This window comes from Desulfosporosinus metallidurans (genome assembly GCF_001936615.1).
In the GTDB taxonomy this organism is placed as follows: Bacteria; Bacillota; Desulfitobacteriia; order Desulfitobacteriales; family Desulfitobacteriaceae; genus Desulfosporosinus; species Desulfosporosinus metallidurans.
Genome location: NZ_MLBF01000010.1, coordinates 57672 through 115342, shown reverse-complemented (window position 1 = coordinate 115342; position 57671 = coordinate 57672). Strand labels below are relative to the sequence as shown.

The 57671-nt window shown below is 45.7% G+C and carries 61 protein-coding genes (2 of these 61 cut by a window edge); 55 read left to right on the top strand and 6 right to left on the bottom strand.

What is annotated here, in order from left to right; translation table 11 throughout:
* The 31 genes from hypE to ltaE form a co-directional block, all read left to right on the top strand.
* Positions 1-897 carry the 3' portion of a hydrogenase expression/formation protein HypE gene (gene hypE / locus DSOL_RS09215; RefSeq protein ID WP_075364573.1) on the top strand. It extends 96 nt beyond the left edge of the window, so the window shows 897 of its 993 coding nt (coding positions 97-993); its start codon lies beyond the left edge, outside the window; it ends in the stop codon at positions 895-897.
* Positions 898-916: 19 nt separating this feature from the next.
* Positions 917-1327, top strand: a complete 411-nt coding sequence (locus DSOL_RS09210; protein ID WP_075364572.1) for a DUF3842 family protein — start codon at positions 917-919, stop codon at positions 1325-1327.
* Between the two features lie 137 nt (positions 1328-1464).
* Positions 1465-2388, top strand: a complete 924-nt coding sequence (gene cysK, locus DSOL_RS09205; protein ID WP_075364571.1) for a cysteine synthase A — start codon at positions 1465-1467, stop codon at positions 2386-2388.
* A 137-nt stretch (positions 2389-2525) separates the two neighbouring features.
* Entirely contained in the window at positions 2526-3278 is a 753-nt protein-coding gene (locus DSOL_RS09200; RefSeq protein WP_075364570.1) for a YebC/PmpR family DNA-binding transcriptional regulator, read from the top strand.
* A 91-nt stretch (positions 3279-3369) separates the two neighbouring features.
* Complete coding sequence (locus tag DSOL_RS09195; RefSeq protein WP_075364569.1) at positions 3370-3738, top strand: hypothetical protein; 369 nt, start codon at positions 3370-3372, stop codon at positions 3736-3738.
* 66 nt (positions 3739-3804) lie between these two features.
* Positions 3805-4302: a crossover junction endodeoxyribonuclease RuvC gene (gene ruvC, locus DSOL_RS09190; RefSeq protein ID WP_075364568.1), complete on the top strand. Its 498-nt coding sequence runs from the start codon at positions 3805-3807 to the stop codon at positions 4300-4302.
* Entirely contained in the window at positions 4299-4901 is a 603-nt protein-coding gene (gene ruvA, locus DSOL_RS09185) for a Holliday junction branch migration protein RuvA (protein WP_075364567.1), read from the top strand. Before ruvC ends, ruvA begins: the two co-directional genes overlap by 4 nt.
* 41 nt (positions 4902-4942) lie before the next feature.
* Positions 4943-5968 carry a Holliday junction branch migration DNA helicase RuvB gene (ruvB, locus tag DSOL_RS09180; RefSeq protein ID WP_075364566.1) on the top strand — a complete coding sequence of 342 codons (1026 nt, stop codon included), beginning with the start codon at positions 4943-4945 and terminating at the stop codon, positions 5966-5968.
* 156 nt (positions 5969-6124) lie between these two features.
* A complete protein-coding gene (locus tag DSOL_RS09175; protein ID WP_075364565.1) occupies positions 6125-7453 on the top strand; it encodes a SpoIID/LytB domain-containing protein in 1329 nt (442 codons plus the stop codon).
* 58 nt (positions 7454-7511) lie between these two features.
* Complete coding sequence (gene queA / locus DSOL_RS09170; protein WP_075364564.1) at positions 7512-8534, top strand: tRNA preQ1(34) S-adenosylmethionine ribosyltransferase-isomerase QueA; 1023 nt, start codon at positions 7512-7514, stop codon at positions 8532-8534.
* Between the two features lie 80 nt (positions 8535-8614).
* Positions 8615-9739 carry a tRNA guanosine(34) transglycosylase Tgt gene (gene tgt / locus DSOL_RS09165; RefSeq protein ID WP_075364592.1) on the top strand — a complete coding sequence of 375 codons (1125 nt, stop codon included), beginning with the start codon at positions 8615-8617 and terminating at the stop codon, positions 9737-9739.
* Positions 9740-9814: 75 nt separating this feature from the next.
* Positions 9815-10189: a preprotein translocase subunit YajC gene (gene yajC / locus DSOL_RS09160; protein WP_075364563.1), complete on the top strand. Its 375-nt coding sequence runs from the start codon at positions 9815-9817 to the stop codon at positions 10187-10189.
* A 198-nt stretch (positions 10190-10387) separates the two neighbouring features.
* Positions 10388-11050 carry an HD domain-containing protein gene (locus DSOL_RS09155; RefSeq protein ID WP_075364562.1) on the top strand — a complete coding sequence of 221 codons (663 nt, stop codon included), beginning with the start codon at positions 10388-10390 and terminating at the stop codon, positions 11048-11050.
* A 96-nt stretch (positions 11051-11146) separates the two neighbouring features.
* A complete protein-coding gene (secD, locus tag DSOL_RS09150) occupies positions 11147-12379 on the top strand; it encodes a protein translocase subunit SecD (RefSeq protein WP_075364561.1) in 1233 nt (410 codons plus the stop codon).
* Complete coding sequence (gene secF / locus DSOL_RS09145) at positions 12379-13335, top strand: protein translocase subunit SecF (protein ID WP_075364560.1); 957 nt, start codon at positions 12379-12381, stop codon at positions 13333-13335. The genes secD and secF overlap by 1 nt, the downstream gene beginning before the upstream one ends.
* Before the next feature lie 296 nt (positions 13336-13631).
* Entirely contained in the window at positions 13632-14438 is an 807-nt protein-coding gene (locus tag DSOL_RS09140) for a polysaccharide deacetylase family protein (RefSeq protein ID WP_235838753.1), read from the top strand.
* Positions 14439-14587: 149 nt separating this feature from the next.
* Positions 14588-14719, top strand: a complete 132-nt coding sequence (locus tag DSOL_RS29510; protein WP_282433537.1) for a hypothetical protein — start codon at positions 14588-14590, stop codon at positions 14717-14719.
* Between the two features lie 47 nt (positions 14720-14766).
* The gene (locus DSOL_RS27915) at positions 14767-14919 is read left to right on the top strand and encodes a hypothetical protein (protein WP_170871475.1); all 153 of its coding nucleotides are present in this window, start codon (positions 14767-14769) and stop codon (positions 14917-14919) included.
* A 171-nt stretch (positions 14920-15090) separates the two neighbouring features.
* Positions 15091-15255 carry a hypothetical protein gene (locus DSOL_RS27910; RefSeq protein ID WP_170871474.1) on the top strand — a complete coding sequence of 55 codons (165 nt, stop codon included), beginning with the start codon at positions 15091-15093 and terminating at the stop codon, positions 15253-15255.
* Between the two features lie 763 nt (positions 15256-16018).
* On the top strand, positions 16019-16465 hold the full coding sequence (locus DSOL_RS09135; RefSeq protein ID WP_075364558.1) for a hypothetical protein: 447 nt from the start codon (positions 16019-16021) through the stop codon (positions 16463-16465).
* 192 nt (positions 16466-16657) lie between these two features.
* Entirely contained in the window at positions 16658-17638 is a 981-nt protein-coding gene (locus tag DSOL_RS09130) for a cation diffusion facilitator family transporter (protein WP_075364557.1), read from the top strand.
* A 106-nt stretch (positions 17639-17744) separates the two neighbouring features.
* Entirely contained in the window at positions 17745-20102 is a 2358-nt protein-coding gene (gene recJ, locus DSOL_RS09125; RefSeq protein WP_075364556.1) for a single-stranded-DNA-specific exonuclease RecJ, read from the top strand.
* Positions 20103-20145: 43 nt separating this feature from the next.
* Positions 20146-20658 (top strand): adenine phosphoribosyltransferase, encoded by a 513-nt coding sequence (locus tag DSOL_RS09120; protein ID WP_075364555.1) that lies wholly within the window; start codon positions 20146-20148, stop codon positions 20656-20658.
* 67 nt (positions 20659-20725) lie between these two features.
* Positions 20726-22942, top strand: coding sequence for a RelA/SpoT family protein (locus DSOL_RS09115; RefSeq protein ID WP_075364554.1), 2217 nt, complete (start codon positions 20726-20728; stop codon positions 22940-22942).
* Between the two features lies 1 nt (position 22943).
* Positions 22944-23393: a D-aminoacyl-tRNA deacylase gene (gene dtd, locus DSOL_RS09110; protein ID WP_075364553.1), complete on the top strand. Its 450-nt coding sequence runs from the start codon at positions 22944-22946 to the stop codon at positions 23391-23393.
* Between the two features lie 14 nt (positions 23394-23407).
* Complete coding sequence (locus tag DSOL_RS09105; RefSeq protein WP_075364552.1) at positions 23408-24028, top strand: MBL fold metallo-hydrolase; 621 nt, start codon at positions 23408-23410, stop codon at positions 24026-24028.
* Between the two features lie 422 nt (positions 24029-24450).
* Positions 24451-25722, top strand: coding sequence for a histidine--tRNA ligase (gene hisS / locus DSOL_RS09100; protein ID WP_075364551.1), 1272 nt, complete (start codon positions 24451-24453; stop codon positions 25720-25722).
* Between the two features lies 1 nt (position 25723).
* Entirely contained in the window at positions 25724-27505 is a 1782-nt protein-coding gene (gene aspS, locus DSOL_RS09095) for an aspartate--tRNA ligase (protein ID WP_075364550.1), read from the top strand.
* 94 nt (positions 27506-27599) lie between these two features.
* Complete coding sequence (locus DSOL_RS09090; protein ID WP_075364549.1) at positions 27600-27881, top strand: metal-sensitive transcriptional regulator; 282 nt, start codon at positions 27600-27602, stop codon at positions 27879-27881.
* Positions 27882-27913: 32 nt separating this feature from the next.
* The gene (gene trxA, locus DSOL_RS09085; protein ID WP_075364548.1) at positions 27914-28243 is read left to right on the top strand and encodes a thioredoxin; all 330 of its coding nucleotides are present in this window, start codon (positions 27914-27916) and stop codon (positions 28241-28243) included.
* 178 nt (positions 28244-28421) lie between these two features.
* Positions 28422-29453, top strand: coding sequence for a low-specificity L-threonine aldolase (ltaE, locus tag DSOL_RS09080; RefSeq protein WP_075364547.1), 1032 nt, complete (start codon positions 28422-28424; stop codon positions 29451-29453).
* A 1-nt stretch (position 29454) separates the two neighbouring features.
* Here the strand turns inward: ltaE and DSOL_RS09075 are convergent, their stop codons facing one another.
* Positions 29455-30762, bottom strand: coding sequence for a replication-associated recombination protein A (locus tag DSOL_RS09075; protein WP_075364546.1), 1308 nt, complete (start codon positions 30760-30762; stop codon positions 29455-29457).
* A 155-nt stretch (positions 30763-30917) separates the two neighbouring features.
* Between DSOL_RS09075 and DSOL_RS09070 the strand changes: the two genes are divergently transcribed.
* From DSOL_RS09070 to mltG, 15 genes are all read left to right on the top strand, one after another.
* The gene (locus tag DSOL_RS09070) at positions 30918-31370 is read left to right on the top strand and encodes an RrF2 family transcriptional regulator (RefSeq protein ID WP_075364545.1); all 453 of its coding nucleotides are present in this window, start codon (positions 30918-30920) and stop codon (positions 31368-31370) included.
* A 42-nt stretch (positions 31371-31412) separates the two neighbouring features.
* Positions 31413-32603 carry a cysteine desulfurase NifS gene (nifS, locus tag DSOL_RS09065; RefSeq protein WP_075364544.1) on the top strand — a complete coding sequence of 397 codons (1191 nt, stop codon included), beginning with the start codon at positions 31413-31415 and terminating at the stop codon, positions 32601-32603.
* Positions 32604-32616: 13 nt separating this feature from the next.
* Entirely contained in the window at positions 32617-32994 is a 378-nt protein-coding gene (gene nifU / locus DSOL_RS09060; protein ID WP_075364543.1) for a Fe-S cluster assembly scaffold protein NifU, read from the top strand.
* A 7-nt stretch (positions 32995-33001) separates the two neighbouring features.
* Positions 33002-34111 carry a tRNA 2-thiouridine(34) synthase MnmA gene (mnmA, locus tag DSOL_RS09055; protein ID WP_075364542.1) on the top strand — a complete coding sequence of 370 codons (1110 nt, stop codon included), beginning with the start codon at positions 33002-33004 and terminating at the stop codon, positions 34109-34111.
* A gap of 74 nt (positions 34112-34185) precedes the next feature.
* On the top strand, positions 34186-34680 hold the full coding sequence (locus DSOL_RS09050; protein WP_075364541.1) for a PRC-barrel domain-containing protein: 495 nt from the start codon (positions 34186-34188) through the stop codon (positions 34678-34680).
* Positions 34677-34871 (top strand): hypothetical protein, encoded by a 195-nt coding sequence (locus DSOL_RS09045; protein ID WP_075364540.1) that lies wholly within the window; start codon positions 34677-34679, stop codon positions 34869-34871. Before DSOL_RS09050 ends, DSOL_RS09045 begins: the two co-directional genes overlap by 4 nt.
* A 405-nt stretch (positions 34872-35276) precedes the next feature.
* On the top strand, positions 35277-36308 hold the full coding sequence (locus tag DSOL_RS09040) for an AI-2E family transporter (protein ID WP_075364539.1): 1032 nt from the start codon (positions 35277-35279) through the stop codon (positions 36306-36308).
* Between the two features lie 184 nt (positions 36309-36492).
* Complete coding sequence (gene alaS, locus DSOL_RS09035) at positions 36493-39123, top strand: alanine--tRNA ligase (protein ID WP_075364538.1); 2631 nt, start codon at positions 36493-36495, stop codon at positions 39121-39123.
* Positions 39124-39196: 73 nt separating this feature from the next.
* On the top strand, positions 39197-39448 hold the full coding sequence (locus DSOL_RS09030) for an IreB family regulatory phosphoprotein (protein WP_075364537.1): 252 nt from the start codon (positions 39197-39199) through the stop codon (positions 39446-39448).
* A gap of 94 nt (positions 39449-39542) precedes the next feature.
* Entirely contained in the window at positions 39543-40484 is a 942-nt protein-coding gene (locus DSOL_RS09025; RefSeq protein WP_075364536.1) for an aldo/keto reductase, read from the top strand.
* A gap of 226 nt (positions 40485-40710) precedes the next feature.
* A complete protein-coding gene (gene ruvX / locus DSOL_RS09020) occupies positions 40711-41133 on the top strand; it encodes a Holliday junction resolvase RuvX (protein ID WP_075364535.1) in 423 nt (140 codons plus the stop codon).
* Between the two features lie 63 nt (positions 41134-41196).
* Positions 41197-41514, top strand: a complete 318-nt coding sequence (locus DSOL_RS09015) for a DUF1292 domain-containing protein (RefSeq protein WP_075364534.1) — start codon at positions 41197-41199, stop codon at positions 41512-41514.
* Positions 41515-41772: 258 nt separating this feature from the next.
* Positions 41773-42225 (top strand): large conductance mechanosensitive channel protein MscL, encoded by a 453-nt coding sequence (mscL, locus tag DSOL_RS09010; protein WP_075364533.1) that lies wholly within the window; start codon positions 41773-41775, stop codon positions 42223-42225.
* 218 nt (positions 42226-42443) lie between these two features.
* Entirely contained in the window at positions 42444-43775 is a 1332-nt protein-coding gene (locus DSOL_RS09005; protein WP_075364591.1) for a VanW family protein, read from the top strand.
* Positions 43776-43801: 26 nt separating this feature from the next.
* A complete protein-coding gene (mltG, locus tag DSOL_RS09000; RefSeq protein ID WP_075364532.1) occupies positions 43802-44821 on the top strand; it encodes an endolytic transglycosylase MltG in 1020 nt (339 codons plus the stop codon).
* 109 nt (positions 44822-44930) lie between these two features.
* On the opposite strand, the gene trpB is transcribed toward mltG, so the two are convergent.
* The 3 genes from trpB to DSOL_RS08985 all read right to left on the bottom strand — a co-directional run bounded on the left by trpB (position 44931) and on the right by DSOL_RS08985 (position 48740).
* Positions 44931-46115 carry a tryptophan synthase subunit beta gene (gene trpB, locus DSOL_RS08995; protein ID WP_075364531.1) on the bottom strand — a complete coding sequence of 395 codons (1185 nt, stop codon included), beginning with the start codon at positions 46113-46115 and terminating at the stop codon, positions 44931-44933.
* A 546-nt stretch (positions 46116-46661) separates the two neighbouring features.
* The gene (locus DSOL_RS08990; RefSeq protein ID WP_075364530.1) at positions 46662-47870 is read right to left on the bottom strand and encodes a vWA domain-containing protein; all 1209 of its coding nucleotides are present in this window, start codon (positions 47868-47870) and stop codon (positions 46662-46664) included.
* A gap of 6 nt (positions 47871-47876) precedes the next feature.
* Complete coding sequence (locus DSOL_RS08985) at positions 47877-48740, bottom strand: AAA family ATPase (RefSeq protein WP_075364529.1); 864 nt, start codon at positions 48738-48740, stop codon at positions 47877-47879.
* 253 nt (positions 48741-48993) lie between these two features.
* Between DSOL_RS08985 and DSOL_RS08980 the strand changes: the two genes are divergently transcribed.
* The 3 genes from DSOL_RS08980 to DSOL_RS08970 are packed head-to-tail and all read left to right on the top strand — an operon-like array spanning position 48994 to position 50819.
* The gene (locus DSOL_RS08980) at positions 48994-50256 is read left to right on the top strand and encodes a peptidase U32 family protein (RefSeq protein ID WP_075364528.1); all 1263 of its coding nucleotides are present in this window, start codon (positions 48994-48996) and stop codon (positions 50254-50256) included.
* A 23-nt stretch (positions 50257-50279) separates the two neighbouring features.
* Positions 50280-50537 carry a DUF4911 domain-containing protein gene (locus DSOL_RS08975; RefSeq protein ID WP_235838749.1) on the top strand — a complete coding sequence of 86 codons (258 nt, stop codon included), beginning with the start codon at positions 50280-50282 and terminating at the stop codon, positions 50535-50537.
* 30 nt (positions 50538-50567) lie between these two features.
* Positions 50568-50819 (top strand): DUF4911 domain-containing protein, encoded by a 252-nt coding sequence (locus tag DSOL_RS08970; RefSeq protein WP_075364527.1) that lies wholly within the window; start codon positions 50568-50570, stop codon positions 50817-50819.
* Positions 50820-50908: 89 nt separating this feature from the next.
* On the opposite strand, the gene DSOL_RS26710 is transcribed toward DSOL_RS08970, so the two are convergent.
* Positions 50909-51091 carry a hypothetical protein gene (locus tag DSOL_RS26710; protein WP_083642385.1) on the bottom strand — a complete coding sequence of 61 codons (183 nt, stop codon included), beginning with the start codon at positions 51089-51091 and terminating at the stop codon, positions 50909-50911.
* A 299-nt stretch (positions 51092-51390) separates the two neighbouring features.
* On the opposite strand from DSOL_RS26710, the gene DSOL_RS08960 reads away from it, so the two are divergent.
* The 3 genes from DSOL_RS08960 (at position 51391) to DSOL_RS29500 (ending at position 52556) form a co-directional block, all read left to right on the top strand.
* Positions 51391-51867: a type II secretion system protein gene (locus DSOL_RS08960; RefSeq protein ID WP_075364526.1), complete on the top strand. Its 477-nt coding sequence runs from the start codon at positions 51391-51393 to the stop codon at positions 51865-51867.
* A 120-nt stretch (positions 51868-51987) separates the two neighbouring features.
* Positions 51988-52395 (top strand): Uma2 family endonuclease, encoded by a 408-nt coding sequence (locus DSOL_RS29505; protein WP_207649618.1) that lies wholly within the window; start codon positions 51988-51990, stop codon positions 52393-52395.
* Positions 52299-52556: a Uma2 family endonuclease gene (locus DSOL_RS29500; RefSeq protein WP_207649620.1), complete on the top strand. Its 258-nt coding sequence runs from the start codon at positions 52299-52301 to the stop codon at positions 52554-52556. Before DSOL_RS29505 ends, DSOL_RS29500 begins: the two co-directional genes overlap by 97 nt.
* A gap of 319 nt (positions 52557-52875) precedes the next feature.
* Here the strand turns inward: DSOL_RS29500 and DSOL_RS08950 are convergent, their stop codons facing one another.
* Positions 52876-53649 carry an RpnC/YadD family protein gene (locus DSOL_RS08950; protein WP_170871473.1) on the bottom strand — a complete coding sequence of 258 codons (774 nt, stop codon included), beginning with the start codon at positions 53647-53649 and terminating at the stop codon, positions 52876-52878.
* 767 nt (positions 53650-54416) lie between these two features.
* On the opposite strand from DSOL_RS08950, the gene DSOL_RS08945 reads away from it, so the two are divergent.
* From DSOL_RS08945 to DSOL_RS08935, 3 genes are all read left to right on the top strand, one after another.
* Entirely contained in the window at positions 54417-54923 is a 507-nt protein-coding gene (locus DSOL_RS08945) for a competence type IV pilus major pilin ComGC (protein WP_083642383.1), read from the top strand.
* Between the two features lie 96 nt (positions 54924-55019).
* Positions 55020-56735: a GspE/PulE family protein gene (locus tag DSOL_RS08940; RefSeq protein WP_075364523.1), complete on the top strand. Its 1716-nt coding sequence runs from the start codon at positions 55020-55022 to the stop codon at positions 56733-56735.
* 19 nt (positions 56736-56754) lie between these two features.
* Positions 56755-57671 carry the 5' portion of a type II secretion system F family protein gene (locus tag DSOL_RS08935; RefSeq protein ID WP_075364522.1) on the top strand. Its footprint extends 289 nt past the window's final position, so 917 of the gene's 1206 nt are visible here — the first part of the coding sequence; the start codon lies at positions 56755-56757; the stop codon falls past the right edge of the window.

Genomic DNA, 57671 nt, shown 5'->3' with positions numbered 1-57671 from the left:
GATCAAATGAATGATGCGACAACTTTGCCGGGAGGAGATCAGATTGCTGTAACGACCGACTCTTTTGTAGTTTCCCCGTTGTTTTTTCGTGGGGGAAATATCGGTAAGCTGGCAGTATGTGGTACGGTCAATGACCTAGCGGTCAGTGGAGCTATTCCTCAGTTTTTAACGCTGGCCCTTATTTTAGAAGAGGGCTTTCCCTTGGATGAATTGGAACAGATTATTAAGAGTGTTGCGGAGACAGCAGCCCAAGCCGGCGTTAGAATCGTTTGCGGGGATACGAAAGTTGTCGAACGCGGGAGTGCGGATAAGATTTTCATAAATACCACGGGGATTGGAAATATTACCAATCGTTTGGTTGGACCAGAGCACATTCGGCCCGGTGATGAGATTCTCATTACCGGAACGATTGGAGATCATGGGATTGCGATTTTGTCTGAGCGAGAAGGACTTGAATTTCAAACCCCAGTTGTTAGTGACTGTGCGCCTTTAAATGGACTTATTGATGCCTTTTATCAGCCAGGAGTTAAATGCATGAGAGACCCTACCCGTGGTGGTGTGGCTACGACGTTAAATGAATTAGCGCAACAAGCGGGTGTAAGCATGCTTTTGGAAGAGGTAAATCTTCCCCTCTTACCCAGTGTAGAAGGGGCATGTGGGATGTTAGGTCTTGACCCCCTTTATTTAGCCAATGAAGGAAAAGCCTTGGTCATTGTGGCGCCGGAAGTTGCAGAGGAAGTTCTCCGGAATTTGCAAGCTCAGCCACTAGGACGCTTTGCAGCTCGTATTGGGCGAGTTCAAGATGGGAAGCCGGGGCTCGTATTATTAGAAACCCTTCTGGGGGGAAAACGGATTGTTGGCATGCTTGAAGGTGAACACCTTCCCCGTATATGTTGAGTATTAAGAGGAGGGTATTATGCGGATAGCAGTCATTGATGGGCAAGGTGGTGGCATTGGGAAACATATCGTAGAGCAGTTGCGCAAACGACTTCCCGAGTTGGACATCCTGGCGTTAGGAACGAATGCTCTTGCTACTGGTGCTATGTTGCGCGCCGGAGCCACTGAGGGAGCCTCTGGGGAGTCCGCGATTTGTTATAATGTCGATCGAGTAGATATCATTGTCGGCTCGGTTGCTGTTATGATGGTCTATGGTCTGTTGGGAGAAATCACTTCGGCAATAGCTGCCGCTATTTCTGCCAGTCGAGCGGATAAATTGCTTCTCCCGATTCAACGAGGGAATATTCTACTCGTGGGAGTCCCCCGCGCTCCCTTGCCCCACCAGATTGAAGCTTTGGTTGCGGAAGTAGAGAAGAGACTTAGGGGATAAGAATCATAGCCACTTCCAAGACACCCACGCTGAAGTCTCAATGTTCAGCTTTAGCTGAACGGGTTCACTTGACAATGGACCCTGTTCTTTGGTATTATTAAATCATAGTAAATTGATATGAATTAGGGGGATTAAACATGAAAGTCGTTGAATCTATTACTGATTTAATTGGTCAGACTCCATTGGTCCGTTTACGGCGCGTAGTTAAGCCAGGAATGGCTAACGTTTATGTCAAAGTTGAATCGTTTAATCCTGGCGGGAGTATAAAGGATCGGATAGCCTTGGGGATGATACGAGATGCTGAGGAACGAGGGGTGCTTCGTTCTGGGGGGACCATTGTCGAGCCGACAAGCGGGAACACGGGCATCGGACTGGCTATGATCGCGGCTGCCCGTGGTTATCGCTTAATTGTGGTCATGCCGGATACTATGAGTATTGAACGGCGGATGTTAATGGCCGCTTATGGTGCTGAATTTGTGCTCACCCCTGGAGCAGAAGGGATGAACGGGGCGATCAAAGAGGCTAAACGCTTGATTGCCGAAAACCCGGATTACTTTATGCCACAACAATTTGAAAATCCAGCGAATCCAGAAGCACATCGTCGGAGCACGGCTCTAGAACTGCTCGAACAGTTGAACGAAATCGACGCTTTTGTTGCGGGGATCGGTACTGGTGGAACCATCACTGGGGTAGGCGAAATCATAAAAGCTCGTCGACCAGAACTGAAAATCATAGGTGTAGAACCAGCCTCTTCACCAGTTATCTCCGGAGGAAAACCAGGATCTCATAAAATTCAAGGAATTGGAGCGGGATTCGTTCCTGAAGTTTTAAACAAATCGATCCTTGATGAGCTTATTCAAGTGAGCAATGAGAATGCTTACGAGCTGACACGGCGTTTGGCCCGCGAAGAAGGGCTTTTGGTAGGCATCTCTTCTGGTGCTGCGATCAGCGCGGCCCTTCAGGTTGCGGAACAACTGGGAGAAGGAAAAAACGTGGTCGTAATAGCCCCGGATAGCGGAGAGCGGTATTTGAGCACGGATCTTTTTGCTAATCGGAGCTAATTCGATGTTCGTGATTCGAATATCGAAAAGGACCCTTACAATGCCACTAGAAGTAAGTTTCCTATATATTTCTTTACAAGAGAAATTAGCTTATGCTAAACTACAAACTAGTGGACTAGCATAAGGAGGAGTTTGTCATGTCGGGACATTCAAAGTGGGCAAACATTAAGCATAAAAAAGGTAAGGCAGATGCCCAAAAAGGAAAAATGTTTACTAAACTGGGCCGAGAACTGGTTGTTGCCTCCCGCGCTTGTGGGGGAGATGTTAACGACTTTCGGTTAAAGATTGCGATTGAAAACGCCAAAGCAGAAAATGTACCCAATGAAAATATTCAACGGGCTATACTTAAAGGAGCTGGCGGTACAGAAGGAGCAGTTTATGAAGAACTGCGTTATGAGGGGTATGGTCCTGGCGGAGTTGCCGTTATGATTGATATTTTGACCGATAACCGCAATCGTTCGGCGGGTGAAGTTCGCCATATTTTCTCTAAAAATGGAGGAAACATGGGTGAGACTGGGTGCGTTAGTTGGATGTTTGAAGAAAAGGGTCAATTAAGAATCCTGCGTGAAGGACTTAAGCATAGCGAAGATGATTTAATGATGATGGCTTTAGACTCAGGGGCTGAGGATTTCGAAACGGATGAAGACGGGTTTGTTGTCTACACCGCTCCTGAGGCTCTGGAGGGTGTGCGTCAGGCTCTTTTAGATCAAAAGATCTCTGTTGTGGAAGCTGTGGTCAGTCCGATTCCTCAAAACACCATAGAGATAACGGATGCAGACCAGGCGCGGAAGATTGTGCATTTGATGGATACCCTAGAGGAACATGATGATTCACAAGGGGTGTATTCCAATTTCGAATTGGCGGGCGCCTTATCTGATGAGGATTTTTAGGTAAGGCTAAAGCTATTATAGTATCACGATTAAAATATGCCCTCCTGGCAAGACTACAGCTAAGAAAACAGTGTCAGGAGGGCTTTTTGTTATGTCTCGATGGAAAGTCATGAGTATGGTTCTTGTTCTAGGCTTGGGAATTGGCAGTATCGTACCAGCCGTGACGTCTTGGTGGTATGCCAAAGAAACGGTCACTAGCACGTTGAATGTCACGAAGGCAGAAGCGGCTTTAGCTAATGAATCTTCAGCGAAGAGTTGCTATCATTTTAAAATGGAACAAGGAGTGCTATCCGTTGTCGAAGGAAACCTTGGATCGAATGGCAAAGTCATTGCGACGGGATTAAAAGTCCAGTCTTGGCCGAAAGGGATTTTAGACATGGTATCTAAAGTTGAGTTCAATTCTTTAGATGAAGTCCAATCGTTTATCGATACGGTCAACGAACCTTTGTTGCAAGAGTAGAAGTGGATAAAGGAAGGGAATCGTCCGTCTTCTGTCGAAATCTATTAGCTTGAAAGGAAGACGTGTATGATTATTCTAGGTATTGACCCCGGAACGGCGATTATGGGGTATGGTTTGATTGAACAAAAAGGGAACCACTTAAAGGCCCTCACATATGCTTGCTGGAGAACTCCAGCTCACATGCCCTTAGCCGAGCGTTTGTTAATTTTACATGAACAAATCGATCCGTTTCTTAGGGAATATCATCCCGATCATATGGCGATTGAAGAGCTGTTCTTTAACCGTAATACCACGACCGCGCTGGCGGTTGGGCACGCTCGTGGGGTGGCCATGTTAGCCAGCGCCCAAAATAGGATTCCGGTCTATGAATATACCCCCTTGCAGGTTAAACAAGCGGTCGTAGGATATGGAAGGGCGGACAAAAACCAGGTCCAACAAATGGTCAAAGGGTTATTGGGGTTGGATCAAATCCCGAAGCCAGATGATACAGCAGATGCCTTAGCCATTGCCATCTGTCATGCTCATAGTCATGCTTTGGGCCGGAGAATGGAGGAATTTCGATGATTGGGATGCTGCGGGGTACGGTTTGGGAAATTCAATCAGAGCGTTTAGTACTCGATGTACACGGAACGGGGTATCTTCTAACCGTGCCTCATGGGCTGTTAGCTAAGGCATATCCTGGGCTAGAACTTGTTGTTTACACCCATGTCGTCATGCGGGAGGATGATTTATCCCTTTACGGTTTTTCTTCCATAGAAGAAAAACAACTCTTTCTGGAAATGTTGAGTGTTTCGGGCATTGGGCCTAAAGCAGCTATATCCCTACTTTCAACCTTTGGCGCAGTCCAGATTGAAAGTGCCATTGCTAGTGAAAATCTTAATTTATTAACGAAAGTTCCGGGTATTGGTAAGAAAACGGCGCAACGACTCATTCTGGAACTGAAAGAAAAGTTCAAAGGGCATAGTTCTTTTTCAACGGAAGGGGAATCTTTCTCAGATCCATCTTCGCATGCCCACTCTGAAGCGCATCAAACCTTACTTGCCTTGGGTTTTGGTCTAGATGAAGCGAGACAAGCACTGGGTCAAGTCCTGAAAGATGGTGGGGATTTAACGACAGAAGTGCAAGTAAAAAGGGCTCTACGTTTACTATCAGGGAGCAAGTGAATGGTTAATATCGAAGATCTAGAAGAGAGGAGGGCTGAAAAATGGAAGAACGTTTGGTTGCTCCCCAAGAACAACTCTCAGATCAGGAAGGGGAAGGACTGCGACCCCATCGCATGAACGAGTATATTGGACAAAAGAAAGTCAAAGATAATTTGGGCATTTTTATTCAAGCTGCTGCTACCCGTGGAGAGGCTTTGGATCACGTCTTATTATATGGACCACCCGGTTTGGGGAAGACGACGCTCGCTAATATTATTGCGGCAGAAATGGGTGTTAGTATACGTACCACTTCAGGTCCGGCGATTGAACGACCAGGGGATTTGGCTGCTATTCTTACCGGTTTAGAGCCCAGGGATGTTTTATTTATTGACGAAATACACCGTTTGAACTCGACGACTGAGGAAATTCTCTATTCGGCAATGGAGGATGGGTGTCTGGATATTGTCATCGGAAAAGGGCCAAGTGCTCGTTCAATCCGCTTGTCCCTGCCTCCATTTACCTTAGTGGGAGCCACTACCCGTGCCGGGCAGTTAACGTCTCCCTTACGTGATCGCTTTGGCGTTATCAGTCGCTTGGAGTTCTATGAGGTTGAGGATCTAAAAGAAATTATTCTGCGTGCAGCAAGTATTTTGCGGTTGAGTATAACGGATGACGGAGCAGAAGAAATTGCCCGTCGTTCTCGAGGGACTCCAAGAGTGGGGAATCGCTTGTTAAAACGAGTAAGAGATTTTGCCCTAGTTTGGGAAGACGGGGTCGTCACACAAACAATAGCCCGAGAAGCGCTTAATCGCTTGGAAGTCGATCCTATGGGGTTGGATCAGATTGACCAGAAAGCACTAAAGACCATTATTGAAACTTTTGCTGGAGGTCCAGTCGGCCTGGACACACTCGCAGCCACCATTGGGGAAGAGTCTGTGACCCTTGAAGATGTTGTCGAACCATTTTTACTCCAAATGGGATTTTTGCAGCGTACCCCCCGTGGACGCATGGCGACTGCAAGGGCCTATCATCATCTAGGATATCCCCTTCCCCAGAGTCAGGAACTTTTTTCAGAAGACAAACTATAACGCAACTAAGAGCATATAAGGGGAGAAAAAAGGGTAATCTGAACATAGCAAACTTGGAATCTTTCCAGCCATCAGGCGCAAGAAGATTCCTTAGTTGCACTTATGCGCCTGAAAGTTATTCTTTCTGATTGGTGTAAGAAAGTGAGTGGGCGGAGCATGCTGCGGATTGTGTATCGGTTCTCCTTTTTATGTGTGGCTTTATTCATATTCGTGCTGAGCCAGGCAATGCCGTGTCAGGCGAAAGAGATTCCGGTTGAACTTGTCTGGAAATTAGGTCAGGCGGGATGGGTTGAAATAGAAGTTGAACAAGGTGACTATCAACTCATTGTGGATAAAACAACTCTTGAATTTCCTACGGGCTCTACCCTTCAAGTGGGCTGGGGAGGATGGGCTCCGGTTTTGCGGATTAACCATGGCGAATTTCAAGTTTCGGGTGAATCATCAGTCTTGGAATTGAAGAGAATCAATCCAGGGAGCCTGCGTGTCAAAACTCCTGAGGGTCAAGATGTTGTTTATCGTGGAGGGCTAAAACTCAATTGGCAGGACAGTCATTGGAGGTTAATCAATACAGTAGACAGTGAAGATTACCTCAAGGGGGTCGTGCCGATCGAGATGAGTAATGAATGGGCAAAAGGTGGGATAGAAGGACTCAAGGCCCAAGCCGTTGCTGCTCGGACTTTTCTTGTTAAACACACTGAAAACGGTAAGACGATTACGGATTCTCCGGATATAGATCAAGCCTATGCGGGTAAAAATGTGGAAGGGGAAGCTTCCGGGGCGGTTGAGGCTACACGAGGGGAAATTCTTGTGGATGCCCAGAGTAGGCTACCGATCGAAGCACTCTATTCTTCACATAGTGGAGGGTACACCGAAGACGCTAAAAATGTCTGGGGAAATCCAGATATCCATAATGTTTCTCATCCAGACCCCTATTCCCAGGGAGTTGGAGGTGCGGTCAATCATTGGCGATTTATTGTCTCTGCTCCGCTCCTGGGCTCAACTTTTGGCCTTGGACCCGTCCGAAACATTGAGCTTGACAAGTTCCCCTCTGGTAGGGTAAAAAGTGTAAGGATGGACGATGGGTTCGGGCAGTCCAAGACTGTAACAGGGCGGACGTTTGTCAAAGCGTTTTACCCTTTTGGGCAGCCAATTCGGACGGCCGCCTTTTTGGGAAGTTTTTTCGAGGCTCAGCAGATCCCTCCGAGCCAAGAATTGTTAGAGAAATCGAGCTTCGCCGTGTTTCTTGAAACGAAAGGATCTCAAAAGGAGCAGGGGCCATTGCTTTCGAAAATCCTCAGTTCATCGGTTGGAACGAGTGCCGCGTCCCAACCGTTTGGCGTCTTTCTCTTTGAGGGCAGGGGTTGGGGGCATGGAGTGGGAATGTCCCAGTGGGGAGCTTATCATATGGCCCAATTGGGGTATAATTATAAAGAAATATTATTATTTTATTATAACAACACACGTATTCAGCCTGCGCAGGGATAGCTTATAGACAGGCTGATGTTTAGTTGAACGAGTTCACTTTGAAAAGGAGAAGGATATATTGAACGTTTCGGAGTTTGATTTTGATTTACCGGAAACGTTAATTGCGCAACATCCTGTGGAACCACGGGATGCTTCCCGTCTTATGGTTATCAAGCGAGACAGTGGAGGAATAGAACATCATACGTTTCGGGACCTAGTGTCCCTTCTGAAAACGGGAGATGTGCTTGTGCTTAATAACACTCGTGTTATTCCCGCCCGTTTGATTGGGGAAAAAGAGGGGACTGAGGCCAAAATCGAGGTCTTGCTTTTAAAAAGGCTTGAACTTGATGTATGGGAAGCTTTGGTTAAGCCCGGAAAACGTCTTAAGGTGGGACAGAAGGTTTCTTTCGGGCATGGAATCCTGACAGGCGTTCTTCAAGATATACTAGAGAACGGAAATCGGAGGATCCATTTTAGCTACTCGGGAGTTTTTGAGAGTATTTTAGACCAGCTCGGTCAGATGCCCCTTCCACCGTATATTACTGCTCAGTTGGAAGACCAAGAACGTTACCAGACAGTGTATGCCAAGGAGCGAGGTTCGGTGGCTGCGCCCACGGCAGGGCTGCATTTTACACCTGAACTCTTGGAAGAACTCCAAAAGAAGGGCGTCGAAATCGTCGAGATCCTTCTTCATGTGGGCTTAGGAACCTTCAGACCAGTAAAAGTTGATGACATTCGGGAACATACTATGCATTCGGAGTACTACCGGGTGGAGTCGAACGCTGCAGAGCGAATTAATCGTGCCAAACAAGAAGGGCGACGAGTCATTGCCGTGGGGACCACAGCAGCAAGGACCTTAGAGTCCGTGGGAAATCAAGGAAGGGTTGTTCCGGGTGAGGGGTGGACGGACATTTTTATCTACCCAGGCTATTCATTTCAGGTTGTGGATGCCCTCTTGACAAATTTCCATTTCCCTAAGTCAACCCTGGTTATGCTGGTCAGTGCCCTGGCGGGACGTGAACTGGTTTTAAAAGCGTATAAGGTTGCAGTTTCCGAGCGGTATCGGTTCTACAGCTTTGGGGATGCCATGCTCATTCTATGAAAATGTGCGAGGCGCGTGCGACATTCGGACTTCGTGCATCGTTCATCGATTTAGTGATCGAAAAAAAGGAAGTGAAGGGTTTGACAGCAGTTTATTTGGAAATACTAAAAGAAGATTCCCGAACGAGAGCACGCTTAGGGAAATTACATACTCCACATGGTGTGATGGATACGCCGGTGTTCATGCCGGTAGGGACGCAAGCAACCGTGAAAACCATGACTCCGGAGGAGATTAAGGAGATCGGAGCTGGGATCATCCTGAGCAACACGTATCATCTCTTCCTACGTCCAGGGCAGGAGCTCATTCGGGAAGCGGGTGGCCTGCATCGTTTTATGAACTGGGACGGAGCAATTCTGACAGACAGTGGTGGTTTTCAAGTGTTCAGTTTAGGAGACTTGCGCACGATTAAGGAAGAGGGGGTAGAATTTCGATCCCATATTGACGGCTCGCGCCAATTTTTGAGCCCGGAAATTGCAACACAGGTTCAGATGGCGTTGGGATCCGATATTGTAATGGCCTTTGACGAGTGTGCACCCTATCCCTGTACACATGAGTACGCCAAAGATTCTTTAGAGCGGACCACACGTTGGCTTAAACGGTGTAAGGAAACCTTGACAACTACGGACACTCAAGCTTTGTTTGGAATTGTTCAGGGAGGTATGTATGAAGATCTTCGTCGCCAAAGTGCAGCTGAGATCACAGAACTCGATTTACCAGGCTATGCTGTCGGCGGTTTAAGCGTCGGAGAACCGAAGGAAATGATGTACCAGGTCTTAGATTATACGGTACCCTTGCTCCCCAGAGAAAAACCACGTTATCTTATGGGAGTTGGTTCGCCAGATGCCCTCATTGAAGGGGTTATGCGGGGGATTGATATGTTTGATTGTGTGCTGCCAACCCGGATAGCACGTAATGGGACGGCGATGACCCGCTACGGCAAGGTGATTGTCCGCAACGCAGGATCTGCTCGTGATTTTGGTCCAATCGATCCAACCTGCGATTGCTACACATGTCGCAATTATTCGCGGGCGTATGTGCGGCATTTGCTCAAATCCGACGAGATTTTGGGTCTGCGATTGATGACGATTCATAACTTGCGCTATCTACAGAACTTAATGCGAGAAATTCGGGAGGCGATCAAGGAAGATCGCTTGCCAGAGTATCGTCAAAAATGCTTTACAGATTACGGGTACGAACTGGACTAGTTTTCTCTCATCAAGAGAAGGATTTTGCCCAGAGATGGGGAATAGTTAAATGATAAAATAAAGGAGGATTTTAATATGTCTCAATCGACAATAACCTTAGTCCTATACTTTGTGGTCTTTTTTGGTATTATGTACTTTCTTATGATCCGTCCTCAACAAAAACAGGCCAAACAACGTCAGGCGTTGCTTAGTAGTCTGCGGGTTAAGGATCGGGTAATTACTGCCGGAGGAATCTATGGTAAAATCACAAAAGTGAAGGACAATTCCGTTATCCTGCTTATTGCAGATAAAGTGGAAATTGAAGTCGCCAAATCCGGAGTTACGAGCGTAGAGAACCGAGATATCAACGCTGAAAAGGACAAAAAAACCGACAAGACTGACAAGAACGACAAGACCGATAAAGGAATAAAGCTTGCTAAGGATGAAACGGAAGTTAAACCTGAAGCATAAAGAGTTTCAGAATAGCCTAATGCTTTATCTATGGCTCACAACATTAAGCAGTACATAAAGTGATAGGAAAGATCATGCTTAAAAGCAAGTGGCAGTCCACTTGCTTTTAAGCTTATTTTAGGAGAACGTTAACTGGGGGTGAACACCGGTTCACTTGCATGAATTGCTATCGATTGCGAATTGCAGGAGGGGAGTATTTTGACAAAGGTAACTCTGCACGATATTAAAGCAGATTCTTATGTACAAGGATTAATTGATGCTGGAAACCGTCATCTGGCAGCCATCGGATTTACGGAGCATGGACTCAGGCATGTTGGACTAGTTTCCAATATCGCATCAAATATTCTAGAAAAGATGGAACATCACGAGAGGGAGTGCGAACTGGCTGCCATAGCAGCTTACTTACATGACATTGGGAACGCTGTTAATCGTGTTTCTCATGCCCAGACGGGGGCTATTCTGGCAGCAGGGATATTAGAACGGCACGGTATGCCGCCAGAAGAAATTGCCAGTGTTATTGGGGCGATTGGAAACCATGATGAGATGGATGGGAATCCGGTCAACACTATTTCTGCCGCTTTAATCCTTGCCGATAAATCGGACGTTCATCGTTCACGCGTTCGAAATCCTGACCTAGCAAAGTTTGATATTCATGACCGGGTTAATTATGCGGTGGAACGTTCTTTCCTCCGTGTCTATCCTAAAGAACGCATTGCCTTAGAACTCACGATTGATACTGAGATTTGTCCTGTCATGGAGTATTTTGAAATTTTTCTGGCCCGAATGCTTTTATGCCGTAAAGCAGCTGAATTCTTGCTCACCAAATTTGAACTTAAGATTAACGATGTCAAGTTGCTCTAATTCCATTGATTTCCGTACATTGACATTACAATCCTGAAAGTTTTATAATGGAATTTGTATGGGCAAGTCCCATCACATTAAAAGGGAGGAAAGCAGATGAGACGGGGAAACATCATTAAACTGGTAACGCTTGTGCTCCTTGTGGCGGCGGCTATAGCGCTATCGATTAAACCCCTTGTGGATCCCGTAAAGGGCATCCCGTTGGGACTTGACTTACGCGGTGGAGTGCACTTAGTATTACAGGCTGAGCCGAATAAGAACGGCACACCTATTACTAAGGATGATATGGACAAAGCAAAAGCGATTATCTCAAAGCGGGTCAATGATCTTGGGGTATCTGAACCCATAGTCCAGGCGGACTACGATAAGAAACGAATGGTTATCGATTTAGCCGGTGTTACTGACCCGGACAAAGCCGTGGATATCTTGAAAACTACAGCAAAGTTGACGTTTAGGGATCCTAAGGGAAATGTTGTATTACAAGGGGATGAACTAAACGATGCCAAAGGAGGGCAAGGTCAAAACGGAGGGTATGTTGTAAATTTAACCTTTTCATCCGACGGGGCCAAAAAGTTTGCTGATTTGACAACTAAATATATCGGTCAAAGAATCGGGGTTTATTTGGATGATAAACTTTTGACGAATCCAACGGTTAATACGCCGATTCTCAATGGACAAGCTGAGATCACGGGCTATGCGACCTTGGAAGAAGCAGCAAATCATGCCGTTCTTATGCGTTCTGGTTCCTTACCAGTGAGCATGACTATTGCTGAGAAGCGTCAGGTGGGAGCGTCTTTGGGGATTGACTCCTTACACAAAAGTATTCAGGCTGGACTTTACGGTCTAATCTTTATCTTTATCTTTATGCTAATTTTCTATCGTTTGCCAGGGGTTGTGGCAGATTTTTCGCTGATTGTTTATAGCCTAATTGTCCTTTGGGTGTTTTGGATGTTCCGAGTGGTGCTTACACTCCCAGGTATCGCAGGTTTTATCCTTTCAATTGGTATGGCTGTGGACTTTAATATCATTATTTACGAGCGGGTTAAAGAAGAAATTCGTGCTGGGAAATCGCTGCGGGCGGGGGTAGAATCTGGCTTTAGCCGAGCTTTTATTACGGTTATCGATGCTCACGTAACGACGTTTATTGCCGCAATGACTCTTTACTTCTTTGGAACTGGTTCCATCAAGGGGTTTGCACTTACATTAGGCGTTGGGATTATTGCGAGCTTGTTTACTGCAATTTCCTTTACCAGACTCGTCTTACGCATGATTGTGGGAATCAGTCCTAAACTGCATACATCATGGTTTGGCGTTAGGAGGGATGCATAATGGAGACCAAACATCCAGCAACTTATGAAGAAGTTCAAAAATTGCACCCCCTATATTTCAATATTGTCAAGAAACGGTATTGGTGGTTTGCAATCTCGCTACTGATTATTATTCCGGGAGTTATTTCCCTCTTCATGCAAGGGCTGAATTTAGGGATTGATTTCAAAGGCGGAACGATGCTTGACATGACCTTCAAGAAGGCAGTGACGCAGACGGCTATCACAGATACTATGAAGTCAGTGGGTTTGGAAGGGCAGGTACAATTGTCCAATGGAAATACAACTGCGTTGATTCGAACCCAGGCTCTGGAAGAAGCGAAACGCAATGAATTACTGACTTCGTTGCAAACCAAGGTTGGAGAGTATGATAAAACGACGCTTAAAGAAGATAAAGTAGGCCCAGCGATGGGGCAAGAGCTAACCCGAAATGCCTTTTATGCTTTAGTCATCGCCATGGGTTTGATGATTGTCTATATCACAATTCGCTTCCAGTTTGTCTTTGCAATTTCAGGGATCATCGCCCTATTGCACGATGTATTGGTGGTTGTCGGGCTTTTCTCGTTGTTTAGATGGGAAATCGATTCGACATTTGTGGCAGCAGTCTTGACAATTTTCGGTTATTCCATCAATGATACGGTTGTCATCTTTGACCGGATTCGAGAAAACGAATCCAAGATGAAGCGTGGAGAAAGCTATGAAGACATGGTGGATAAATCTGTTTGGCAAACCATGCGTCGCTCCATTAATACTGTCGTAACGGTACTTATCGCCCTGTTTTCGGTGTTCATCTTGGGTGGGGAATCAACAAGGGTGTTTTCCTTGGCCATGTTAATAGGAGTATTCAGTGGAGCTTATTCTTCAATTTTTAATGCTAGTCAAATCCTCGTAGAAATTAAGACTCGTATGAAGAAGTCAGGTGGTAAAGGTGGTAAAGGCGGGAAAGCTGTTCGTGCCTAAGTCCAAATAGAACGTTACTGAGTTTAGGGGACCTCGAGAATTATTCTTGGGGTCTCTTTTGGTTAATTTGTGTAAATCGTTCTAAGGGGCTGGCAGGGGGTTGAGGGTAATGATTAATATGGTAAAATAAGATTATGAACTTGACCGGAGTATGAAATAGTGTTTTCAGAGGACGTAAAGGAGGGGATCAGGTAAGGATGCCCAAAAAGATCAATCGATTTGGAACGCTATTTTTTATCTTCCTTTTGCTCATACTCGCTTGTGGAATTAGAAGTTACTCAGGAGACAAGACATCTATGAAAATACCGCAGAATTCTTCGCCTATGACGATGTCATCACTCGGATTGTCAACCAATCCTTCCACAATAAATTCATCATATGAAATACTCCCCGAAGAATCAGCAAATAACAGGTCAAAACCGGTAAGTGCAGCAGAGCACCAAGCGGTACCTATCTTGTATTACCATTCTGTGATGCTGGAGGTTGGAAATGAAATAAGAATGCCTCCTGATCAGTTTGAAGCCCAAATGGCCTATCTAAAGGACAAAGGGTATCAAAGCGTTTCCTTAGATCAGCTTTACCAAGCCCAATATCGTGGGGGGACCCTCCCCCCTAAACCCTTTGTGATCACTTTCGACGACGGCTACGCGGATAATTATACGACCGCTTTTCCTATCTTGAAAAAATACGGCTTTACTGCCACGATCTTCATGGTCTCAAGTTACATAAATGGAGAGGACTTTATGTCATGGCCTCAGCTTAAAGAGCTGGCAGCAAATGGCTGGGATATTGAAGGGCATACTGTAAATCATCCCTATTTATCCAAGCAGGATGCCACAACCGTATTAAGCGAACTTAGAAGTTCTAAGGAATTATTAGAAAGGGAATTGGAGCGGCCAGTGGAGTTCTTTGCCTATCCCTATGGAGATTACAATACTCCTGTTGTACTGGCTGTCAGAAATACAGGATACCTGATGGCAGTTACTACTGAACGGGGATGGGCAAATCACAATACGGACTCTTGGCACGTGCATCGTGTTTATTGCTATGCCAATATGGGGCTGAACGAATTTTCAAGGCGCCTACACAATCCAAATTATTAACCCGCGCAACCCTAAACACTCTCTGGACAATAAAGAGGGTGTTTTTTTATTGAAAATTATTGGTATATATTAACATTCTCCTATCTCTGACATATCTTAACAGTGAGCCCAGCAAAATAGTAAATTATGGAAATTGGAGGTTGTTTAATATGGCATATGGTGTAGGAGCTGTTGATGGTGTTGACGGTGCAGGATGTGGATGTGGTCATAACTTTTTACCCGGAATTGCAGTTGTCGTTGTGATTATCTTATTATTAATTGCTATGGGTATCGTATTCTAAGTGAGATTGGTTCAATGAATGTTATCACAATATAAGGAGGAGATAGTATGTACGGATATGGAGTAGGGGCTACTGGGTATGGCGCAGGGTGCTGTAGACCTGTTGCGCCTGTTGCGCCTGTTGGAGTTGGCTGTGGTGTAGGCGTTGGGATTATCGCCATCGCAATTCTGATCTTAATTGCTTTAGGAGTTATCTTTTAGAAATAGTAACCGAAATTAAGGGAGGTAATATTATGTTTGGTGGAGCTGGAGCAGGCGTTGGTGCGGGAATTGCAATCGTTGTCGTGATCATTCTTCTGTTGATCGCTATGGGTATCGTTTTCTAAATGGGAGTTTGAGTCTAATAAAGACAAATATAAAGGAGGATATACCATGTACGGATATGGATATGGATATGGAGTAGGGGCTACTGGGTATGGCGCAGGGTGCTGTAGACCTGTTGCGCCTGTTGCACCTGTTGGAGTTGGCTGTGGTGTAGGCGTAGGGATTATCGCCATCGCAATTCTGATCTTAATAGCATTAGGAGTCATTTTCTAAATTGCGAAGAAGGAGGTCAAGACCATGGCATTTGGAGCAGGTCCAGCAGGGCCCGGACTTGGCATTGGTGCGGGATTAGCCATCGTTGTCGTGATTATTCTGTTGCTCATTGCAATGGGAATCGTATTCTAAGAAAGTGTTCAAGAGTGACATTTGGGGGTGAGTTCATGTACGGGTATGGTGGGGTTGGCGGATGTGCCGGCGTCGGAGTTATTGTTATTGCCGTGTTGATTCTGATTGCTTTGGGAGTCATCTTCTAAGACGCTTCTAGAAAACTTTGCTTTACGAGGGTCCCTTTAAGGGATCCTCGTAAATTTGTTTTGATGTGGAAATTAAAAATAAGGGTGCTGGCATAAATGAATGCAGCAACCCTAGCCATATCTTAAGATTTGAGATTAGGAGTAAGGAAAGAATTTTAAAAGAGACTATAACTCAGACTTTAAGTGTTATGGGTCTACCACCACCAGCGACGAAAGCCCCACCATGGACCAAATCCAAAACCCCACCAAGGGAAACCAAAACCCCAACGACCCCACCACATAGAAAAAACCTCCTTTAATTATCGTTCATATTTAGCGTCTTAGTTTGTAGCCGACGTTTCTGCTACTTAATATAGAGTATGAATAACATAGGGTCTGTGTTCCATATATGGTAAATTAATCAAAACAACTTCCCCTATGTAACGGGGGAATCGTTATCAAGATTAGATTGGATATTATTGGGCTATACTAGCAGCAGAGCGTTGACGGGGGGGGGAGGTTGCTTGGGATTTCTTCAACTGATATTACTAGAAGGAGTGCTTCTTCTTTCCGCAGGAATGATTTTCTTTGGAGGGGTTCGGGGAACCGTTGCGGCAACCGTCGTTCTAAGTGGGATTAATATTCTTTCTCATGATGCAGCACAATTTTGGTATTGGGAGATTTTCCTCCTTAGTGGAGGAACGATTGGAATAGTCCTACAGCTTATCGTCGGAAGGAGCGCCAATAAGAGTCAGGTCGTGAATGGTTTGGTCGGTGGATTGATTAGTCTAGTTCTCTTCGGAGCCTTTATCACGCCCATTGTAGCCATAATCTTATGGGCTTTGGTAGTCGGAACCGGTATTGTACCTAAGAATGAAAAAAGCCAGGTTTTATGGGGCTTTGCCCCTACAATTTTACGTCTGATCATAGGACTCGTAGGGGTCATTTGCGGAAATATCTTAACACTCTAACTAAAATAAAAAAGTCTTGCATTAGGGTGCAGTATTTGGTATCTTATACATAAACTATCATGTCAGGCAGAATAGCTGGGCTTCATTGTATTGAGGCAGCGGAGGAATCCGCGGGACTTCCTTTTTTCGAAGGAGTCCTATTTTTGTGTACATTTAGGAGAAAGGTTTGTGGAAGGTGAGGAGATTTGAATCGTGAATGCGAAGACGCAGGTGGCTGCAATCTCTGTCATTTCAAATACATTTTTGACACTAGCCAAAGTTGTGATCGGTTTAGGCAGTGGTTCAGTTAGTATTTTGTCAGAGGGGATTCATTCCGGTATCGACCTGGTGGCGTCTTTCATTGCACTTTTTGCTGTGCGAGAGTCGGGTAAACCAGCAGATTCACGCCACGCTTATGGTCATGGAAAAATTGAAAATGTTTCCGGCACAGTTGAGGCTGCTTTAATATTTGTCGCCGCCCTTATGATTGTTGTAGAAGCGATTCAAAAGGTCCATAGGATCATTGACGGCGCCGAAGGGTATGTCGGGGATCTGGGATTAGGCATGGTCATCATGGGAGTTTCTGCATTCATGAACTTGATGGTATCGACCAGACTCATGAGAGTCGCGAAACGAACGGATTCTGTGGCACTTGAAGCAGATGCGTTGCATTTACGGACAGACGTGTATACGTCAGCGGGTGTTTTTAGCGGTCTTCTCTTAATTAAGATCACAGGTTGGGCTATCTTAGATCCGATCATTGCGCTCGGCGTATCGTTAATGATCATCAAGGCCTCTTTTGATTTGACAAAGGAAGCTTTCTCCCCTTTGGTTGATGTCAGCTTACCCGAAGAAGAACGTGAAATTATTGCCCAAGTCCTCCAACTCCATGCGGAAGAATTTGTAGAATTCCATAAACTACGGACTCGGAAGGCTGGAGCAGAAAGACATGTTGATTTACATCTGGTTGTTGCTAAGTTTACTCCCGTCGTTGACGTTCATGAATTGTGTGACACGATCGAGCAGGAAATTAACGAGAAGTTGCAGGGAACTCACATCCTGATTCACGCAGAACCTTGCAGCAGCAGAGATAAGGAATGTCCAGCCGAGGAAGGTCTAGCTTCCTCCTGTCAGCACTGCCAGGCAAAGACAGAGGACAGATCCAGAAGCCAGAAGCCTGATGACGGCAACTGAAGTATGCATTCTCATATCCGATGATTAACAACCGAAGTCGATGTTATAAGTTATGGTTGCTGCAGTTTTCACTCTGCCTTATAATGAAAGTCTGGGGGAGTATAACTTGAAACGAATATGGTCAATGCAGCAATCATTCGGAACAACATCAGAAACACTCCACGATTTTCTGGGGATTTCTCCGGTCGTCGCGGAAATTTTGGCTCAAAGGGGTTTTCGCCAGCCTGAAGAGGCTATCGAGTTTTTGCGCCCAACACTCTTGAATTTGTTCTCTCCGTTTTGTTTACACGACATGTCGAAAGCCATCGAGCGATTGTCTTTGGCTCTCGAGCGAAAAGAAAAGGTACTCGTCTATGGAGATTACGATGTTGACGGCGTGACAAGTACCACGTTGTTATATAAAGTCCTTAGGGACCTGGGCTTCCAAGCGGTAGCCTATATTCCTAACCGCCAAGACGAAGGGTATGGTTTACATGCTGGTGCCATTGAACGCGCCGCTAAGGCAGGAGTGTGTGTCCTTATTACAGTTGACTGCGGGGTTACGGCAGTCTCCGAGGTGGATCTCGCCCGAACACTGGGGATCGATGTTATTGTTACAGATCACCATGAACCGCCTGAGGTTTTACCAGAGGCTTTCGCGATCCTAAATCCTAAGGTTGAGAATTCAGGGTATCCGTTTTGTGATTTGGCGGGAGTTGGCGTGGCCTTTAAATTAGCTCAAGCCTTATTACAATCGTTGGGAACCGGTGACGTGGGCATACACACAGAACTTGAATTATTGGATTTGGTGGCCTTAGGGACAATTGCAGATTTAGTCCCTCTGGTTGGAGAAAATCGCATTTTGGTCCATTATGGTCTTCTCCAGATGGAAAAGACCCTGCATACTGGATTAGAAGCGCTTCTCGAAGAGTGCGGGCTGAAGAATAAGCCTTTGAAAGCAGGTCAAATTGGTTTTATGGTCGCCCCGCGAATTAATGCAGCCGGAAGAATGGATAGTGCCCGAGCAGGCTTAGAACTTCTCCTGACAATGGATCCTGAGCGAGCAAGAGAACTGGCCCGTTTATTAACACGGGAAAACCAGGTGCGCCAGGAAACTGAGAAAGAGATTCTGGCTGAAGCGATTTCTCTACTTGAGCGTGAACCTATTCCGAGGGTTATTGTGCTCTCAGCTAACCATTGGCACCATGGGGTCATTGGGATTGTGGCCTCTCGTTTAGTGGAACGATATTATCGGCCAGTTTTTTTAATTGCTGAAGAAGGGGAGGTGGCGAAGGGCTCGGCCCGTGGGATTGCAGGTTATCCTGTCCTGGAGCAATTGAGCACTCAAGCTCATCTGTTAACAAAGTTTGGGGGACATAGGCAGGCTGCAGGATTTTCCCTTCCCACAGAACATATCCAGCAACTCAGAGAAGGGCTAAATCAGGAAGCGTCCGTTTTTAAAGAAACTCTATTTCAGGAATGTTTAAAAATAGACCGGCAAATTCCCTTGGAGGCAGTTTCAGGAGGGTTGCTACGCGAACTTGAACAAATGGCTCCGTTTGGTTTTGGCAACCCTGGGCCGATTTTGGCTTGCCAAGGGATTCCAGTCCATTCAGTCAGTGCGGTTGGCAAAGATAGGAGTCATATAAAATTTCGTTTTGGAGCGCAGGGAGAGCAGGAAGGAATTGCTTTTCGTCTCGGAGAACGTTTAAATGAGTTGAACAGCGCAACAAAATTGGATGTTGCGTTCAGCTTAGATTGGAATACATTTCGAGGGCATGAGGACGTTCAATTAATGATCAAAGATGTCCACGCTGAAGCGGATTGGCGGGAGAGCTCGATCTCTTTAGAAGGTGAGGACTCTTATTCGGAAATTGCAGTTACTCTGGAAGAGCCGCAGATTGAGTGGCTGGACTGGCGTAAATTAAAGCGAGCGGAATGGCCTCTACACGGTGTTGAAGATCAAATTTGGGTTTGGGACACGACAGGGTACGAGCCAAGCCTTACACGATGGAACTCGGTTGGGGAAGAGAAGGGAGGCTTGGGTTTAATTCTAGGCCTCCCGCTTACGGAAGAGGATTTTAGAGAAGGGTTGGACAAACTCCGTCAATTGGGCATCTATCGCATTGCCTTGGCAGGATTTCAAAGTCCTCTTGAGGAAAGGGTTCGTCAGCGGTGTAAATCCTTAGTGCGCGAAGAACTTGTCCGGATTTTTCGGGTGCTGTCTTCAAAATCAAAAGAGGGTAATCCGTTTCGCTTTGGTGGTGACCCCGAAATTTCTCATAAGGAACGAATTGCCCTTAAGATTTTCGAAGAATTGGGGCTCATTCGTTGTCTCGGAGGGACTGATGAGATTGTGTTGGAATGGGTTCCGACGCAGAGAAAGTTAAATCTCGAATCCTCTTTACGCTTTCGGAGTGGGAAAGAGCGGTTTGAACGGGCATTGAAGTTCCAGCATGAACTCTTAGCTTTTGCTGTTGAATAAAAGTGGTGTAAATTGGCAGGAATATAAGAAGGGTGGAAACATCATGGATTTCAGGGAGCACATTCGTGTAATTGCTGATTTTCCCAAGGAAGGGATTTCGTACAAGGATATCACGACCCTGCTCAAGAACGGCGAAATGTACCGAGCTGCGATTGATGCTATGGTAGAAAAAATTAGCCCCTGGCAGCCTGAGGTGATTGTCGGACCGGAAGCACGTGGTTTTTTACTGGGTGCCCCAGTTGCTTATGCCTTAGGAATCGGTTTTGTTCCGGTTCGAAAACCGGGCAAGTTGCCTGCCAAAACTATCAGTGAAACATACGCTTTAGAATATGGTTTTGACACACTAGAAGTCCATGCGGATGCGATAAACCCTGGTGAACGGGTGGTTGTGGTTGATGATTTGTTGGCAACGGGTGGAACGATGCTGGCGACTGCAAATTTGATGAAAAAGATTGGGGCAGATATGCTGGGGATGGGCTTTCTAATTGAGTTGACGTTCCTAAACGGTCGGGAAAAACTAGCCGAGTTCCCGGTATTTTCGCTGGTTGAGTATTAGAACTCTGCAGGCTAGTTCAACATAAGTGATCGATCGAGCGTTATATCGCAGATGAGAGGAGCTTCCAATGTCCTTCGCGGAGTTAATGGTAAAACTGCAAAAGACGTCTCCACAGGCACGTCTCGCTATTGTGGACAAGGCCTATCGGTTTGCTGAAGTGGCACATCGAAATCAACTTCGCAACTCTGGGGAAGACTATATTTTGCATCCCTTAGAAGTCGCGCAGATTTTGGCTGAACTAGAAATGGATGAGGCAACGATTGCGGCTGCCCTACTCCATGATGTCGTGGAAGACACGCAGTATACCCTTGCGGATATTGAGAAGGAGTTCGGTCCGGAAATCGCTTTGCTTGTCGATGGAGTGACCAAGCTTGGACGGATTGAGTACAAGAGTAAAGTGGAGCAACAAGTGGAGAATTTGCGCAAAATGTTCTTGGCCATGGCCAAGGACATTCGCGTTATTCTCATTAAGCTGGCCGATCGCCTACATAATATGCGCACCTTAAAATATCATTCAGTCCAAAAACAAAAGGAAATTGCCCAGGAGACCCTGGAGATATTTGCACCTCTGGCTAACCGTCTGGGAATTTTTCGCATTAAATGGGAGTTAGAAGATCTTTCGTTTCGCTACCTAAAGCCGCAGGAATACTATGATTTAGTGGAAGGAATTGCCCTTAAACGGCGAGAACGAGAAGCCTATATCAATGAAGTCATCGTACAAATGCGTGACAAATTGAATGAGGTGGAAATTTATGCCGACATAGCCGGTCGACCTAAGCACTTTTACAGCATTTATCGTAAGATGACCACGCAGCACAAAGAACTGAGTGAGATTTACGACCTGATGGCGATTCGAGTGATTGTAGAATCTGTCAATGATTGTTATGGGGCCTTGGGAATTATCCACACCTTATGGAAGCCGATACCAGGTCGTTTTAAAGACTATATCGCCATGCCTAAACCCAACATGTACCAGTCACTCCATACTACGCTTATTGGGGTCCACGGAGAACCTTTTGAGATTCAGATTCGGACCTGTGAAATGCACCGTACCTCAGAATACGGCATTGCTGCCCATTGGAAATACAAAGAAGGCAATAGCAAAGAAGGCGGCAATAAAGAGGGTGTCAACAAAGCGGCGGGCATCAACTTTGAACAGAAACTTTCTTGGTTGCGTCAATTGCTGGAGTGGCAACACGATTCTCGGGATGCCGGAGAATTCATGGAATCCTTAAAGATTGATTTATTTGCCGATACGGTCTTTGTGTTTACCCCTAAAGGGGATGTTGTCGAACTTCCGGCAGACTCCTGTCCGATTGATTTTGCTTATCGTGTTCACACGGATGTAGGGCATCGCTGCATTGGCGCGAAAATTAACGGACGGATTGTCCCCCTCGAGACAAAACTAGCCAACGGCGATATCCTTGAAATTCTTACCTCAAAGCAAGGAGGAGGACCAAGCCGTGATTGGTTGGCTTTTGTTAAGACCTCGCAAGCAAAGAACAGGATTCGTCAGTGGTTCAAGAAAGAGCAGCGAGAGGATAACATCGTTCGTGGACGGGAAAGTTTGGAACGGGAGGTTCGCAAACTTGGGCTTGACCCAGCAATTGCTCTGAAATCAGAAAGTCTCTTAGCGATAGGAAAGAGCCAAAATTTTGTGGGAATCGATGATTTATATGCCGCTATTGGGGACGGTGTACTGACTCCCAATAAGGTCTTAATGCGCTTGCGTGAGGAATTATCCAAGGAAGAACGGGAAAAGCTGCAACTCGCGGCACTTCAACAAGCGGAGGGGAAAACTCCGACCCAAAGTTACGGTAAGGCCTCCCATGGGGTACGGGTCAAGGGGGTTGATAACGTGCTGGTGCGTTTCTCACGCTGTTGTAATCCCTTACCGGGAGATGCCATAATCGGTTATATTACCCGGGGCCGAGGGGTTTCTATTCACCGTCAAGATTGCAGTAATATCCTCAGTCACTCTCTGGAAGAACGTGAGCGGGTCGTGGAGGTCGTCTGGGCTGAACAGATGGATTCTACCTATCCGGTCGATATTCAAATTTATGGCATGGACAAGCCACGTTTGGTGACGGAGGTTATGAATATAGTCTTAGATACGCACACTCATATTCTAGGTATCAATGCCCGAGTTGGGAAAGATAATATTGCTCACATTCAGCTGCGTATTGAGATACGGAATCTTGAACAGCTTAAAATGGTGATGCATAAAATCCGAAAGATCAAAGATATTTCGGAGGTCAAGCGGATTCATTCAGGAGGAAAGTAACATGCGCAGTGTGATTCAACGCGTTAAACGCGCATCAGTGACCGTGGATGGAAAAACCGTGGGGAAAATAGCGATGGGTCTCTTGATCTTGCTGGCTGTTGGACCTGAGGACGGACAGGGTGATTTAACTTGGATGGTTGATAAACTCGTGGGTCTGCGGATCTTTGAAGATGAAGAGGGAAAAATGAACCGTTCCGTTCAGGATGTGGGCGGAGAAATTCTTATGGTTTCTCAGTTTACTCTCTATGGGGATTGTCGTAAGGGAAAACGGCCCAGTTTTTCCGCGGCCGCACCGCCGGAAAAGGCTAAGCTCCTGTTTGAACAAATCGTAGAGGAGACCCGTAGGCGCGGACTCAAGGTGGAAACAGGGGTCTTTCAAACAGAGATGGAAGTGGCACTCATTAATCATGGGCCGGTGACGATACTGTTGGATAGTGAGAAGAAATTTTAAGGGAGGGAATGTTCGTGATTGAGGGACGAGCTATGGGGTCCATGGGAGCAAATTGTTACCTGTATGCTTGTATGGAAAGCAAGAAGGCAGTAATCATTGACCCAGGAGCGGATGGAAAAAGGATATACCGCTGGGTTCTGGAGAAGGGTCTCAAGGTTGATTACATTCTGTTGACCCACGGGCATGTGGACCACATCGGTGCTGTGGATGAGCTCAGAGAGCTATTAGGGGAGGTTTCAGTAGGAATTCATGCGGGTGATGCTGGAATGCTCACGGATGGAAAACAGAATCTTTCTAGTTATTTCGGACCTGGTCTTGTTCTTAAAAAGGCGGACTTTCTGCTTCAAGACGGACAAGAACTCGCTATTGGCAAAGAAGTCTTAAAAGTGATTTCGACGCCAGGACACTCTCCGGGGGGAGTTTGCTTTTTGTGTTCTGAGGGTCTGTTTAGCGGAGATACTCTTTTTGCCGGATCGATTGGCAGAACTGACTTTCCAGGGGGATCGATGGAACAACTCCTTGATGGAGTTAAGAAAAAATTGCTAATCCTTCCGGAAGAGACTCGGGTTTTCCCTGGGCATGGTGAAGAGACCAGCATCGGAGAAGAAAAGCGGGATAATCCTTTTTTACTATGAAAGTCTACTGTGAAACTATGGAAGAACGTCAAAACTTAAAATAGTTGACAACTGTTGATTATCTTTGATAATATAACAGCTAAACATTAAATCATATGCAAACTACTCACGATGCTTTTAGAAAAATTCCGCGTTACTCTTTCTCCAGGGAGGGCTAGCAAGACTGGAACTAGCCTGTAAGACACTCGGTAGGACGCTCTAAAAAGGAGTATGCTTGTAACGGGTGGTCTCGTTAACGACTGAAAAGTGGGCGGAAAGATTCCGTCAATTAGGGTGGCACCACGAGAAGTTCTCGTCCCTTGCGCAAAGCAAGGAACGAGAACTTTTTTTATCAGTCAGGATGTAAATTTTTCCGAAGTCATAAGGCAAGGCTAGCAAGTTTCTGATGAGTAAACGATACTAGATTAAGGAGGAATCAAATTATGGCAATTCAGCGTCCTAAAGGGACTCAGGATTTGTTGCCAGGTGCGGTCGAACAATGGCAATATCTCGAAGATACAATTCGCTCTGTTTGCCGCGAATATGGATACGAAGAGATTCGCACCCCGATGTTTGAAGCAACAGAACTTTTTCAACGAGGGGTTGGACAAACGACCGATATCGTCCAGAAAGAAATGTATACCTTCTTAGACAAAGGGGATCGTTCAATGACCCTTCGTCCAGAAGGGACGGCTTCCGTTTGCCGTGCTTATGTAGAGAACAAGCTTCACGGCCAACCTCAACCCGTTAAGCTTTACTATATGGGCCCTATGTTTCGATATGAACGCCCGCAAAGCGGACGCTTTCGTCAGTTTCATCAATTTGGAGTTGAAGTGTTAGGGGCAGATCAACCGCTGGTTGATGCAGAAGTGATTAGTTTAGTTTGGAATTTATATCAACGTCTTGGACTAACCCAGCTTGAAGTCCATGTTAATTCAGTGGGCTGTCCGGTTTGCCGGGCTAAACACCGTGAACAACTTCAGGAATTTCTAGCCTCGCGACGTAACGAACTTTGTAAGGATTGCCAGGAGCGTTTTGAACGTAACCCCTTGCGTATCCTGGACTGCAAGAATCTGTCCTGTCAAGCGGTTACTTCGGGAGCCCCGACAACTCATGATACCCTTTGCCAGGACTGCAGCACGCATTTTGAAAGGGTTCTTGCCTTATTGGACGTAGCAGGAGTGGTATATCGAGTCAATCCGCGCTTGGTGCGAGGCCTCGATTATTACACAAAGACAGCTTTTGAAGTGATGGTGGAGGAAATTGGAGCCCAAAGCGCCATCTGTGGAGGGGGGCGCTATGATGGGTTGGTTGAAGAAATTGGTGGACCGCCAACCCCAGGTATCGGATTCGCCATGGGAATCGAGCGCGTCTTAACAGCACTTCAAGTTCAACACAAACTTCCAGAAGAAAAAACTGGGCTGTTCGCTATGCTAATCGCCCTGGGTGAGAAGGCGCAGAACGAAGGTTTTTCACTCCTAGGTGCCTTAAGAGCACAGGGTATGCCAGTAAACATGGATTTGCAGGGCCGAAATTTGAAAGCCCAACTCAAAGCAGCAAATCGCCAGAGTGCCCGCTATGCGCTGATTCTCGGGGAAGAAGAGTTAGAGAGAAACATGCTCCTCATTCGGGATTTAACGCTAGGGGAACAAAGCGAGGTTCCGTTGGTTAAGGCGGTCGAGGAATTAAACAAGAAGTATCAGAGAGGTGTTTAGCATGACAATATTTTCAGAACGGGTTCAAAATGGAGCGTTAGGGCTAGGAAAAGTTGGACAAGTTGTCCGTCTGGTAGGATGGGTTCAGCGCCGTCGTGACCACGGAGGCTTGATTTTTGTCGATCTGCGGGATCGCTCCGGTATGGTTCAAGTCGTCTTTGACCCAGAGAAGATGGGGGATGGGTTTGCTCAGGCGGAAAGTCTTCGTTCCGAATTCGTAGTCTCCATTCAAGGTCTTGTAATCGCACGGCCGGAGGGGATGATTAATCCCAACTTAACAACGGGAGAAATTGAGGTCGTTGCCAATTCGTTTGATATATTGAACGGAGCAAAAACTCCTCCTTACTATCTTGTTGATCAAGTGGATGTCGATGAAACGGTGCGGTTAAAATATCGTTATCTGGATTTGCGCCGCCCTGAAATGCAGGCTGTGTTTAAAATTCGACATCAAGTCATGCAAATTATGCGCAATTTCTTTGATAGTCAGGGCTTCTTGGAAATTGAAACCCCGATACTTACGAAATCCACCCCGGAAGGGGCTCGGGACTATCTTGTGCCGAGTCGGGTTCGTCCAGGAGAATTTTATGCCTTACCTCAGTCCCCCCAAATCTATAAGCAACTCCTTATGGTGGGGGGTATGGAGAAGTATTTTCAAATCGCTCGTTGTTTCCGGGATGAGGATCTGAGAGCAGATCGTCAACCGGAATTTACCCAGCTTGATGTTGAGATGTCCTTCGTCGAGGTAGAAGATATCCTTCCTATGATGGAGCAGTTAATGGTGAGGATTTTTGGGGAAACGATTGGGAAAACTATAGCCGTGCCCTTTCCTCGTCTAACCTATAAGGAAGCCATGGAACGTTACGGATCCGATAAACCCGATACACGCTTCGGGATGGAACTTGTCGATGTAGGTGACATTGTGGGCAAAGCGGGATTCAAAGTGTTTGCTAATGCGATAGCGAGTGGCGGGAGCGTGAAATGCATCTGCGCCAAGGGGTGTTCTAGCCTGCCGCGTCGCGAGATTGATGACTTAGGAAAGTTCGTCAGCACTTATCGAGCCAAGGGCTTAGCCTGGATTGTGCTGGCTGAGGAAGGGATCAAATCACCAATTGCTAAGTTCTTTACAGAAGAGGAAATGAAGGTTTTAATTGAGCGCATGGCTGCTGAGACAGGGGATATCTTGTTCTTCGTCGCTGACGCATACCCGATCGTCTGTGATGCGCTGGGGCATCTCCGGTTGGAATTGGGTAAACGATTAGGACTGATTCCGGAAGATGCACTAAATTTCTTATGGGTTACGGAATTCCCACTCTTGGAATATGATGAGGAACAACAACGCCACATCGCTATTCACCATCCTTTCACGGCACCGATGGATGAAGATCTGCACCTTCTAGAGACGGAACCACTTCAAGTTCGGGCTAAAGCGTATGATATGGTACTTAATGGCACCGAGCTTGGAGGGGGGAGTATTCGGATCCATCGTCGTGGGGTTCAAGAACGACTGTTCAGCTTGCTAGGGATGTCCGAGGAAGAGGCGGTAGCAAAGTTCGGATTTCTCCTCGAAGCTTTTGAATACGGGACCCCGCCTCATGGGGGAGTTGCTTTTGGGCTTGACCGAATGATTATGCTTTTAGCTGGAAAGGATAATATTCGAGACGTGATTGCGTTTCCGAAAACGCAAAGTGCCTCAGATTTAATGGCTCAAGCTCCCTCGACCGTGGCGGATAAACAATTAAAGGAATTGCATATTAAGGCGGATCTTGAGATGCCTAATATTTGAGTCATTTTATTTTAAGAACCATTTGACAGAGAAGAAGGCATTGGCTATAATAACATTATAGCTACCCCCTTAGGGTATCGGAGGAATATATGAAATGATGAATTCGACCCCTTATTCGGAATCCAAAGAGGACCTTATCCGCAGACTGAAAAAAATCGAAGGTCAAGTCAAAGGTATTCAACGCATGGTTGACAGTGATAAGTATTGTGTAGACGTGTTGATTCAAGTGGCTGCCGTCCGTGCTGCGATTAACAAAGTTGGTACCATTGTCTTTGAACATCATTCTCGAGGATGTATGCGAAACGCGGTTGAAAGCAATGATCACGAAGCTGCGATCGAAGAGCTTATTGGGGTGCTTACCAAATTCATTAAGTAAATCAAGTTTAATTAATTAAGGAGGAATTTATAATGGCAGGTGCAAATGTAAAAACCTTTACTACTGAGAACTTTGAGTCCGATGTTCTGAAGTCTGAGCAAGCAGTTTTAGTGGATTTTTGGGCTCCTTGGTGTAGTCCATGCCGCATGGTTGCCCCTATTGTAGAGGAACTAGCTGACGAGTATGTCGGTCGAATCGCGATCGGGAAGGTCAATGTGGATGAGAATGGTCCAGTAGCTAGCCAATATGGGGTCATGAGTATTCCGACACTCGGTATTTTCAAAGGGGGCAAGATGGTGGATAAAATCGTTGGCTTCCGTGGAAAACCGGATCTTGTCAAAATGCTTAACGCGCAACTCTAATTGATCAAATAAGAAAGCGATGCCCAAAGAAACGTGGGCATCGCTTTTCTTGGTACCAATTAGAAAGTATCAATTGCGGGTGATATCAGTGCAACTAGGGCTTGGCGCTAGCTAAGTTTTCTTTATCGAAGTGGAAGTTTTTTTAAAGCAAGAAGTAAAGGGGAGAAGGATTGTGGAAATGAAAAAGCTTGATTTTCGCAGCGACACTGTGACGATGCCGACTCCAGAGATGCGTGAAGCAATGTATAGGGCTGAGGTAGGAGATGATGTAGTCGGAGAAGATCCGACCATCCAGAATCTAGAACATTTAGCCGCTGAAAAAGTAGGCAAAGAGGCAGCTCTTTTCGTGACGAGTGGGACGCAAGGAAACTTAGTGGCTGTTTTAACCCATACAAAACGTGGGGATGAGGTGCTGATGGAATCGGAAGCACACATTTATTATTATGAAGTCGGGGGCATGGCGGCCTTAGCTGGCGTGATTCCTCGTCTCATTCCGGGAAATGCCGGAGTAATAACTCCAGATGCTCTGCGTAAAGCGTTGCGAGGAGAAAACATTCATTTTCCAAATCCCACGCTACTTTGTATTGAAAACTCTCATAATCGGGCAGGGGGAACAATTTGGACCCCTGAGCAGATAAATGATGTTGCCGTAGCCGCCCGAGAACGGGGGCTTCATGTCCATATGGATGGCGCCCGCTTGTTTAATGCAGCAATTGCTCAGAATTGTCATGTTTCCGAGCTTGCGGCTCCAGTTGATTCAGTGATGTTCTGTCTCTCCAAAGGATTGGGGGCACCGGTAGGGTCGATTCTCGCCGGAAGTACAGAATTCATTAAACGAGCCAGAAAGTGGCGCAAAATGATCGGTGGAGGGATGCGTCAAGCAGGGATTTTGGCCGCAGCGGGCATTGTTTCCTTGAAGAGCATGACTGAGAGATTGTCAGATGACCATACCTTAGCGTTAGAGATTGGGCGGGCGCTTTCTAGTATTCAGCATTTAACGGTTGCTTTGGACCGCTTAAAGACAAACATCGTTCTAGCTGAAGTCGACCCGGCTTGGGGGACGGCCGAAAAACTCGTTAAGGCCTTGGCTACCGAAGAGATTTTGGCCTCGGATTTTGGGCCTCAGACCGTACGCTTTGTCACCCATAAGGATGTTGGGAAAGTAGATGCCGATAAGCTAGTAGATGCTTTAAAACGCTTGATGAATTAATCTAACGTTCTTTATTAGATCCTTTGGGATTCTGAAGGAATTCTTGTCCCATTTCTGAAGGGACATAAAAGGTTTCTCCTTGAATTTCTGGGGGGAGATAGGCTTGGGCAACCCAGTGGTTGGGGTAGGAGTGAGGGTAGAGATAGTTTTGCCCGTGCCCTAATTTATCAGCGTCAGAGTAGTGCTTGTCTTTTAGATGGGCGGGCACTTCTCCAGTCGGATGTTTTCTTACATAAGCCAAGGCGCGGTCGATGCTTGCGACGGCGCTATTACTTTTTGGAGCGGTAGAGATGGCCAAAACTGCTTGGGCTAACGGGATTCGTGCCTCAGGGAGTCCAAGCCATTCGAGCGCATTGGCGGCGGCATGGGCCTGAAGCATGACCGTTGGATCAGCGAGGCCGACGTCTTCAGATGCGTGGACAATGATCCTGCGCATGATGAAACGTGGGTCTTCTCCAGCTTCTAGTAAAACGGCTAGCCAGTAGAGTGCGGCGTCTGGGTCTGAGCCACGCATACTTTTGATAAATGCGGAAATGATGTCATAATGATTGTCGCCTGCTTTATCGAATTTAATAGCCCTTTGTTGAATGGATTCTTCGGCTATATCGAGGGAAATATGACGAACTCCGTTTTCCGGTTGGGTAGTCAGAACGGCTAGCTCTAAGGCATTTAGGGCGCGTCGTAAATCCCCGTTGGCATAATTTATCCAGTGCTCCCAGGCAGCGGAGTTAATATCGACTTGAAAACGACCTAGGCCACGTTCTACGTCCTTCAAGGCGTGTTCAAGACCAAGACGGATTTCTGGTGGGGTGAGAAGTTCGAGTCGAAAAAGCGTGGAGCGGCTAAGGAGCGCAGAGTTAAGTTCAAAGAAGGGATTCTCCGTTGTGGCTCCAATAAAGGTAATGGTTCCGTCCTCAACAGCTGGGAGAAGGGCATCTTGTTGACCTTTATTAAAGCGGTGGACTTCATCACAGAAAACTAAAGTGCGCTTTCCATAAAGATGCAGATCATCAGCAGCCTGTGTAATGATTTCACGAAGATCTTTGACGCCTGAGGTGACGGCATTGATGCGGACGAAGCGTGAGGTAGTTTTGGCCGCGATAACTTGCGCAAGGCTTGTTTTGCCAGTTCCAGGTGGGCCGTAGAGGATTAATGAAGAAACTCGGTCTGCCTCGATGGCCCTTCGTAGGAGTTTCCCTGGTCCAAGGATATGATTTTGACCGATATAGTCATCGAGCGTTCTTGGGCGCATGCGCTCTGCGAGGGGAGCGACTTGATGTTGATCAAAGGTTGCGGAAAAAAGATCCATAGTTGGTGCTCCTTCCTCTGGGCTTGATTAGAAAAAAACTTTAGTAAATTAGTTGGGTATACTCTTGACAAATCCCGAGTGTTTTTATAAGATATGAATGAAAGATCTTCAAAGAGTTCAAAGAGGATTTATCTCTTGGAAAAGAGGTGAGAGTGTTGAAACTCTCGACCAAAGGTCGGTATGGCGTCAAGGCTATGTTTGACTTAGCTCAACATATGGGCGAAGGCCCAATTTCATTGAAAAGCATTGCGGAGAGACAGGATATTTCTGAGCATTATCTAGAGCAGCTTATTTCTGGCTTGCGTAAAGCGGGACTCGTTAAGAGTGTTCGCGGGGCGCAGGGGGGCTATCTGTTGGGTAAAGAGCCAGATAAAATAAAAGTTGGGGATATTATTCGCGTGTTGGAAGGGCCGATTGCGCCGACTGATTGTGTATCTGAGGAGGACCCGGAATGTTGCTCTAAGGCAGAATTTTGTCCTACTAGGATAATTTGGGAGAAAGTCAGAGACTCCATCGCAGATGTTCTCGATTCCATTACACTCGAAACGATGCTTGAAGATGCCAAAAAGCGCGAAGCGGATAGAAGTTTATACATGTACTATATTTAACCCTTTGATTTCCAAAGAAATTATATGTCGGGAGGGAGCCCCATGAAGCGTATTTATTTAGATCATAGTGCTACGACTCCGGTTGATCCAGAAGTGGCTACGTTGATGATGACGTATTATACCGAAAAATATGGAAACCCGTCAAGTGTTCATAGCTTTGGTAGAGAGGCTAAACAAGCCTTGGAGCAGGCTCGCAGCCAAGTGGCAGAGTTAATTGGAGCCACACCTTCAGAAGTGACGTTTACCAGCGGTGGAACTGAGGCGGATAATCTAGCTATTCTTGGCACAGCAGAAGCGCTTCGCAAAAAGGGAAAGCATATTATTACATCTTGTATCGAGCATCACGCGGTATTAGAAACCTGTGAATACCTAGAAAAGAATGGGTTTGACTTAACGATTATCCCCGTCGATGAAGTAGGAATTCTCTCGGTTGAAGATGTGCGCAAGGCTATTCGACCAGATACCATATTGATTAGTGTGATGCATGCAAATAATGAGGTGGGATCGATTCAGCCGATTGCTGAAATTGGTAAATTGGCCAGGGAACACGGTATTACGTTTCATGTCGATGCTGTTCAGTCCCTCGGGAAGATCCCCATTAACGTTCAAGAAATGAATATAGACTTGTTAACAGTGTCGAGTCACAAAATTTACGGACCAAAAGGGGTAGGAGCACTGTATATTCGCAAAGGGGTACGGGTTATGCCTTTGGTTCACGGAGGAGGCCAAGAGAAGAAACGTCGTTCGGGAACAGAGAATACGCCTGGAATTATCGGATTTGGCAAAGCCTGTGAACTAGCAGGGCAAAGAATGGCTGAAGACGCTGAGCACCAGGAGAAATTACGCGACAAGCTGATGAACGGAATCTTAGGGAGTATTGATTACGTTAAAGTTAACGGACCTCTTGGGGAAAATCGCTTACCGAATAACGTTAACGTAAGTATACAGTATGTTGAAGGGGAATCGTTGCTTCTTTCGCTTGACATGCTGGGGATTGCCGCTTCAAGTGGCTCGGCCTGTACATCGGGCTCTCTCGACCCGTCTCACGTATTACTTGCTATGGGTCTTATCCACGAGATTGCCCACGGATCCCTTCGCTTTTCCTTAGGTCGTCAGAACACGGAAGAAGAGATTGATTATGTTCTTGAACAATTGCCGAAAATCGTAGAACGTTTGCGCATGATGTCGCCGCTTTATGATCAGGTTCTTAGGCAACAGAAACAAGCACAATAAGGAGTGAAGAAAAATGTATACAGAAAAAGTAATGGATCATTTTACGAATCCACGAAATGTCGGTGAAATTGAAAATGCTAATGGAGTCGGCGAAGTCGGTAACGCAAAATGTGGAGATATTATGCGTATTTATTTAGACATTGACGGAGACATTATTAAAGACGTGAAGTTTAAAACTTTTGGCTGCGGTGCGGCGGTCGCCACGAGCAGTATGGTCACGGAAATGGTTAAAGGAAAAACCATTGATGAAGCTTTGGTCATCTCTAATGCTGCTGTGGCAGAGGCCTTAGGGGGACTTCCACCAGCAAAAATGCACTGTTCGAATTTGGCTGCGGATGCACTTCATGCAGCGATTAAAGATTATCATGATAAACAGCAGAAAAAGGACTAGATGAAGTATGGGTCTAACAACGAAACCAAAAGTAGTTGTAGGTATGAGCGGCGGTGTGGATAGTTCCATGGCCGCCGCTTTGCTCAAAGAAGAAGGCTACGATGTCATTGGGGTTACCCTGCAGATTTGGGAATCGACAGGCCCTGAGGTGGAAGGGGGCTGCTGCTCTAACTCGGCCATTGATGATGCCAGGCGGGTTGCCTTTTTGTTGGGAATTCCTCATTATATCCTGAACTTTCGTTCGTATTTTGAGAAGACGGTGGTGGATTATTTCACACAGTCTTATTTGGCTGGAGAGACACCAAATCCATGTTTAGCCTGTAACAGGCATGTTAAGTTTGGCGAGATGCTCCGAAAAGCTCGGGGACTGGGGGCAGATTACATTGCAACCGGTCATTATGCACAAGTGTTACGGGATCCGGATAGTGAACGGTTTCTCTTAAGTAAAAGTGCAGATGCGCGCAAAGATCAGACCTACGCGCTCTACATGTTGACACAGGAACAGCTGGCCCATACTCTTTTTCCTTTGGCAGAGTATACAAAAGATCAAGTTCGAAACATGGCCCGAGAACGGGGCTTAGGGGTAGCCAATAAACCAGACAGTCAGGAGATCTGTTTTGTTCCTAACGATGATTATGCTTCTTTTGTCCAAGAAAGGTCAATTGACTTAATTAAACCAGGAAATTTTGTGGACCTTTCAGGGAAGAGTTTAGGTAGGCATCAAGGTATCATTCACTACACTGTAGGGCAGCGTAAGGGCCTCGGGGTTACATTTGGCAAACCAATGTTTGTAGTGGGTCTAAATCCTGTCAGCAATGAGGTTGTTCTAGGAGAAGACCTGGATATTTATACTGATACGCTCTGGGCCGACGATCTAAACTGGATATCCTTTTCGGATTTGAAAGAACCTCTGAAAGTTGAAGCAAAAATTCGGTATAACTCAGCAGGTGCTTCCGCAACGATATACCCCGGAGGAATCGAGGCAGACTATGGAGTCATGGTGCGTTTCGATGAACCGCAACGTGCGGTGACCCCGGGGCAAGCCGTCGTCTTTTATCAAGGCAACTTAGTAGTTGGTGGAGGAAGAATAATTTCCGATCCTCGAGGCCGACGTTAAGTCGGCGCATGCATAAATTGTAGAGCTACGGGGCAAAGTAGTTATAGAATTCTTTTAGCGAGGTGGAGGAACTAATGCGACGCACGCGAGAGATTATTGGACTACCTGTTTTGGACCTGAAAAATGGGGACTCAGTTGGGTGGGTACAAGACCTTATTCTTGACAATGACAAAGATGAGGTTGTTGGAATTCTCTTAGAGGGCGGGCACTTCTTCCAATCGACAAAAGGAATTCCTCGAAAAGCTATTGAAACGGTTGGTAAGGATGCCTTAGTCGTTCGTGAAAAAATGGTAGAAGAACTTAAGGGGACAAGATGGTCTGACAAGGTGGGGAATGAAGTTTATACCCAAGGTGGAGAAGCAAGAGGTACGATCGAAGATGTTTTTCTCGATGATTCCATAGAAAAAATGGTAGGATTCGAGGTTTCTGACGGACTCTTTGCTGACCTTCTTCACGGCCGGGGAACTATTATGAGGCCCCATGTCATGATCGATGGAAAAGATGTATTAATCGTTGATAACCAAGTATCCCCCTTGGATCAAGCAAATGAAGGGGGGGTACGATCATGAACTGTCCAGTTTGTTCAGGACGTGCAATTGGTAAAGTAGGAGTGGAGCAATTTTATTGCTGGGATTGCTGTGTTGAATTTACGACACAAACTGACAAAGTGGTTATTTACGATCTGGCAGAAGATGGTTCTCTAGTGGCTTGGGATGACCCAACTGTGGATACTGGAATTTCTGGCGCTGCTTTGGAATAATTCACAATTTATTTAAAGAGGCAAAGTCAACCTTTTGGATGCAACAGGGCACTAGATACTAGACTAGGGGTCAATGTAAGATATGAAACGATCTTGAATCATTAAAAGAAAAGCGCGCCCTTCGGCCCGCTTTTCTTTTGTACCAATCGGAAAGTATAAATTTCTGGTGGGTCCCTTCTCGCCATCACGGCACCTTGCCATCCTTGGCGGTGCACTAGCCTCGAACGTTCTGTTCGAGTCCTTGGCCGGCGCATAAGTGCAACTAGACAGCCGCCTTCGTCGAGGCTTGGCGCTAGCCAAGTTTTCTTTATAACTCATCGGACTTAACAGGGTGTTAGATGCAAGTTGAAGAACCGTCCCCGCTTCTTGCGTTTCTTGCATTTCTTGCATTTAAGGGAGGATAAGATGAACTTTAGGAAATGGAAATGGATTTTCACCGGAGCTTGTCTACTGTTGGGACTGTTACTCCTTTTCAAAGTGAGAGCGATTTTGGGTCCGTTCCTCTTGGCCTTTGTACTTGCCTATTTGTTGAACCCTTTAGTTGAAGGGTTGGAATGGTTGCGGATTAGTAGAAATAAGTCAATCGCGATTGTGTTCATCTTGATTGTTGTTGTTTTGGCGACCACCGTTCTTCTCATTCTCCCGATTATCTATAATGAGCTTAGTAAATTAGCGGTGATTTTACCAAATACGATTCAGTCGATCACAGAAAGGATCGATGGGTTTCGTGAACAGTTTAAAGCGACGGGTTTACCCAGTCGTGTGGCACTTGTATTAGATCAACATTTGGGTCAGGGAGAACTAATTATTGCTGATCGCCTTAATTCGTTTTTGACAAATTTGCCTAGTGCGCTGTCTACGGTTACACTTTACATATTATCCCCTGTGATTGCCATCTATTTTCTCGCAGATTGGAAAGTCCTTGGAGAAGGCTTTTTTCGAATAATTCCTCAACGTTGGAGAATGGAATGGCGAAGGCTTTGGCAAGACATTAATCATGTGATTCGGCAATTTGTACGAGGAAATCTAGTTGTCGCTGTGATTGTAGGGATACTGATAGGGATTGGTGTTAAACTTGTGGGGATGGAGTATGCCTTGTTAATTGGTTTGATCTGTGGGATTTTTGACCTTATTCCGTACTTCGGGCCTGTGCTCGGGGCAGTGCCTTCTGTTTTGTTAGCCTTAACGAAGTCCCCAGTTATGGCCTTTAAAGTTGCTTTGATCATTTTATTGGTGCAACAACTCGAGGGAAACATCATCTCCCCTAAGCTCATGGGTGAAAGCGTGGGGCTTCATCCACTCTGGGTCGTTTTTTCCCTTTTAGCTTGTGGAGAACTTGCTGGATTTTGGGGAATGTTCTTGGCAGTCCCCTTAGCGGCAGTGATCCGAGTCGTTTTTAATCATATTTATTTTAGGTTGGTTTCGACTAAGGTCTAATGTTGTTGACAAATAAGACATCCCCTGTATATACTTTAGAAACGATGGGAATTTTGTAAAACAAATGGAAATAAAAGTATCGATAGCCCGTAAAAAGAGCAGGGTGGTACCGTGAAAAATCTCGTCCCTGATTGATATAGGGTTTGGGATTATTTTTTTTAGGAATTTTAAAGGAGTGTCGTGAATGTATACAGGAAATGAATTAAGGGACATGTTTCTTAAATATTTTAAGGCTAAGGGACACAGAATTCTGCCCAGTGCCTCGCTTATTCCCAAAGATGACCCGACTCTTTTGTTGACGGTCGCGGGCATGGTTCCCTTCAAACCCTATTTTCAACGTCGGGTCGAACCCCCCTTTCCGCGCGCCACGACAGCCCAGAAATGTGTTCGTACCCCCGACCTTGAAGTGGTTGGTAAAACAGCCCGCCATCATACTTATTTTGAAATGTTAGGAAATTTTTCATTTGGAGATTATTTTAAAAATGAAGCAATCCCCTGGGCCTGGGAGTATATAACAGAAGTATTAAAAATTCCGGTTGAAAAACTCTGGGTGACGATCTACCCAGAAGATGAAGACGCGAAAAAGATATGGGAGAAGGCCGGCGTCAAGGCCGAACGAATCATAGGGGATCCTGAGAATTTTTGGGCAGCCGGTCCTACGGGTCCTTGTGGACCCTGTTCAGAGATTTATGTTGATCTTGGAGAAGCAAGAGGGTGCGGCAAGCCCGATTGTGGCGCGGGTAGTTGTGATTGTGATCGCTTTTTGGAAATCTGGAATTTGGTCTTCATGCAGTATAACCGGGATGAAGCGGGTGTGTTAACCCCTCTTCCGAAACAAAACATTGATACAGGTATGGGCTTAGAACGAATCGCGTCTGTCATGCAAGGGGTTGAGACCAATTTTGATACGGATCTCTTCCGTCCCATTATTGACTATGTAGCTGGATTGGCAGGACTTAACTATAAAGATGATCCCAAAAGTGACATGGCTCTAAAGGTGGTAGCGGATCACGTTCGGGCGGTATCGTTTATGTTGGCTGATGGAATTAGGCCCAATAATGAAGGCCGAGGGTATGTCCTCCGACGGATTCTACGCCGCGCTGTTCGGTATGCCAAACTCTTAGGGATTGAAAAACCGTTCCTAGAATCTGTCTTTAGAATTATCCAAAGGGACTATGCTCATGCCTATCCGGAACTTCAGGAAAATGAGAATTTTATCTTGAACCATTTAAGCTTGGAAGAGAAGAACTTCCAGGCAACTCTGGAGCAAGGCACGCAAATGTTGCAGGAAAAGGTCAAGGAACTTCTAAAAAAAGAAAAGACGGTTTTAACCGGACCGGATGCCTTCTATCTCTATGAAACCTATGGCTTCCCAGCGGAGTTAACGGAAGAAATGCTTGCCGAACAAGGTCTATCCGTGGATATGCCCGCTTTTCAAACGTCAGCAGAGGAGCATCGCCTGCGGGCTAAAGAACAATCTCAAAAAATGCGTGCAGTGGTTGAAAGCCCAGAATTAATGGAAAAGGCAAAACACTTAGGAGCTACGCCTTTTGTGGGATATGATACAATTTCATCGTCTGTCAGGATTGAGGGTTTGTTTGTCGATGGCAAGGAGAGGGAGGACGTCGGAGAAGGGGAAGAAGTTATGGTCTTCCTTTCTGCGACTCCGTTTTATGCGGAAAGCGGTGGTCAGGTTTCAGATGTCGGAGTGCTCAAAACTCCTCGGGCTGAGGCTCGAGTGCTTGAAGTGAAAAAAGGTGTCACTGGGACCCTTTATCATCGCCTCAGCGTCACGACAGGGGTATTCCACGTTGGTGAACTAGTGGAAGCGGAAATTAATAACCTTGAGCGTCAGGCCACGACTCGCCATCACAGTGCAACTCACCTCCTTCAGGCTGCCCTGCGTTCCGTTCTAGGGGAACACGTTCAGCAAGCGGGGTCTTTAGTGACGCCGGAGCGCCTGCGGTTTGACTTTACTCATTTTTCTCCGTTGACCCCAGATGGACTGAGGGCAGTAGAGGCTCTTATTAACGAAGCAGTGTTAAAGAATATGCCAGTTGATGCGACGGAAATGTCGTTAACCGAGGCAAAATCAAGTGGAGCTACGGCACTTTTCGGGGAGAAATATGGAGAGACTGTTCGTGTCGTCCGCATGGGGATGTTCAGTCAAGAATTGTGCGGGGGGACTCATGTCAAAAACACGGGAGAAATTGGGCTCGTTAAAATCCTGAGCGAGGGGGGGATCGGGGCAGGCCTACGCCGGATTGAAGCGGTAGCCGGATTAGAAGCCTTAGCCTATCTTCGCACTCTTGATGAGCAGGTGATGGAAGTTGCCCAAACCCTTAAAGCTCAGCCTACAGAAGTGGGTAAGCGTGTCAACGGACTGGTGGCTCAAGTTAAAGACCTTGAACGGGAAATAGGACAACTTCAAGCAAAGCTCGGCAAGAATGAAGCGGAAGGGTTACTCAAGCGTGTTCAGGAGATCGAAGGGATTCCTGTCATATCTGCTCAGGTGCATGTCTCGGATATGGAGGGCCTTCGTCAAATGGCGGATCTTTTACGTCCCAAACTTAAAACCGGGGTTATCGTCTTGGGGGCAGTGAGCGAAGGAAAGGTTAATTTCGTAACGGTCGTTAGTCCAACAGGTTTAAGTGGGCTTCATGCCGGGCAGATTATTAAAGAAGTGGCCAAGATTACAGGGGGCAGTGGTGGTGGTCGTCCGGACATGGCCCAAGCTGGTGGAAAAGATCCCGGAAAACTAGGTGAAGCTATCGATCGCGTCCCAACAATTCTCCGGGGATTTCTTAAAAAATAGAGGAAAACTGCAGGGACGCCAAGAATATCCTTTGAGAAGACCGAACAGAGGATGGCGAAAGGGGGACAGGAAATTGGATCGAATGGAAGAAACCATGATGTTTAAGGCTGTGGGAGAGGACGTTTCTGCCCACGATATTTTGCAGAAGGTGTATGCCGCTTTGCAGGAAAAAGGGTATGACCCTATAAACCAGATGGTTGGCTATTTGATGTCCGGCGACCCTGTATATATTACTAGCCACAATCAGGCGAGAGCGATGATTCGTAAACTTGAACGCTTTGAGTTAATCGAAGAACTAGTCAGAACCTATTTGCAAGCCAAATAATTGTGTCGTACCGAAACCCTCACTGGATGTGGTGAGGGTTTCGACGTTTAGGAAGCGTTAACCATGAACTTCTGATTCGAAAGGAGAATCGAATATGCGTCAAGTTAAGCTTGGCTTATGGGGGCCTGAAGTCTCGGAGGTGTGCTTTGGAAGCTTGGCCATATCTCCGTTACAGGGACGTGTAACGGAAGCGGAAGGAGCTTCCGTTCTGCGGTACGCACTGGAACAAGGGATTAATTGGATTGATACGGCGGAAATCTATGACAATTATGCACAAATTGCGAAGGCAACTGAGGGCTATCCGGACGTTCAAATTATCAGTAAATCTTACTCTGTTTCGGCCGAGGAAATGCGGCTCAGTTTGGAAAAGGCGCGAACCGCTCTCAAACGTGAAACACTTGACTTTTTTCTGCTTCATGAACAGGAAAGCGCTTTAACCCTGAAAGGGCATTCGAGGGCTTGGGAAGAACTTTTAAGGGCTAAGGAAAAAGGTATCGTGCGCCGGATTGGGATTTCCACGCATGCTGTGGCTGGAGTTAGGGCTGGAGCGCTCCAACCTGGTCTTGATGTGATTCATCCCATTTTGAATTATCAGGGTCTAGGAATTATTGATGGAACGTTAGACGAAATGCTCGAAGCTATTTCATTTGCCGCGGAATTGGGCATCGGGATTTACGCTATGAAGATTTTCGGGGGTGGGCATTTAAGTCATGACCCGGAAAAGGCTATAAACTTCGTCAGAGGGGTTCCGGGAGTGCAAGGGATGGCCTTGGGAATGTCTAGCCGGGAAGAAGTAGATTATAACCTTCTCTTGTTGTCTGGACAAGAGGTTCCAAGGAACTTGAGGGAAAAAGTTAAGCACAGAGAGCGAAAACTTTATATTGCAGATTGGTGCCAAGGGTGTGGGCTTTGCTTGGAAGCCTGCCCTCAGGGTGCTTTGAGTATTGAAAAGATCGCCGTAGTAGATAATAAGGCGTGTGTGCTTTGTGGGTATTGCGGGAGAGTTTGTCCGCACTTTTGCCTGAAGATTGTGTAAGGTAGGAAGACCGAGGCACGACGAGGGTGTGCATGTTGGGGGGAGCTGGTGGGCTTCGCTTCGCTTCGCACACTGTCGTTTGACGCTCAGCTCCGGCACGCAACTCCCCCTGCTCAGGGGTCTAGTCGTGAGGGTGCTTGGGATGCAGCAAATTCACCTCGGCTCTTGCTTTGATAGGAGAGGCTGGGAAACGGAGATATGGGTAAGGTTGATTTGGAGGGATATCATGCGGATTATGGGGTTGGATTTTGGGTCGAAGACCATTGGGGTGGCAGTAAGTGATGCTCTATTATGGACGGCTCAGGGGGTTAAGACGATCAGGCGTTCAAAGACGGAGCTCGATGAGTTACGTGAACTCATTCGCGAATATGAGGTTAACGAGATCGTAATAGGCTATCCTAGAAATATGAATGGAACTCTGGGACCCCGTTGTGAATTGACCGATGAGTTTGCCAAGGTTTTGCGTCTGGAGTTTGAGCTTCCGGTGGAGTTATGGGATGAACGTTTAAGCACAGTGGCTGCACAGCGGACGCTGCTTGAAGCGGATGTGTCGCGCGCTAAACGAAAGCTTGTAATAGACAAGATGGCGGCTGTTTTTATACTGCAAGGGTATCTCGATCGTCGGCAGTCTAAAAATAGGCAACTATGATTATTTGACAATCATTACCTACAATAGTACAATGACCATATTCTTTAATAAGAGGTGAATCACATGACTGAACATCCACATGATCACGACCATGATGAGCGTGACGCTGAAGAGTTTGACACAGTCGTTCTCACAGATGATGAGGGAAAAGACCACGAGTTTCTCCATCTCGATACCTTGGAACTTGAAGGCTCGACATACTTTGTATTGATGCCTATCTCAGAAGATGAATCCGAAGATGAGGATGCCGATGAGGCTATTATCCTTAAACTCGGCAAAGATGCTGAGGGAGGCGAAATGCTACTTGACATCGAAGATGATGAAGAGTGGGAAAAAGTGGCTGACGCTTGGGAGAACTTGGTAGAATCCGAAGAAGAATAAGAGAATAACCTTTACATGCGTATAGGTAACTAGAAGAACTCGCTGAGAGCATCTCGGCGAGTTCTTCTAGTTCTCACATCTGCCGAATTCCTTTCCGTGTTTTCAGCCGCAAATACTTCAGTTAAGGGATGATTCAACAAAAAAGCAACAAAAATTGAATTCGCACTCGGAATTTTAGACTAGAAGTGGTATTCTATCTTATATGGGTTTAGACATTTTTTCTGAATGAAACGATTTATGGTAAGGAGATGGAGTTTCGTGTGGAAAGAATTTAGAGATTTTGCAATGAAAGGCAATATTGTTGATTTAGCCATAGGTGTTGTGATTGGTGGCGCTTTTGGGAAGATCGTAACCTCTCTCGTCAATGATATGATTATGCCGTTAGTGGGGATCTTGCTAGGAAAAGTTGACTTTTCCAATTTATTCATCGTTCTTGGTAATGGACATTTCAAAACGATGGATGAAGCAAAAAAAGCGGGAGTCGCTACCTTGAATTATGGACTTTTTATCAATAACATTATAGATTTTTTGATTGTCGCTCTCTCCATTTTCTTTGTAATTAAGCAACTTAGTCGTTTAACGAAAAAGAAAGAAGCAGAAGTCGTCGCTCCTAAGACGAAACAATGTGACTATTGTTTTACGGAAATCCCGATTGCAGCGACACGATGTCCTCATTGTACCTCAATGCTCAATCCTGCCACGAAATTTTAAGCTTAGTATTTGCTCTAATCACACAAAAAGGTAACCTATGGCTAAGAAGAGTCGCGGGTTACCTTTTGTGTTGCCCTACTTTCTTACGTCCCATTAATACACTGCGTTATTTTCTAAAAGGGTAAATTATTTCAGAGATAATCGTGGAACACTACGGAAATACTAACGTTTAAAAAGAGGAGGTATCGGTGATAAAGAAGTACACAAGACAATCGTGGATGTGGGCCCTTACTAAGGCCTTAACGGTTCCTTTTTTGATATTACTGCTTGGAGGATGCACCCCTCCTTCAAGCCAGCCCCCTGAGGCTAAGATACTTTCTAATCAAACGACAGAGAATCAAGAGAGGGGGGGAATTGAATTACTGCCAGAGGGGACTAAAGTAGACGATTTGGATCTAAGTGGCAGTTCAGCTTCTGAAGCGGAGGAGAAAATCAAGGAATGGGCGAAGGACAAGCTGGAAGAAACCCGTGTCCTGTTGTACAATGAAACAGAGATGCCAATTACGTTGAAAGACATGGGCATTGCTTTGGATCAGCAGAAGACGATGGACGATATCGCGCGTAACCCCGGAACGGCTCTGCAGAGCGTACTGAAAGTCGATACGGTCAAAGACAAGCAATCCCTTCAGGAGAAACTTAAAAAATTTAGTCGACCAGCTAAAAATGCCGCCTATAAGATTGAAAAAGACAAGTTTGTCATTACGCCGGCAGAGAGCGGTCGGACGGTTGATACGGATAAATTGATTATTACTATTCAAAAGGCTCCATTAAGCGAGGTTCCGAGCCGGATTGGCATACCGATGGTTGAGGTGCCAGCATCAGTTAGCACAGAAGCGGTCAAGGTTTTAGCCTTTGATACCGTTATAGGAGAGTATACTACGAAGTTTGCTGTCCAAGAGAAAAACAGGTCCGCAAATTTGGTTGTGGCTGCCAAGGCTTTGGATCGCAAAGTTATTCGTCCAGGAGAGATTTTTTCCTTCAACAACACAGTCGGTCCTCGAGAACCAGAAACAGGATATAAAGATGCCTACGTAATTGTCAATGGTGAGTATGTGCAAGGAATAGGAGGGGGCGTATGCCAGGTGTCCTCGACCCTTTATAATGCCGTACTCTTAGGTAATTTAAAAGTGGTAGAACGGATGCCGCATGCTGTAGCTGTAAGTTATGTTGCTGCGGGTCAAGATGCAACGGTTAATTATCCTAATCTTGATTTCAAGTTCCAAAATGATACGGCCAACTTGCTTTATTTGCGGTCAGACGTTAAAAACGGTATTCTAACTCTCCAAATTTGGGGGAAGAAGACGGACAAATCCGTACGTATTGAACGACAAGTTGAGAAAGAAATAAACTATAAGACGGAAAAGAGGCCAGATCGAAATCTGGCCTCGGGTCTGGTTGTTCAGGAACAGACAGGTGCCAAGGGCCTTATAGTAAACACTTGGAAGGTCGTGCGTGATGGTACTGGAAAAGAGACAAAGCAGTTCCTAAGTCGGGATTCCTATGCTCCCACGAATCGCATTTTACGCGTTGGTGCTCGAGGCCTTTCTTAAAGCATGTTTGAAAGAGAGATGAAACTATGTCCCCGAGAAAGAAAAGACGGTGGAAAAAATTTACGGGATTTTTTCTGGTTCTCATAATTGGGGGCTTAGGATATTTAGCTTGGTGGAATTGGGCCACACAGCCTTACTCCACCTCAGGTAACAGTGAGAAAATCACGATTGCTTCGGGGACTACAGCATCTCAATTGGCAGAAGAATTACAGCAGCGTCATCTTATACGCAGTGCATTCGCGTTTAAGTATTTAGCCCGTACCCAGCAAACCAATTTCAAGATTTATGTGGGGGATTATGTATTCTCTCCGGCCATGTCTCCTGACGAAATTATTAAAATCTTACTCAAGGGTTCAGCCTTAGCTGATATCCGAGTGACCATCCCAGAAGGGTATTCCACAGAACAAATTATCGGGCTACTGGTGCAGAAGGGGATTGGTAGTAAAGAGGAGTTTACAAAAGTTGTCATGGAGGACTCGTTTTCGTATCCGTTTCTGCAGGGTGCACCAAAAGGAATTCACCGTTTAGAAGGTTATTTATTTCCCAATACTTACGCAATCGATGATAAAACAAGTCCGCATGCAGTGATCGATATGCTCCTCCAACAGTTTTCGAAAGAGGTTACGCCGGAAGTGCAGAAACAGCTTGATACTATGAAACTTTCCGTTCCTCAGTGGGTTACCTTAGGCTCTCTGGTTGAAAAAGAGGCGGTGAAAGAATCGGATCGTCCCTTGATTGCTTCGGTGATCATGAATCGATTAAAGATTAACCAGCCCCTTCAAATTGATGCCACAATTCAGTTTTTGCTGGGCAATCCAAAACCAAAACTTTATAACAAGGATCTTCAGATTCTCTCTCCGTATAATACATATCTTAACTTAGGATTGCCGCCGGGACCGATTGCCAACCCAGGACATGCCTCCCTGCAAGCGGCATTGTATCCGGCTCAAACGGATTTTCTGTACTATGTGGCCAAAAAAGATGGCTATCATGCGTTTGCTAAAACGTATGCGGAGCATTTGAAAAACGTAAAATTGTATCAGTGAGGGTTCTAGCGAGATGGATTTTGCACGTTCATCCCGAAACTCCGTTGCTGCGAACTGGAATGGACGTTATAGTGAATGCGCTAAGCCACTTTTCTGGTCCTTATTGGGGTTATTTAGACATTTCTAAAATTTGCTGAACGTCTTTATCTCCTCTGCCGGAAAGATTGACGATGATGATTTGCTCTGGGGTTAAGGTGGGGGCGAGTTTGAATGAATAAGCGACAGCGTGTGCGCTCTCCAGGGCGGGGATTATGCCTTCGGTCCTGGAAAGTCTGTGGAAAGCGTCGAGGGATTCCTGGTCTGTTACGCTTACATACTCGGCACGGCCGATGTCTTTGAGGTAGCTGTGTTCGGGTCCAACGCCAGGGTAGTCTAGACCTGCTGAAATGGAATGGGTGGCGAGGGGTTCGCCCTGTTCGTCTGCCATGACGTAACATTTAAAGCCGTGCACGATTCCGGGTGCTCCGGCTGAGAGGGGAGCGGCGTGTTTTCCTGTTTCAAGACCTAAGCCGGCTGGTTCAACTCCAATAAGTCTGACACTTGGGTCGGGGATAAAGTTAGCAAACATGCCGATGGCGTTGCTTCCACCGCCGACACAGGCCATGACAGCATCCGGGAGTTTTCCCTCGGCTTCCAGGATCTGTTGGCGTGCTTCTCGTGAAATGATCGACTGGAAGTGTTTGACGAGTGTTGGGAAGGGATGGGGCCCTACGGCAGAGCCAAGCATATAAAACGTGGTTTCATAGTTCGTGGCGAAATCCCCAAGGGCTGCATCTACGGCATCTTTCAGGGTGCGAGATCCAGCTGTAACCGAGATCACCTTAGCTCCTAAGAGTTCCATGCGAAAGACATTAAGGGATTGGCGTTTTGTGTCCTCTTCTCCCATGTAGATAACGCATTCCATGTCAAAAAGGGCACAGGCTGTGGCTGTAGCTACGCCGTGTTGCCCAGCTCCGGTCTCTGCGATGACCCGTTTGACGCCCATGCGTTTGGCGAGCAAGGCTTGACCAAGGACATTGTTGATTTTATGCGCACCGGTATGATTTAAATCTTCACGTTTGAGATAGATTTTCGCGCCCCCTAATTGTTTAGAAAGCTTTTCCGCATAGTAGAGGGGGTTTGGGCGGCCGACATACTGACGCAGATAATAGTCGAGCTCTTCATTGAAAGCTGGGTCATCCTTATACGTTTCAAAGGCATCGTCCAATTGATTCAGGGCGTCTTGTAATTGGGGTGGAACAAAACTTCCGCCATACTCACCAAAATAACCTTTTTCCATCATAGAACCCTCCATCTCATGATTTTTGTAAATAAAAAAACTCTCCGCCCTTTAGAAGGACGGAAAGTTGATTTCCATTATGCCACCTTTTTCGTACAGGCTCTACATAGAAAATGTAAATGCCCGCAGTTCAAACTTAGATACGAAGAAGGATACGAATCTCGTGCATATAGAAAACTTGGCTAGCGCCAAGCCTCAGCGAAGGCGGTCGCCTTAGTTGCACTTATGCCACCCGAAATTTATACTTTCTGCTTGGTATAATTAAGCAGATGCGGAGAGTCGGCCTCTCGATATCCGTGTTTCTGTAACGGGAAACCCCCGGTATCACCTACTGACGCTTAGCGTGTTCGGATTACGACTCTGAGATCCATTCGGTCTACGGGAACTGTATCAGACTTTCACCTTCTCTGACTCGCTAAAACATTCCTCAAAGACGTACTAATTCTCGTCATTGTCTTGTGCTATGATTTTCTGTATTGTAATATAGCAGAAAGCTTTCGTCAAGGGGTGTTAGGTAAAAGATTTTAAAAGCGAGACGGGGCGAGATGGCTTTTGCCCGTTCTACTTCCGCACCATTAATTTTTTAATGGCCCGATCGAGACCTTCTAAGGTTAATTCATACATGGGAAAGGTGTCGCGCACCATTTTTATGGTTTGGTACCCGTGAACTCGTTCCCAATACCCCTCTGGAATAGGGTTGAGCCAGACGTTATAGGGGAACTTCTTAGCGATACGCTGTAACCAAGTAATTCCGGGTTCATCGTTTCCTAAATCCCAAAAGATGTTACCATCGCTCATCATGAGTTCGCTGGGAGCCATGGACGCATCCCCGATGATGATTACTTTGTAATCTGAATTAAGCGAACGTAAAATATCTTCAGTTTTGATCGCTTTGCGTGGATTACAAGAACCATCTAAATACAGAAGATCATAGATGCAGTTGTGGAAGTAATAGAACTTCAAATCCTTGAAATGGGAAGACTTGTGCACAGCGGAGAAGAGTTGGCTACAGATTTTGGCATAAGAAACCATCGAACCACCCGCATCCATCATTACAATCACTTTGACTGAATTTTTGCGGGGCCTTGTCCAAACGAGCTTTAATTGCCCAGCATTCTTGCAGGTTTCATCAATCGTATCCTCTAAATCAAGTTGATCTTTGACCCCATCAAGGCGGGTGCTAAACTGGCGCAAACGACGTAATGCAACTTCAAACTGACGCACACCTAAGGTCGTGTCACTGCGGTAATCCCGGTAATTTCGCTCGCTTGCTACTTTGACTGCGGATTGACCGTGTGAATCCCCACCGATTCTAACTCCTCCTGGATGAAACCCAGAGTGCCCGAAGGGCGAGGTCCCTCCTGTACCGATCCAAGTGTTTCCACCGTGATGAGGTCCATCTTGTTTGCGCAAACGTTCTTCCAAAGAGGTTTTTAAACTCTCCCAATCGGGTAAACCTAGTTTCTTTAAGAGCTCGTTTCGTTCTTCTTCGGAAAACATTTTGGCGGGCAAGGGATTGGCCATCCATTCGGAAACCTGATCTAATAATTGTTCAGGGGTTTCAATCCCTTGAAAATACGACTGAAAGGCTAGGTCGTATTGGTCAAAGTGGCTTTCACTCTTAACTAAGACCGCTCTGGCAAGGTAGTAAAACCCTGATAGACTTGATTCAGCTAAACCGACACTAAGTGCTTCCATCAAAGTCATCCATTCAGTTATCGAAACAGGAACACCCTCACGTCGTAATTGATAAAAAAAGTTTGTATACATATTCGTTTACCAGCCACGAGTTTTGGCACGAGACGGATTTTCAGTCCCGCGTGTATGGAGCTGCCTTAAGGTCAAATCAAAATCCTGGTTCTTTTTTAACAAGGCCCCTAAGAAAGGGATTTCCTGAGAAATCTTATCGGGCTGGATACCACCGATCGTCAAGGCCTGTACCCAATCGAGAAGTTCGCTGGTACTCGGTTTTTTCTGTAAACCAGAGATGCTGCGCAACCAATAGAACGATTTCAAAGCTTCCGCCAGTAATTTCTCTTCCAACTCAGGAAAATGGACATGCACAATCTCTTCCATCATTTCTTTGTCAGGAAAGTCAATGTAGTGAAAAACACAACGCCGCAGAAAAGCATCGGGGAGTTCTTTTTCTGCATTGCTCGTGATGATCACAATCGGTCGATGTTTCGTCGTAATGGTTTCCCCTGTTTCAGGTATGTAAAAATTCATAACGTCCAATTCCCAGAGTAAATCATTGGGAAACTCTAAGTCAGCTTTATCGATTTCATCAATTAATAGTACAACCCGTTCGGTTGATTCAAAGGCCTCTCCTAGTTTACCTAATTTAATATACTGTTTAATGTTGGAAACATTCTGCTCACCGAATTGACTGTCATAGAGACGCTGGACAGTGTCATAAACATAAAGACCATCTTGAGCTTTTGTGGTCGATTTAATATTCCAGATAATTAAGCGCAAACCCAAAGAACGTGCAATGCTTTCGGCTAAGACTGTTTTGCCTGTGCCTGGTTCCCCTTTGATTAGGAGCGGCCTCTTTAAGGCTACGGAGATATTTACACTGTTGCGGAGATCATCTGAAACGATGTAATCGTCAGTTCCTTGATAGAGTAGTTGATCATTCATTCTGAAAGTGTCCTCCTCATCGTCTTTGAACTTATTGTAACTGTATAATACCACTAATTGTATATAGTTTGCTAAAATAATACCTGTTTTCATTATTCCATAAAAGCATGGAGAGAGTACGATTTTGTTGACAGGAGAATGTCAAACCTGAGCAGAAGGCAACTCTTATTTGGGGAAGAGGACAAGTGCTTGATTTTGGGGTATAGTATTGATACAAGAAAAGCATAATACTTAATAGTTAGGGGAATTTTTCATGAAAAAACCTGAGTTATTGGCTCCAGCGGGAGATTGGGAAAAGTTAACGTATGCGCTGGCTTATGGAGCGGATGCGGTTTATATGGGCGGTCAGGCTTTTGGGTTGCGGGCTTATGCGGGAAATTTCGGCTTGGAGGAAATGAAGAAAGCGGTAAGCTGGACGCATGGGTTGGGCAAGAAACTATATGTTACAGTGAATATTTTCGCCCACGAAGCGGATTTCGAGGAACTTCCAGCTTATCTAAAGCAGTTAGAAAGGCTGGGGGTGGACGGGGCAATTGTCTCTGACCCGGGCGTCATTGCGATGGCTCAGGAAGTTGCTCCTCGTCTGCCTCTTCATTTAAGTACCCAAGCGAATAACACGAATTCGTATTCCGTACGCTTTTGGCTTAAGCAAGGGATCGAACGGGTCGTCCTCGCTCGGGAGCTGACGCTTGAGGAACTGCGGAATATGCGTTCCAAGGTGGATGGAGGACTGGAGATCTTTATCCATGGAGCGATGTGCATGTCCTATTCTGGACGGTGTTTATTGAGTAACTATTTGACAGGACGGGATGCCAACCGAGGGGAATGTACTCAGCCTTGTCGGTGGGGATATGCCCTGGTGGAGGAAAAACGGCCGGGGGAAGTATTTCCAATTGAGGAAGATGAACGAGGGACGTATGTTTTTAACTCCCACGATTTATGCCTTTTGCCCCATCTGCCCTTGTTAAAGCCTTTCAACTTTGATAGCTTTAAGATCGAAGGACGAATGAAAAGCGTTCAATATGTCGCTAGTACGGTCAAGGTCTATCGGGAAGCGATCGATACTCTGTGGGAGGAGGGGGAGAAAGCCTTTCAAGCGAAGCTTCCTCAGTGGTTGGAAGAGCTGGATAAAGTCAGTCACCGGGATTATTCAGCAGGGTTCCTCTTCGGAAAGCCAGGGGCTAAGTCGCATAACTTAGAGTCCTCCCATTATGTGCGGGATTATGACTTTGTGGGGGTCAGTTTGGATGACGAGGAAACTGAAAACTACTCCGCAGACGCTACTGATAAAAACGCGGCGTGGATTGAACAACGAAACCACTTTAAGCGCGGAGAGGTTTTGGAAGTTCTGACTCCGAGGGGAGAATCTTGGTCGTTCGAAGTTACTGAGATGTGGGATGCTGAAGGGGCACCCATCGAAGTGGCCCGCCATGCCCAGCAAAAGATCAGGATGACAGTACCGGAGAGGATTCTCCCGTTTAGCATTTTGCGTCGGGCGAAAAGTGAGAAAAAGTAGATTAGATAAAGGGGGACAAGTGGATGGATTCCTCTTCCATGAACAAGAGAGAACCCAAAGTAGATTCTCCGTTTACAGATGCAGATGTTGTAGTGAAAGCGCGCTTAGAACGGGTGGAGATGCAAATGTTAGATAAACTTGTCGAGGGCTTAGGTCATCTAGGTATCGTAACAACGACGAACAAAGCGCAAGGCGAAGTTATGATTCAAACGACGAAGCATTGTTGGCCAGAGTTGAAGAAAGCCATTGAAAAGATGCCTTTTGAGATAGAGTTTATTTGAAGAATAGTTAAGATTAAGGGAGAATAGCTGATGAATTTTCCAGAAGTACAGAAGGATCTTGATGTGAACTTATATGCGAATACTGACCTTATTATCAAAGCCCGCATAGATCGTTCGGAAATCCAAATGTTATGCAAACTTGTAGAGGGGTTGGGCCATCTTGGTATCGTGACAACGACGAACAAAGAGTTAGGAGAAGTGATGATTCAAACGACGAAGGATTGCTGGTCAGAGTTGAAAAAGATACTAGAAAAGATGCCATTGGAGATTGATTATATTTGAAACAATAAGAAGAAGGAACTCGAGTCGAGTTCCTTCTTCTTATTGACGATCCCGCCACTTCCGACAGAAGAGACTTCTCCTAGACTAACTTAATTAGCCAGGTTCACTTTGATTTTCTGGATTGTTTCCAGAGGAAGGCCTGTGATTTTGGCAATAATTATTGGGTCAATCCCCTCAATTAACGCGTTACGAGCATCTTCGAGCTTGCCTTCCAGCCTACCTTCTAGCTTGGCTTTTTCTGCCACAATAGGATTATACAAGGTTCTAGTCATGCTCAGCACCTCCTCGTTTAGCTTTTCATCGTTTACATATCTGCTGTTTAAGTATCTAAAGAGTTCTTCATTAGCTAAGAGTATTTTTAACGAGGTGAGCATCAGAAATGTCGAAATTATAAGAGAAAGGGAAGGTTCCAGGACCCTGCGCTGAACGGTGAGCGGAAGTGAACCGTTCAGCCGAGTAGGTGAATTATTCTTCATTGAAATTGACAGCACGGGTCATTGGGGACAGACCCCGTGGGAAGGTTAGAACTCCTGCAAAATGGCAACATTTTATGTAGGAGGGATAGATTAATATGATCCGACTAAGAAAAGAAGAAGGTTATACCCTAATCGAGCTCATGATTGTCATAGCGATCGTGGGGGTTCTGGCATTTCCTGAAATGGAGCAGGTTAGAACATCTGCGAAACTTACCGGGGTTCAATCAAACTACAGATCAGTCATAGCGACAATTTACGGACTGCAGAGCACGGAGGATGTAGCCACAAAATTAACGTCTCTTTTTGGTAATTCGGTGAGCCCTAAAGTTGAAGATATGACAAATCCAATGACCCACAAGATGGGTGTGGCAACTGCAGTGGATCATACCGGCGAACCAGCAGCAGTCTATGTATTAGACAGGACTGTGACCACAATACCATCAGGGGTTGAGCAGTCAGAATATAAAGGAGCAGTCGTAGCAATAGTACAAGCGGACAATAGTGTAGTCGTCTATGGCTGTGACGAAGCTGGTAAGCTGATGACAGGATTACAAAGGACGATACAATTATGATATTGTAATTGGCTAGGATACAGAATCCGCATTTTTACAAACACTAGACAAGAATTCTTGTCTAGTGTTTGCGTCTCCTTTCGATTTGAGGCCACCCGAGGGGAACGAAAAGGACGATAAATGCTCTATACCTATGCCCATGTTCTAGCTTGTTCAGAGCATGAACGATGGGAAATCCTCCAAGGCGTTCCCTATGCTATGTCACCAGCGCCCACTATCCGACACCAGGAGGTAGCAGGAGCGCTTTATCGAATTCTTGGTAATTACATGCAGGGGAAGGCTTGTCGAGTCTTCATTACGCCACTAGATGTATTATTGACGGAGGGGCAAGAGCCGGATGAGCAGATTCAAACCGTTATCCAACCGGATGTGTTTGTTGTCTGTGACAAATCCAAGTTAATAAACGTCGCTGCAAAGGTGCACCGGATTAGATTATCGAAGTACTCTCTCCCGCTACGGCTAGAAAAGACCGCAGGGAAAAATTTCTCCTTTATGATAAGCATGGCGTTAAAGAATATTGGCTCGTAGAACCTGATGCTAAACTGATGACTGCTTTTATCTTAAAAGACGATCAGTATGGCCGTCCTACTATATACAGCGATGAAGAAGAAATGAAGCCATCGATTTTTACCGATCTGATCGTAAATCAGACTGAAGTCTTTGCCAATATAGAGGTTGAGGAAGATTGACACTCTTTCTGTGAATGTGAGACACCTGCATAGTGTTAACCTTGAAGAATCCCGGAATGCCTATTGTAGCCGGCTTATGGGAATTATTACCAATTACTTATAATCTTGTCGAATCTTGGTGTGGTCCCCGCAGGGAGCGGACGACGATTGGAGGACGTTCCCTCCCCGTGAAACGAGGTGAGCATCAGAAATGTCGAATTATAAGAGAAAGGGAAGGTTCCAGGACCCTGCGCTGAACGGTGAGCGGAAGTGAACCGTTCAGCCGAGTATTTGTATAGATCGGAGGGAAGCTCCCTCTCACCTTACTTTGACCTCAGACTTAGTTTGATAGTTCTGCTTTGAGCTTCTGCACTGTTTCTAGGGGCAGATCAGTTATTTCAGCAATGTCTTCTAACGAGAATCCTTTTTTCACTGCGTTTCGGGCTGCTTCCAGCTTACCTTCTAGCATGCCTTCCAGCTTACCTTCTAGCATGCCTTCCAGCTTACCTTCTAGCATGCCTTCCAGCTTACCTTCTAGCTTGCCTTCCAGCCTACCTTCTAGCTTGGCTTTTTCTGCCACAATAGGATTATACAAGGTTCTAGTCATGCTCAGCACCTCCTCGTTTAGCTTTTCATCGTTTACATATCTGCTGTTTAAGTATCTAAAGAGTTCTTCATTAGCTAAGAGTATTTTGTGCAGGTCTTCTCCGTCTATTTCCTCAGCTTTAAACAATCTGGCTGCTTCGTTAGATATTTCTTCCACTATCTGTTGGGCTTTCTGGATTAGTTCCTGGAGTTCATGTTCTGTATGGTTCTTTCGATTTTTGATTTTTTCCATCTGATAGCGTAACTTAAATACCTGCAAGGGCAATAGTGGGTAGAGTTTTTGTTCTAAGATCTCCTCTTTACTGTATTCCCAGTATTTCATGACGGGTACTCGGTAGTTTATTTCCTGTCCGTCAGGAAATATTAGTTTTAGTCTTAATTCGTCTTTGATGCTTGAGTTTTGTTCTATGAAGATTACCAATTGTTTGGGGATGTAGAATACCGTTTCTTCCTGGTCTCCTTCGTATTTGGCTATTTCTTTGGCTTTGCTGATGCTGTATTCTAACATTCTGATGACCATGCTGTCATCGTTTAGGGTCTGCAGTTCTATGTGATAATGATTGGAATGGTCAGCATTGCTGAGTTTGAGAAACAGGTCTCCTCTTAGAATATTATACGCATCGTCAACGAATTCATTGCTAGCAAAGCTTACTTTATTATACTATAGGCAACGATCTATGACTACTCTTTAGAGTTCCGTCAAGAAATGAAGCCATCTATTTTTGCCGATCTGATCGTAAATCTGGCAGAAGTCTTTGCCAATATAGAGGTTGAGGAAGATTGACACTCTTTCTGTGAATGTGAGACACCTGCATAGTGTTAACCTTGAAGAATCCCGGAATGCCTATTGTAGCCGGCTTATGGGAATTATTACCAATTACTTATAATTTTGTTGAATCTTTGTACTACAGACCCCGCAGAGAGCGGACGACGATTGGAGGACGTTCCCTCCCCGTGAAACGAGGTGAGCATCAGAAATGTCGAATTATAAGAGAAAGGGAAGGTTCCAGGACCCTGCGCTGGTAGTACGACCCCGTTAGGGAAGTATGAAAGGAGTGTAAGAACTTGAAATATCTGTCTTTTAAGTAGATGTTTTGCTTTACGAAAGAATACTTTAAAATAAATGTTATAAAAAGTTATCTGTGTCAATAAGACCTATTGACGGTGAGTAAAATTATCGATAGTATAAGTATGCAAGAAGAATAGTCAATAGGACGAAAGTCCCGAGTGACTAGGCCATAAGTGAAAAAGTACATAATGGGGAGGATGAATGAAATGATCAAACGGAGAAAAGATGAAGGTTTTACATTAATCGAACTTATGATTGTTATTGCGGTAATTGGGATTTTGGCGATTGTGTTGGTCCCGAAGGTAGGGACGATTAAGACTCAGGCTAAGAATCAAGGAATTGATACAAATATGAGAGTAGTACAGGGTTATGTACAGGCAAAGATAAGTCACTGGGCTGACAAGAATACCTTACAATCTGCCATTGCTTCAGATATTGACAGTGGTTTGACAACGAGTTCAGATCCAATGAAAAACCCCTTTTTTAATGGATCTGCTGGAACTAATATTATTAATGTAATTGGTAGTGAATTGCCGGCAACGACTGATGCTGTGCAAATTAGAAGCACTTCTGCTGGTACTGGTCAAGGAACGATTGAAGTGATTGTACCAGCTGATTCGGGTACTAATAATACTTTGGCTACAAATGGCATTACTATTAATGGCTTGGATCAAAATGGTACAGTGTATAACACAGTCAATATCAAACCGTAAATGATAAATATGAAAACCAAAAATATAGGAAAAGGGTGTTTACCAAAACACCCTTTTCCTATATCCTTAAGTTAATCGGAAAGGAGGCTCCCCGCCATGGCCCTACGTCAAGAACGCAAACGTCTCGGTGAAATTCTCATTGCTGGTGGTGTGATTTCTCCGACGCACTTAGAAGAGGCTCTTGCAATGCAAAAGTCTCTTGGTCTTCGTTTAGGTGAGGTTTTAATCAAGCAAGGACTTGTCACAGAAGAGGACATTCTGCGGACGATGCAAAGTCAGTTGGGTCTGCCCTCAATCGATCTAAACCGCATTGTGGTTCCTGAACAAATTCTGCGCTTACTGCCAGAAAACGTCGTGCGGAAATATACCGTCCTTCCCGTGGAAATGAGCAATGCTCAACTTCTGGTGGCTATGAGTGATCCAACCGATTATTTTGCGATCGATGACTTACGCTTAGCTTCAGGAATGATGGTGAAACCTTGTCTAGCCAAGAAAGGGGATATTCTGCAGGCTATTGACCGTTTCTATGGTCGGAGTGAAGCGGAAAAGGCGGCCCGTGACTATGCGAAACAATTGGGCGTGACTCCAGTTGCTGCGACGTCCCAGGTGGCGTCTCTTGGCGTTACTGGGATGGAAGTCGTGGATGAGGAATCAACCCCGATCATTAAATTTTTAAACACGATTATCGAGAATGCTGTCAATAACAAGGCCAGCGATATTCACATCGAGCCCATCGATGAAGAACTGCGGGTGCGGTTTAGGATCGATGGGGTGTTGCGCGAGATTATGCGTACTCCGGTTAGTATGGCTAATCCTGTCGTTAGTCGCGTTAAAATTATGGCAGACCTCAATATTGCGGAACGTCGCTTGCCGCAAGATGGTCGCATTTCCTATCTTGTTGGGGGTAAGGCGATCGACTTTCGGGTGTCCACAACTCCGACTATGTACGGGGAAAAAGTTGTTTTGCGTATTTTGGATAAATCCAGTGTTATCCTAGAGAAGGAAGCTTTGGGGTTGGTCGGGAAAGATTTAAAAACGTTTGAGGAATTGATCACACGACCTTACGGGATCGTCTTGGTCACGGGACCGACGGGAAGTGGAAAGACAACAACTCTTTATACGGCTCTGAACCAATTAAACTCGCCGGAAAAAAACATCGTAACCCTAGAAGACCCAGTGGAGTTTAATTTTAAAGGGGTCAACCAAATGCAGGTCAACCCTAAAGCGGGACTTACGTTTGCCACAGGACTACGTTCTCTTTTGAGGCAAGACCCGGACATTATTATGGTAGGTGAGATGCGGGACAATGAAACGGCACAGATTGCTGTGCGCTCGGCTTTAACGGGTCATTTGGTGTTATCCACCATTCATACCAATGATGCAGCCAGTTCCATTACACGTTTAATAGATATGGAGATTGAGCCGTTTCTGCTCTCAGCGTCAATCCTAGGCATTATTTCGCAACGGCTTGTGCGGCGCGTATGTCCCCATTGTAGTACCGAGTATGAGACAGGGCCTAAGGAACATGTCTTACTTGAGGTTTCTGTCTCAACCCACTTAACTTTAAAAAAGGGACTGGGGTGTACGTATTGCAACAAAAGCGGATATAAAGGACGAATTGCTATCTTTGAGATTATGCCGATTACGGCAGGACACAGACAACTCATTGATCGGCGAGCAACGGCGGACGAATTAAGAAACTATGCAATGGCTCAGGGGATGACGACCCTGAAGCAGGCGGCTACAAGGCTGGTTTTAGAAGGAGTGACGACCGTGGATGAACTACTGCGGGTTACTTATGTGAATGAATAGGCTGAGGTGAACGGCAGGAATGCAATTTCGCTATAAAATTATCAATCAAGAAATGCGCGTGACAGAAGGAGTCTTGGAAGCGGTTGATCTGGAGAGCGCGAGGCGACAAGTTCTCGAGAACCGTTGGCAAATTATTTCTTTAGAGAAGGCATCCAGTCTCAGTAGTTTACTTGCCACGGGATTCAAGAGCAAGGTTAAGTATGAATCGATTGCCGCTTTTTGCACGCAAATGGCGATGATGATTCGCTCAGGAGCTAATTTAGTTCGGGGACTGGATATTCTACAAACCCAGATGGAGGATCGTCGTCTAAAGGAAGTCGTAGAATCGATTCACCGCAGTGTCAGCCGAGGAAGTTCGTTATCCGCAGCTATGCGAGAATGCCACGGAGCCTTGCCGGAGCTCTTAATTAATTTGGTGAGTGTGGGGGAAGAAAGCGGAAGTTTAGACTCTGTCCTGACGAGTATGGCTGAGTATTATGACCGGGAGAATTTTATCCGTAAAAAGATCACCAGTGCCGCGATCTATCCCGTAGTTCTGACAGTGGTACTTATTGGGCTTGTGATTTTCTTCATGAATTTTATTCTGCCGGAGATCACAGATCTCATGAAAGGGAATGGGCAAAAGTTACCTGCAGCGACCCAGATGGTCGTCGACTCCTCTGCTTTCCTCATGAGTAATGGAATATTCCTCTTGTTTGGTATCGCAGCATTCGTTATTATATTGTATAGGGTATTCAAAATTCCTAAGTATCGCTATTATCTGCATGCTTTTTTACTGCATATTCCTCTTCTGGGGAGAAATATGAGAGATGTCATCACTGCCCGTTTTTCTCGGACTTTGGCTCTATTTTTGCATTCTTCGATTCCCATAGTTCAAATTTTGAACTCTCTTGAAGGTATCGTAGGCAACGAAGTTCCCCGTTTAGCGGTCGTTCG

What these genes read in the sequence shown, in the direction of transcription:
- DSOL_RS09005 (WP_075364591.1), top strand. Translation starts at nt 42,444, where the DNA reads ATGTGGGCCCTTACTAAGGCCTTAACGGTTCCTTTTTTGATATTACTG.
- DSOL_RS08985 (WP_075364529.1), bottom strand. Translation starts at nt 48,740, where the DNA reads ATGAATGATCAACTACTCTATCAAGGAACTGACGATTACATCGTTTCA.
- cysK (WP_075364571.1), top strand. Translation starts at nt 1,465, where the DNA reads ATGAAAGTCGTTGAATCTATTACTGATTTAATTGGTCAGACTCCATTG.
- alaS (WP_075364538.1), top strand. Translation starts at nt 36,493, where the DNA reads ATGTATACAGGAAATGAATTAAGGGACATGTTTCTTAAATATTTTAAG.
- DSOL_RS09120 (WP_075364555.1), top strand. Translation starts at nt 20,146, where the DNA reads ATGGATTTCAGGGAGCACATTCGTGTAATTGCTGATTTTCCCAAGGAA.
- DSOL_RS08975 (WP_235838749.1), top strand. Translation starts at nt 50,280, where the DNA reads ATGGATTCCTCTTCCATGAACAAGAGAGAACCCAAAGTAGATTCTCCG.
- DSOL_RS09075 (WP_075364546.1), bottom strand. Translation starts at nt 30,762, where the DNA reads ATGGATCTTTTTTCCGCAACCTTTGATCAACATCAAGTCGCTCCCCTC.
- DSOL_RS09195 (WP_075364569.1), top strand. Translation starts at nt 3,370, where the DNA reads ATGTCTCGATGGAAAGTCATGAGTATGGTTCTTGTTCTAGGCTTGGGA.
- DSOL_RS09090 (WP_075364549.1), top strand. Translation starts at nt 27,600, where the DNA reads ATGATGAATTCGACCCCTTATTCGGAATCCAAAGAGGACCTTATCCGC.
- DSOL_RS09140 (WP_235838753.1), top strand. Translation starts at nt 13,632, where the DNA reads ATGAAAATACCGCAGAATTCTTCGCCTATGACGATGTCATCACTCGGA.
- hisS (WP_075364551.1), top strand. Translation starts at nt 24,451, where the DNA reads ATGGCAATTCAGCGTCCTAAAGGGACTCAGGATTTGTTGCCAGGTGCG.
- DSOL_RS09040 (WP_075364539.1), top strand. Translation starts at nt 35,277, where the DNA reads ATGAACTTTAGGAAATGGAAATGGATTTTCACCGGAGCTTGTCTACTG.
- DSOL_RS08960 (WP_075364526.1), top strand. Translation starts at nt 51,391, where the DNA reads ATGATCCGACTAAGAAAAGAAGAAGGTTATACCCTAATCGAGCTCATG.
- ltaE (WP_075364547.1), top strand. Translation starts at nt 28,422, where the DNA reads ATGAAAAAGCTTGATTTTCGCAGCGACACTGTGACGATGCCGACTCCA.
- DSOL_RS09045 (WP_075364540.1), top strand. Translation starts at nt 34,677, where the DNA reads ATGAACTGTCCAGTTTGTTCAGGACGTGCAATTGGTAAAGTAGGAGTG.
- trxA (WP_075364548.1), top strand. Translation starts at nt 27,914, where the DNA reads ATGGCAGGTGCAAATGTAAAAACCTTTACTACTGAGAACTTTGAGTCC.
- DSOL_RS09175 (WP_075364565.1), top strand. Translation starts at nt 6,125, where the DNA reads ATGCTGCGGATTGTGTATCGGTTCTCCTTTTTATGTGTGGCTTTATTC.
- DSOL_RS09050 (WP_075364541.1), top strand. Translation starts at nt 34,186, where the DNA reads ATGCGACGCACGCGAGAGATTATTGGACTACCTGTTTTGGACCTGAAA.
- DSOL_RS08970 (WP_075364527.1), top strand. Translation starts at nt 50,568, where the DNA reads ATGAATTTTCCAGAAGTACAGAAGGATCTTGATGTGAACTTATATGCG.
- DSOL_RS09025 (WP_075364536.1), top strand. Translation starts at nt 39,543, where the DNA reads ATGCGTCAAGTTAAGCTTGGCTTATGGGGGCCTGAAGTCTCGGAGGTG.
- DSOL_RS08945 (WP_083642383.1), top strand. Translation starts at nt 54,417, where the DNA reads ATGATCAAACGGAGAAAAGATGAAGGTTTTACATTAATCGAACTTATG.
- DSOL_RS08980 (WP_075364528.1), top strand. Translation starts at nt 48,994, where the DNA reads ATGAAAAAACCTGAGTTATTGGCTCCAGCGGGAGATTGGGAAAAGTTA.
- mnmA (WP_075364542.1), top strand. Translation starts at nt 33,002, where the DNA reads ATGGGTCTAACAACGAAACCAAAAGTAGTTGTAGGTATGAGCGGCGGT.
- secF (WP_075364560.1), top strand. Translation starts at nt 12,379, where the DNA reads ATGGAGACCAAACATCCAGCAACTTATGAAGAAGTTCAAAAATTGCAC.
- ruvA (WP_075364567.1), top strand. Translation starts at nt 4,299, where the DNA reads ATGATTGGGATGCTGCGGGGTACGGTTTGGGAAATTCAATCAGAGCGT.
- yajC (WP_075364563.1), top strand. Translation starts at nt 9,815, where the DNA reads ATGTCTCAATCGACAATAACCTTAGTCCTATACTTTGTGGTCTTTTTT.
- DSOL_RS26710 (WP_083642385.1), bottom strand. Translation starts at nt 51,091, where the DNA reads ATGACTAGAACCTTGTATAATCCTATTGTGGCAGAAAAAGCCAAGCTA.
- ruvX (WP_075364535.1), top strand. Translation starts at nt 40,711, where the DNA reads ATGCGGATTATGGGGTTGGATTTTGGGTCGAAGACCATTGGGGTGGCA.
- aspS (WP_075364550.1), top strand. Translation starts at nt 25,724, where the DNA reads ATGACAATATTTTCAGAACGGGTTCAAAATGGAGCGTTAGGGCTAGGA.
- nifS (WP_075364544.1), top strand. Translation starts at nt 31,413, where the DNA reads ATGAAGCGTATTTATTTAGATCATAGTGCTACGACTCCGGTTGATCCA.
- DSOL_RS27910 (WP_170871474.1), top strand. Translation starts at nt 15,091, where the DNA reads ATGTACGGATATGGATATGGATATGGAGTAGGGGCTACTGGGTATGGC.
- ruvB (WP_075364566.1), top strand. Translation starts at nt 4,943, where the DNA reads ATGGAAGAACGTTTGGTTGCTCCCCAAGAACAACTCTCAGATCAGGAA.
- DSOL_RS27915 (WP_170871475.1), top strand. Translation starts at nt 14,767, where the DNA reads ATGTACGGATATGGAGTAGGGGCTACTGGGTATGGCGCAGGGTGCTGT.
- DSOL_RS29505 (WP_207649618.1), top strand. Translation starts at nt 51,988, where the DNA reads ATGCTCTATACCTATGCCCATGTTCTAGCTTGTTCAGAGCATGAACGA.
- DSOL_RS08940 (WP_075364523.1), top strand. Translation starts at nt 55,020, where the DNA reads ATGGCCCTACGTCAAGAACGCAAACGTCTCGGTGAAATTCTCATTGCT.
- secD (WP_075364561.1), top strand. Translation starts at nt 11,147, where the DNA reads ATGAGACGGGGAAACATCATTAAACTGGTAACGCTTGTGCTCCTTGTG.
- ruvC (WP_075364568.1), top strand. Translation starts at nt 3,805, where the DNA reads ATGATTATTCTAGGTATTGACCCCGGAACGGCGATTATGGGGTATGGT.
- DSOL_RS09200 (WP_075364570.1), top strand. Translation starts at nt 2,526, where the DNA reads ATGTCGGGACATTCAAAGTGGGCAAACATTAAGCATAAAAAAGGTAAG.
- DSOL_RS29510 (WP_282433537.1), top strand. Translation starts at nt 14,588, where the DNA reads ATGGCATATGGTGTAGGAGCTGTTGATGGTGTTGACGGTGCAGGATGT.
- nifU (WP_075364543.1), top strand. Translation starts at nt 32,617, where the DNA reads ATGTATACAGAAAAAGTAATGGATCATTTTACGAATCCACGAAATGTC.
- DSOL_RS08990 (WP_075364530.1), bottom strand. Translation starts at nt 47,870, where the DNA reads ATGTATACAAACTTTTTTTATCAATTACGACGTGAGGGTGTTCCTGTT.
- DSOL_RS09115 (WP_075364554.1), top strand. Translation starts at nt 20,726, where the DNA reads ATGTCCTTCGCGGAGTTAATGGTAAAACTGCAAAAGACGTCTCCACAG.
- DSOL_RS09210 (WP_075364572.1), top strand. Translation starts at nt 917, where the DNA reads ATGCGGATAGCAGTCATTGATGGGCAAGGTGGTGGCATTGGGAAACAT.
- dtd (WP_075364553.1), top strand. Translation starts at nt 22,944, where the DNA reads ATGCGCAGTGTGATTCAACGCGTTAAACGCGCATCAGTGACCGTGGAT.
- DSOL_RS08950 (WP_170871473.1), bottom strand. Translation starts at nt 53,649, where the DNA reads ATGTTAGAATACAGCATCAGCAAAGCCAAAGAAATAGCCAAATACGAA.
- trpB (WP_075364531.1), bottom strand. Translation starts at nt 46,115, where the DNA reads ATGGAGGGTTCTATGATGGAAAAAGGTTATTTTGGTGAGTATGGCGGA.
- DSOL_RS09015 (WP_075364534.1), top strand. Translation starts at nt 41,197, where the DNA reads ATGACTGAACATCCACATGATCACGACCATGATGAGCGTGACGCTGAA.
- mltG (WP_075364532.1), top strand. Translation starts at nt 43,802, where the DNA reads ATGTCCCCGAGAAAGAAAAGACGGTGGAAAAAATTTACGGGATTTTTT.